This window comes from Ruegeria sp. BH8, assembly GCF_056538065.1.
Map to the genome: position 1 here is coordinate 1,074,174 of NZ_JBQFSP010000001.1, position 55,402 is coordinate 1,129,575.

Genomic DNA, 55,402 nt, shown 5'->3' on the forward strand with positions numbered 1-55,402 from the left:
GGCCTTGCCCATATGGCACCGATCCGCGCAGCCATCAAATCACGTCAGAAACTTCACCTGTCTTATCGCCGCATCGACGGCGTTTTGACTGAACGCACCATCCGCCCGCTCCATATGGAATACTGGGGGAGGGTCTGGACCCTTACCGCCTGGTGTGAGCTGCGCAACGGATTTCGTGTTTTTCGAATCGACCTGATCGAAGCTGTTTCACCCCTTCCGGAGATCTTCGCCGACGAACCTGGAAAGCGCCTGAGCGACTATGACCCGTACGTCTGACAGGCTTCATCTTTTCAGAAATACTCTCGCCGAAGGCATGGCCCGGTACGGGCCATCTAGTCTCACTTCAGATAAGGTTCCGGGTCTACGGACTCGAATCCTTTGCGGACTTCGAAATGCACATAGGCATTGTCGCCGCCCCGCAGTTGAGCCAGCTTCTGACCACGGCGTACCTTATCGCCTTTCTTGACGGTGATCTTGTCGACATTTGCATAGACAGTCAGAAGATCGTTGTTGTGCTTGACCACAATGATCGGCACCTGATCCGCGTCCGCTGTGATCGCCGCGACAGTACCAGCCTCGGCTGCTGTGACCGACGTACCCGGCGCGGCAGCGATGTCGATGCCCTCATTCTTGCCCTTGTCATAGCCGCGAATGATAGTGCCGCCAACCGGCAGGGACAGCGCGGAAGTGCGCGTATTGGTTGGCGCTTCGGCGGTCACGTCGGGGGCCTCGGCCAAAGGCGCAACTTTTTCGTCCGGCAAGGGCTGCGTAGCGCTGGGTGGCGTCGGCGTCGGAGAACCCTGCCCCGGTTCCGTCACTTCCGTGGCGGGAACGGGCGCGGCACTAGCCGCATTTTGCCGGGGCGCTGACTGGTTCTTGACCGGAATCAACAAGTACTGACCTTCACGCACGGTAAAATCAGATCCCAGCCCGTTCCATTCCGCCAGAGATTCAACCGGCACCTGGTAGAGGCGCGAGATTGTATAGGCCGTCTCACCCCGCTTGACCTTGTGCCTGACCGGCTCCGGCCCAGCTGACACCAGCGCGGGTGTTGGTGCCGGTTTCGCGGGTTCCAGTGTTGTGGTCTGAACCGAACCCGACGACGGCACCTGATCAATTGCAGACCCGGCAACCGACGCGATGTCCACACCGCTGCCAGCACCAACAGTGCGTGGCAGTGCAAGAACCTCACCCTCTCTTAGCGTGTCCGTTGTCTGAAGGCCGTTGAAACGCGAAAGCTCGCCCTCGGGCAGGCCAACCCGCGCTGCCACGTCCCGCACCGTATCGCCGCGGCGCGCCACGACCACCTGGTAGTTCGGATAGGTAATGACACCCCTGCTGTCTGGTGCCGGGCGGGATGCCGTCGCGGATTGCGCTGCATTGGTGGTCGAAAAGCCACCGATCTGCCCGCGAAGGTCATAATCCAGAGGCCCCTCGCACCCGGCCAGAATGGCCAGAGCGGCCACCCCGGTCGCACAGCGGCGCATTGCTGATTTGGATACTGCTCTCATAATTCTGTCCTCAACGCCTGCCCCTGTTACCCGGAGTTCCGGCGACCAATTCTTTAAGCCTATTACGCCTCGTCCTTCCCTAGCCCCTCCAGAAGGGGCACGAAACGGACAGACGTTAATTCGTCATAGTCCAGACCATCTTCGGTGCGCGTCACTTTGATCAACTGCTGCACCGCGTCCGACTGGCCCACGGGTAAAACCATAATACCCCCGATTTTCAGCTGCGCCAAGAGCGGGCCCGGAGGATCCTCAGCCGCGGCTGTGACAATGATCCGGTCAAAAGGGGCTTGTTCCGGCAGGCCAAATGACCCATCCGACAACATCGAAGTGATATTCGTCAGGCCCAGGTCGGCAAACAGCTTGCTTGTTTCGCTCACCAACCGCCTGTGGCGTTCCACTGTGTAGACCCGGCGGGCCAGTTTGGACAGGATAGCTGCCTGATAACCCGAACCTGTCCCAATCTCGAGCACCGTGTCCCGGGGCCTCACGTTCAGGGCCTGCGTCATCAGACCAACGACCGAGGGTTGACTGATCGTCTGACCGCAGGAAATCGGCAGCGGCATGTCCTCGTAAGCGCGCCCTGCGAACAGGCCGGTGACAAAGCGACCGCGGTCCACCTGCTCCATCGCAGCCAGCACGCGCGCATCCGTGACCCCCCGTTTGCGCAGGGCAAACAGGAATTGCATTACAGTTTCAGGGTCCAGTCCGCTCATTCGACCGCCTTCAATGCCTCCAGCATGTCATGCGCAGTCAGGTCAGCGCGCATCGGCGTGACCGAGATATAGCCTTCCAGATTAACAGCCGCATCCGTTCCGGGTGCGGTCGGATTGTGCTGATAGCCGCCCTTGATCCACAGGAACCGCCGCCCCGAAGGTGAACTGTGTGGTTCGACCGAAAAACGCGTATCGCGCCGAAACCCCTGCGCCGCAATCCGCGTGCCCAGAACATCGTCTGCCGGAACCGGTGGGAAATTCACATTATAGAACAGCCGGTAATCACCCTGTTCTGCCGGAGTTGCGTCCAGAATCCGGCGCACCAGATCTGCACCATACCGGGCGGCTGCCTCAAACGGGTCGTCTAGGCCCAGGTTGCGAGGGCCGAAATATTGCGACAGGGCAATCGCTGGGACGCCCTGCAATGCCGCTTCCATCGCGCCGCCGATCGTACCGGAATACAACGTGTTTTCGGCCGAGTTATTACCCCTGTTCACGCCGGACAGAACCAGATCGGGAGGGGTATCCAACATGACATCGTGAAGCCCTGCCAATACACAATCGGCAGGCGATCCTTCGGCTGCAAAGCGCCGCTCTCCCAGCTTGGCGACCATCATCGGGTGGGTATAGCTGATGCAGTGCCCGACCCCGGACTGTTCAAACGCGGGCGCGACCACCCAGACTTCTCCATCCGGTCCGGCCAGCTCAGCTGCAATCGCCTCAAGCGTGATCAAGCCCGGCGCATTGATCCCGTCGTCATTGGTCAGAAGAATTCGCATGTGCCCGATTTACCCCCGCGTTTGGCTCTTGATAGACCCGGGCCTGCGTTGCGGCAAGCGACGTGGCCCCGCAATCTGAGGATTTCGCGCACCACTTGGGCGGAAATCGAAGGATCAGCGCCTAGTCTCGGGAAAAACGAAACATCTGTCGCGGCGGATGGTCAGCCACATCACCCGGCCCGGATTGGGGACAAACACGTTCGGAACCGTCGCCCTCAGGATCGAACCATCATAGTCCATGCGGAACTCCACCAGGCTTTCATTGCCCAGAAATCGCGCACGTTCAACGACACCACGGGCTGCCACACCATCTGTTGGCGTCGGCAATGGCCCCTTGCCGTTGCGGTCAAAGTCCAGCTTGATGTGCTGAGGGCGAAAAACGATCTCGACATCCGTACCATTCGGAATGCCCGGCGCCAGGAACTGACCAAAGGGCGTGTCCGCCAATGCGCCATTCACTTGCGCTCGCAAAACGTTGACATCACTGAAAAACGCCACCGCTGCCTTGTCTGCGGGACGCGTATAGACGTTATAGGGAGCGCCCTGTTGCACGATCTTGCCACGCCGCATCAGGGCAATCTCGTCGGCCATGCGCATCGCTTCCTCAGGCTCGTGCGTGACCAGCAGTACGGCGGCATCTTCTTCCTTGAGAATGGCCAGCGTTTCGTCACGGATACCATCACGCAAACGGTTGTCGAGGCCCGAAAACGGCTCGTCCATCAGCATAATGCGCGGGCGCGGCGCCAGGGCACGCGCCAACGCCACGCGTTGCTGCTCGCCACCCGATAGTTGATGCGGAAAACCATCGATGAACCGCATCAGGTCGACCTTCTGCAACAACTCCTCGACCCGGGCGCGTTTTTCGTCCTTGTTGCCCTTAAGGCCGAAGGCCACGTTTTTGGCCACGCTCAGATGTGGGAACAGTGCAAAGTCCTGAAACATCAGTCCGATCTCGCGCCGTTCCGGAGGCACCCGGAACACGGTGTCGCAGATCAGCTTGCCATCAACATAAATCTCACCCGAGTCCTGCATCTCGACCCCGGCGATCATGCGCAACGTGGTGGATTTCCCGCAGCCCGACGGCCCCAGCAAACAGGTCACCTTGCCTGCCTGAACGGTCAGCGAAACATCATCCACAACAACCCGCCCCTCAAACCGACGGATAATGTTGCGAATTTCCAGACGCGGTGGAATTGCGTTACCTGTCACCGATGGACCCCGTTGCCTTTCCCGATCAAATCCATCGGGCTTGAGCGGGGATAGCAACCCCGCCCCTCAGGTGCAAGGGATCAGCAACACCCGCCAGAAGCGACAGATGCACCCACGGCTTCAAAAGGGCTTTCGCCACCACAGCCTTCGAAAATGCCATAATGGGTCGAAAAATCGCCGACAAAGTCAAAGTGACGGGCAAATCGGGTGTCTTTCAGCATCATCCAGGTGTTGCCGCAGACCGGAAACACCTTGCCGGATTCGATAACGTGATGGTCATCCAGAACAAATTCATGCGGTGCGTTCGGCACGGTTCCCTTGTAGATCACGGCTTGCCCATAATCTTCACAAGCCGGTTCCAATGCGGGCAGTTTGAACAGTCGGTATGTCGCGGACAGGAACTTCAACGGCGCAACACGCTCTTCCAATACCGGATTTTCGATCGTCAGCGGACGGTGCGTCACACGGCGCGGGTCGCCGAAACCGGCCGTTCGAGCCATTGACAGGAAATCATTCCAATAAAGCGCGCCGGACAGGCACTCGCCATAAAGTACTTCGTCTTCGGCCATCGCCTGCGGAATACGGCGGTCAGCATAGACATCCGAGAAATACATCTCGCCGCCCTCTTTCAACAACCGATGCGCGCCGCGCAGAACCGCATTCTTATCCGTGGCCAGGTTGATTACGCAGTTCGAGACGATGATATCGAACGATCCGGGTTCCAGATCAAGCTCATCCAGTTTTTCGATATAGCCGTGATGGAACTCCACATTGCTGCGGGCATATCCAAATGCTTCGGCGTGATACTCCTGATGCGCGCGGGCGACGTCCAGTTGTTCGGGCGTCATGTCGACACCCACCACCCGGCCCGTCTCGCCGACCATGGCGGACAAGGCATATACATCCCGCCCGGCCCCACACCCCAGATCAAGGATCGACATGCCTTCCAGATCAAGTGGGGCAATCAGACCGCAACCATAGTAGCGTGTCAGTACGTCGTCATGAATCTTTGAAAGGATCTTTTTGACATGACCGGGCATGTCGTCAGGCGTGCAGCATGCATTGGTCTGCAAGTCAGCACTGCTTTGCAGGACTTCACCATAATAGTTCTGCACCGATTCATGTTTCATCGCGCTTTTCCCTCGCAAATGGTCATGTCCGAGCTAAAGCAGCCGCCGGGTGTTCGCAATCCGGCGAAGGCGCTTTTGACGAAAGCGTGAGTGGTCCTGCGCGGTATTACCCAAGCAGGTCGAAGTCCACGCCCGCGCGAATTTTGCCATTCACCTGAACCTCAAGCCGGTGTGCGCCGGGAACCAACTTGAATGTTGTGGCGTCGCCCTTCAACTTGTGGCGTTTTTCCAACGTCAGTTTCCCGTTCTTCAAAGCCGCCTGCTTCAACTTGTGCACCTTGGCTGAGATTTTCCCGCCAGGTCTTTGAAAATGAATGACATAGTCAACCAGAACTGGCAGATCTCCAAACCCGTTCAAAGTGACCGAAAAGGCCAGAGCGTCCCCAATCCGAGCTTCGGAGGTCAGGTTGACTGCGACCTCGATTTCCGCTTCCGGGTCATAGCCTAACATCTTCATCGCTTCAGGATGCCCCGCTTTCACAAGCCCGCGCAGGGTGTGTGACGTCATCCAGTCCAGCTCGTCCTGATTCTGATGACCCTGGCTGCGCCACGCCGTCAGGCGATCCAATACCAGATCCGGGTCTTTCTTGGTGATGTCATTCAGGTGATTGGATACGGACCGGGTGACATACCGCGTCGAATCCATGTGCAACTTGTCCAGCAACGGCAGCGGGTCCTGCAAACCCAATGCGACCGCCTGCCCCCATGGCAATCGGGGGCGCGTCCCTTCGCTGACCAGCCTGCGCACATGGTAACTGTCATGAGAGCACCAGTCCTGCATCCGCCGCAACACCCGGTCCGGGTCATGGTTCAGGAACGGACGGATTGCCCATTCCATGGAAAACCTCTGTGTCAGTTCCTCCATCACGTCTAAAGCCAGATCAACATGCTCAAGACCTATGGTCGCTACCCACTCACCGACCGGCGCAAAGATGAAATCGCCAAAATCGTCATCCGTTTTCGTCGGATCCAAAGGTACGGGCAAGGCGCGCAGGATCGTCGGGGCAACAGCAGGCAAGTCACCGGGCACCGCCTGTTGCAGACAAGTGGCGATCCAGATGATCCGATCCTTCAGCTCTAGATCCAGCAATCGCGACATGACCGCAGATCGGAATGCCGGGGCATCAAATTCTGCATGAGACTCGGAAAACAAACCACTGAGATAATTTACTTTCTCAGCGTTGAACATCTGATCTTTCAACGAAAACCCTTGCGCCATGGTCACATCGTCAAATTGGTTGCGCCGCCATCCAGCAGAATGTTCTGACCAACGATGAACCCCGCATGTTGAGAGCACAGGAACGCGCAGGCTGCCCCGAATTCCTGCCGCGTTCCATAGCGTCGCGCGGGAATGGTTGCCGAACGGTTTGCGCGTGCGTCTTCGATCGAGATGCCTTGCTGTGAAGCCACACCGCTGTCCAGCGCATCTGCACGATCCGTCGCGTGAATGCCGGGCAGCAGGTTGTTGATGGTCACGCCATGCGGTGCAACCTGGCGTGAAGTTCCCGCGACATATCCGGTCAAACCCGTGCGGGCTGCATTCGAAAGCCCCAGCACCGCAATTGGCGCGCGCACAGATTGCGAGGTGACGTTCACAACCCGGCCCCAACCTTTGTCCATCATTCCGGGAAGCAGCGCCTTCATGAACGCAATGGGGGTCAACATATTGGCATCCAGCGCCTTGATGAAATCATCACGCCCCCAATCCGACCATAAACCCGGCGGCGGGCCGCCGGCATTTGTCACAAGAATATCAACGCCCTGCGCTGCTTCGATCACCTGCGCCTGCCCTTCCGCAGTCGTCACGTCGCACGCGACTGTTTGTACCTCGACACCTTGCTCTGACCTGAGGCGTGCTGCCTCGCTCTCCAAAGCGTCCGAACCACGCGCATTCATCACAAGATTTACGCCAGCCTCAGCCAAAGCCTCGGCACAGCCCAAACCCAGCCCTTTGCTGCTGGCACAGACCAGCGCGCGCTTTCCTTTTAGTCCAAGGTCCATCGGATCCTCCCTGTCAGTCATTGCCGCATGTCTAGCATCGGCCAGACAGGGAAGACCAGAAACGGCTTGGGATCAGTAGAAGAACTCTTCGCGTACGATCTTGCCATCTGCGACGTGATAGACACCCACTTCACGCATATCAAAGGCTTCGCCGGTTTCCTTTACCTTACCCTGCACTTCGAAAATCACCGCAAAGCGGTCCTCGCCGTGCACAAACGGGTCGCTGACCGAAGCGCCAGAAACCTCGTGGGCTCCTTCCCACCATTCATGTTTGCCACGGATCGCGTCACGCCCCTGTATTTCGCGCCCCATACCTGAGTAATCGACCGCTTCAACAGAAACTGCGTCCGACGCATACAATTTCTCAAGATTTTCCTTGGCGCGGTCCTCACGGCAGCCAGCCACCAATTCATTGGCAATCTCTTTCAAATCCATTGGTCTTCTCCACAATTTGTTCACTATATGTTCTTATAACCACAAGCCTGTGATTCGAACCACCCCCTTTGTCTTGCTTCGGCAGGATTCCCCGCCTATACGCGCGGTCATGCTTGATACCTCGAACCAACCTGCCCTGCCGCCCGAGATTGCCCGTCGCCGGACATTCGCCATCATCTCGCACCCGGATGCGGGCAAGACGACGCTGACTGAAAAGTTCCTGCTTTACGGGGGCGCCATTCAGATGGCTGGTCAGGTGCGCGCCAAGGGCGAGGCCCGGCGGACACGCTCGGACTTCATGCAGATGGAGAAGGATCGCGGAATCTCGGTTTCCGCATCGGCCATGTCGTTCGACTATGGCAATTTCCGGTTCAACCTTGTTGACACGCCCGGCCACAGCGATTTCTCGGAAGATACCTACCGCACGCTGACGGCCGTGGATGCGGCCGTGATGGTGATCGACGGCGCGAAGGGTGTCGAAAGCCAGACGCAAAAGCTGTTCGAGGTCTGCCGCCTGCGTGATCTGCCGATTCTGACCTTCTGTAACAAGATGGACCGCGAAAGCCGCGATACGTTCGAGATCATCGACGAAATTCAAGAGATGCTGGCCATCGACGTCACCCCCGCCGCATGGCCAATTGGCGTAGGTCGTGATTTCATCGGCTGCTACGACATGCTGCGCGACCGGCTGGAGCTGATGGACCGCGCCGACCGCAACAAGGTGGCAGAGAGCATCGAGATTAACGGGCTTGATGACCCGAAACTGTCGGAACATATTCCTGCGCACCTGCTGGAAAAGCTGCTGGAAGAGGTTGAGATGGCGCGCGAGTTGCTGCCCGCGCTGAACCCGCAGGCGGTGCTTGAAGGGCATATGACACCGATCTGGTTCGGCTCGGCCATCAACTCGTTCGGCGTCAAGGAACTGATGGAAGGCATCGGCGCTTATGGCCCACAGCCGCAGGTTCAGTCCGCCGAACCCCGCCAGATATCGCCGGATGAAAAGAAGGTCGCGGGCTTTGTTTTCAAGGTGCAGGCCAATATGGACCCCAAGCACCGCGACAGGGTGGCCTTTGTCCGCATGGCATCAGGCCATTTCAAACGCGGCATGAAACTGACCCATGTGCGGTCAAAGAAACCGATGGCGATTTCAAACCCAGTGCTGTTTCTGGCATCTGACCGGGAACTGGCAGAAGAGGCCTGGGCCGGTGACATCATCGGCATTCCCAACCACGGCCAGTTGCGCATTGGTGACACGCTGACCGAGGGTGAGGCGCTGCGCGTCACCGGCATCCCCTCTTTCGCGCCGGAACTGCTGCAAGGCGTCCGTGCGGGTGATCCGATGAAGGCCAAGCATCTGGAGAAAGCCCTGATGCAGTTCGCCGAGGAAGGCGCGGCCAAGGTGTTCAAACCTTCGATCGGGTCAGGCTTTATCGTGGGTGTCGTCGGCGCGTTGCAATTCGAAGTGCTCGCCAGCCGGATCGAGATGGAATACGGCCTGCCCGTGCGTTTCGAGGCGTCTCAGTTCACCTCGGCCCGCTGGGTCAGCGGTGACAAGGCCGAGGTCGAAAAGTTTGTGAATGCAAACAAGCAGCACATCGCGCACGACCATGACGGCGACATTGTCTATCTGACCCGGCTGCAATGGGACATCGACCGGGTGGTTCGGGACTATCCCGCCCTGAACCTGACCGCCACCAAAGAGATGATGGTGTGATCCAACTCACTGATTGCACAGCCGAGTCTGCCTGTGCAATTCTGCGCGCATGAGCAAGGATGAACTGACTTTCCCCGGCGGTCTGCCCGACATGCTGGACAGGTTTGAAAACCGGCGCAGCCCGTTTCAGTTCGGCACCACCTCGTTGCCTGACCTTGACATCGACCTCATTGAACTGGCCGGTCGCACATTGCCCGAAAGTGCGACTGTGCCCCCGCCGAAGCCTAATACAAGCTGGGATCGCAAGCGCGCTCAGATAGCGCGGGAATTTGTCGGAAATTCTGAACTTGCTTTCCTGAATGCCCAGTTGATCTCGAACCTGCGAAAGCGGTCCTTCCCACGCCACGCCCCGCTTCTGTTTTGCCGCCTTTGGAACGAACAGTCGGACCACCTTCTGTCCACGCTTGATCTGCGGTGGCTGGTCTCGTCGGTTCAGACCTTTGCGGACCACGGCCAAACTGCAACCCAGCGCGAGGTTGGTCATGCGTTGCGCATGTTGTTCGGCATGATGAAGCTTTATGAGTTCGAGAGGCGCTTTTCGCAGCTGCCCCCGGCAACACCATTTCCGTATCAAAAACTGAAACACGTCCCGCTGCCCTATCAGATGAAAGGGTTTTCCCTTGGAAGTGGCGGACTGGACGTCAATCTGATTGCTCCGGTCTGGACCAAAGCCCTAAGCGACACCACCATCGCGCCACTGGTCGATCACTTGATGACCGAGCTCAACAGTGATCCCGGCGGTGTCTTTCGCCGCCTGAAACTCATGCGCGAAGCGCGCGCGCAGCGCACATGACCACATGGGGTGTCGTGTCGATGGTCAGGGGACCGACCGAAGACGTCCTTCGGTTCGTAGCCTATCACCTCGATCTGGGTGCCGAGACCATCTATATCTATCTGGATGAGCCGAACCAGCGCACGTTCGAGGCGCTGAAGGCACATCCCAGTGTTTGCGTACAGGTTTGCGATGATGCCTATTGGCAAAAGCTAAAACGCACACGACCGGACAAGCACCAGGTTCGCCAATCGGTCAACGCCACCTATGCCTATCGTGAAACGCACCTGGATTGGCTGGCCCATATCGATGTTGACGAGTTTCTGTGGTCGCCGACCCCAATCTCGGATGTGTTGCGCGATATCGGGGACAAGGTTCACGCCGCCCGGGTCCGCCCAATCGAGGCGCTGGCAGGCGGCGAAGACCTGTACAAGGCGCATGTTCCACAAAGCCCGGCCCGAACACAGCTGATTGAGATGCTTTATCCCAACTATGGGGCTTTCGTCCTTGGCGGGTTCCTCAGCCATGTACAGGGCAAGTTGTTTGCGCGCACGGGATTGAAACGTCTGAGTTTTCGTATCCACAACCTGTTTCAGAACGGGAAATTGCTGCCGTGTAAATACGAACTTGCGCAGGTCGATCTATGCCACCGCCACGCGCCGGACTGGGATCACTGGATTGCACATTATCCGTTCCGCTTGGATCGCGGCTCGTATCAGGCTGGCATGGCCCCGAATGCCCCGCGCGAGATGGGGGGGCTGAACAAGAATGAATTGCTCAGCTGGATTGAAAGCGAACACGGCGAGGACGGGCTGCGCGCGTTCTTCAACGAGATGAGCGGCGCTGACCCAGAAGTCCGCGCCCGGCTGGAGCAGAAAGGGCTGATCCGCCACCGCGTGTTGAATCTGGACGGGAAATTGGCGAAACACTTTCCCGGAAGTTGCTGAATTGTTGCGCAAAACTCGAACCTGTCTCGATGAAACCCTGATGTAGCGGTCTTCATTTGACCCCGACCAACGTTTTTGTTATGTCCGCGTCCAAGCCGAAATGTCGCATCACGCGCATGGCCATCCGGGCCCGGCACATCTTATACGCGCGGGCCAGGTCAAGTGTCCGCATTCAACCGGACTTACATGACAAAGTTTAACGAACTGAACCTGAACCCGAAGGTCCTCAAAGCCATTGAGGAAGCCGGATACGAAACCCCAACTCCGATCCAGGCAGGTGCGATTCCGCCCGCATTGGAAGGGCGCGATGTTTTGGGCATAGCTCAGACAGGCACGGGTAAAACCGCCAGCTTTACGCTGCCAATGATCACACTGCTGGCCCGTGGCCGGGCGCGTGCCCGTATGCCACGTTCGTTGGTTTTGTGCCCGACGCGGGAACTGGCCGCTCAGGTGGCCGAGAATTTCGACACCTATACCAAACACCTGAAACTGACCAAAGCGCTGTTGATCGGTGGCGTCAGTTTCAAAGAGCAAGAAGCCCTGATTGACCGTGGCGTCGACGTTCTGATCGCCACGCCGGGCCGTCTGCTGGATCATTTCGAGCGCGGCAAGCTGTTGCTGACCGGCGTGCAGATCATGGTGGTGGATGAAGCGGACCGTATGCTCGACATGGGGTTCATCCCCGATATCGAACGCATCTTCTCACTAACACCTTTCACCCGTCAGACCCTGTTCTTCTCAGCCACCATGGCATCCGAGATCGAGCGGATAACCGACACGTTCCTGTCGGCCCCTGCCCGGGTCGAAGTTGCCCGTCAGGCGACCGCATCCGAGACCATCGAACAGGGCGTGGTCATGTTCAAAGGCGGCCGTCGGGACCGCGAAGCCAGCAACAAACGCAAGGTTCTGCGTGCGCTGATCGATGCTGAAGGCGACAAATGCACAAATGCGATCATCTTCTGCAACCGCAAGACTGACGTGGATATCTGCACAAAATCCCTGAAGAAACATGGCTACAACGCGGCCGCCATCCATGGCGATCTGGACCAGTCGCAGCGGATGAAAACACTGGACGGTTTCCGTGAGGGATCATTGCGCCTTCTGGTCGCCTCAGACGTGGCTGCGCGTGGCCTGGATGTGCCAGCCGTCAGCCATGTGTTCAATTTCGACGTCCCCGGCCATCCCGAGGATTATGTGCACCGCATTGGCCGCACCGGCCGCGCCGGCCGTGAAGGTAAAGCCATCACAATCTGTTCGGGACGCGACGAAAAAGCACTGGTTGCGATCGAGAAGCTGATCCAGAAACACATCCCGCGCATAGACAACCCGGTTCAGGACGACCCCAGACCCGAACAGCCAAAGCCTGAGAAAAAGGCCAAAGCCCCCGAAAGCCCGAAAGAGGGCAAAAAGGTTCGCGAGCCTAAGGGGCGCAGTCGTGGACGCAAGGAAGACACCGGCCCTGCCGTCGTGGGCATGGGAGATCACCTACCCAGTTTCATCGCGCTCAGCTTTGACGAACGTCGCGCCAGCTAGATTGCCAGCACAAGTGCTAAAATCGAAAACCCAAGCAACATCATCCCGGCGATTTCGCGCCGGGTGATTGTTTCTCGGAAGAACAGGATCGACGCCATCAGGCTAAAGATCAGCTCTACCTGCCCCAACGCTTTGACATAAGCCGCATTCTGCAAGGTGAAGGCCCAGAACCAGCAAAACGAGCCACCGAGGCTGGTCAGGCCGACAAATACCCCGGTGTTTCGCGTTTGCCAGACTGCATGCAGTTCGGCCCGGTCGCGCCACAGCAGCCATATCCCCATGCTGGTAAACTGGAATGTCACCACCGCTGCCAATGTTACCAGCGCCCGGAACCACGCATCGATATCGCCCAGTTGCAGCGAAGCCCCACGATAGCTGACGGCGGAGAACGCAAACAAGACACCTGATCCAAGTCCCAATTGCGAGGCCCGATTGGTCAGATGGCGCCACCAGGGTCCGTCCCCTCCGGGTGTTTTTGACAACAAGAGAACAGCCATCAACCCCAACAGGATCGCGATCAACGCACCGCGCGAAACACTGTCCCCCAGGATCAGGAAGCCAACAATGGCGGTCTGGATCACTTCGGTTTTCTTGAACGTAATTCCAACGGCAAAATTGCGTTGTTTGAACAGCGCCACCACGCAGATTGTAGCAAGGATTTGCGCTGTCCCGCCGATGACCGCGTAAAGCCAGAACAAGCTGCCAAGCCGAGGCATACTCGCCCCGGTTATCTGCAACGCAACACATAGCCCGACAACGGCCAAAGGCATGGAATAGGCAAACCGCGCAAAAGTGGCACCTGCGGCAGACAGTTTCACGCTGGCCAGCGACTTTTGCAGCATGAAACGCACAGTCTGGAAACTGGCGGCAGCAATTGTGACAGGGATCCAGAGACTCATGCCAGCCGTTGTGTCGTCAAATCAAGGCTTTGGCCAGAGCGGATGTGGCACAGGGTCTTTTGCGCGAAAGAAATACTGCCGGAAAATCTGTGCATAGGACCGGTAAACATAAGCCTCATTGCAAGCCAAATACCTGTCCTTTCCGTCGCGGTACAACGATGGCAGGCGATACCACGGAGCCGCCGGGTTCATATGATGAACGACGTGCAGGTTATTGTTCAGAAACAGAAAGGCCAAAGGCCCGCGATCTTCGATAATTACCGTGCGGGCGCGGGATTTTTCATGTGCACGATGTTCCAGAAACGTGCGGATCTTCAAAAGCGACAACCCCAGATAGGCCGCGATCAGAAAGGCCCAAACCGGCATGGCCGATTGCGCAACAACCCACAGCACCACTACCGCGCCGGGCAGATGCACAGCCCATGCCAGCAGGATCGCCCTGTCCCCGCGCATAAATCCGCGCCATTCGTCCCGCATAAACAGAACCTGACCAAGGACGGGTCCCAGCACCATCCGCCCCAACAGCGTATTGTTCAGGCTCAGGATCCTCTGCGCAAGCCGGGGCAATCCCGACCAGATATGCGGATCCAGATAATTCGATTCCGGGTCGTCATAGGGGTCCGTCAAGGTGGCATCCTGATGATGCGCCAGATGCAGGTCCCGAAAGCGGTTATACGGAATGGCCAATGTCAACGGCAGTGCCATCAACGCCTCATTCAGCCATTTGGCACGAAAAGGGTGCCCATGCAGGGCCTCATGCGTCAGTGACGAATGCAAAGCCGCAACAACACCCAGAGCAGGGACAGCCACCCACAAGGATGTGTTTGCCAGCCAGTACAGACCGGCAAGCCACGCGGCATAACACAAGACTATCAGGAAAAACGTTCCCCATTCAGGCGATTTGGGTGTAGTGGGATCAGCCATTGCGTCCCCACGAAATGTTCGCCCAGATTCTTTCGTAAATCACGTACATCGTCAGGCCGATGGCCGTGTTCACCAGCGCCAGCGCTCCTCCTACAGCGGCCGAGCCTGTTGCGATCAAGCCCACCATTGTCATGATCGCCAACCCCATCACATTCCAAACGATTGCTTTCACGACTGATCTTCGCCGCGTTTCCATTCCGAACCCCGTTCTTTTTCTTACTCAAAAGCGTTACATTCGGACCCCGGTATTGGAAATTCTGAATATGATTAACAAAATTCATCAAATGTGATAAAAAACACGACATGCAGGAAAATATCGACAAGCGCGACCGAGCCGCCCAGTTTCGTCTCCGCCTCGCCCGCGCGATGGAAGAGCGTCATGTCAGCCAAAGTGCCCTTGCGCGCAATATTGGCGTTGACCGCTCGACCGTTTCCCAATTGCTGACAGATCATGGCGCGCGGTTGCCCAACGCACATGTTGTTGGCGGATGTGCAGCGGCGCTCGGCGTTTCGGCCGACTGGTTGCTGAGCCTATCTGACAGGCCGGAAAGCGCGGCTGAGCTTCTGGCTAACTCGCTGACCTTTACCGAGGCCCCACGCGCCCTTGTCGATGAACGTATCTTCGAGTGGCATCAGGAGGCCGCCGGGTACAAAATCCGCTATGTCCCGGCCACCCTGCCCGACATGCTCAAGACGCGTTCGATACTGGAATGGGAATACGCCCCGCATCTGGGCCGGACCGCTGACCAAGCCATCGGCGCGTCGGCGGATCGTCTGGCATGGATGCGCAGCGCCCAGTCAGACTATGAGATCGCCATGCCGTTGTTCGAAATCGAAAGCTTTGCAAGCGCCACTGGGTATTATCAGGGTCTCAGCCCCGAGGTTCGGCTGGAACAGATCGATCACCTGTTGGCGCTGTGCGAACAGCTCTATCCGCGGATGCGTATCTATCTGTTTGACGCAAAACGGCTTTATTCCGCACCCGTGACGATTTTCGGCCCGCTGCTTTGTGTATTTTACGCAGGAAGTCACTATATGGCCTTCCGCGACCGGGATCGGATCGAGACATTCTCACGCCATTTCGACACACTGGTACGCGAGGCCGACGTGGCCGCCCGGGACTTTCCAAACCATCTGCGTCGCCTCAGAACGGCGGTTTCCCGCGACTGGTGATGCAGCGCCATCCAACCTGTGCTATTCTACTGTGGCGCGAACCATAAGGCATTCCGAACACAGACGGAGGAGCACAGGAATGGACGCAATTCAAACCGCTCAATACGCACGTGCACTTTTTGCCGCCCATGGAGACCAAGCCGAGGCCGAAGCCGCGCAAAAAATGCGCGACTGCGAAGCTGCCGGAAACCGGCAAGAAGCCCAGGACTGGCAGGCAGTCCGTCAGACCATCCGCCAGATCCGTGGTCCAAACCAGGGCTGAGTTACAATTTCGGGTCCGGGTTGACCGTGTGGCCATCCACCGCAATCACCTGACCTGAAACCAGACGTGCCGCATCTGAGGCAAGGAAGACTGCCATATTGGCGACATCCTGCGCTTCGACGAAGCGCCCCATTGAGGTGCCCGAGGCATAGCCCCGATAGACCTCATCACGGGTCATGCCCTTGGCTGCGGCCTCGCGGGTCAGGACGCCCTCCATCCGAGGGCCTTCAACTGCGCCCGGACAAATGGCATTGGCACGGATGCCATAGGGCCCCAGCTCCATCGCCAGTGTTTTCATCAACCCGATGACCGCCCATTTTGCCGACGCATAGGGCGCCCGGAACGGGTAGCCATACTGCCCGGCTGTCGACGAGGTCAGAATGATGCTGCCCGCCCGCGCCGTTTTCATCAGCGGCGCTGCATATTTTGCCGCCAGAAAAGCACCGTCCAGATTGACCGCGACACAAGAACGCCACGCGTCCAGATCAATATTCTCAATGTCATTTGTCGGGCCGGCAATACCGGCATTGGCGCAGAGCACATCCAACCCGCCTGTCGAACGGACGGCGTCAAATACCGCGCGCATGTCAGCCTCGTCCGCAACATCGGCTCGGTGCCCGGTCCAATGTTCGGGCAAAGTATCCAACGCCGCCTGATCGATATCAGTAACCCGGACGTCATAGCCAACCGCGTCAAACGCCTCGGCCATGGCCCGGCCGACGCCTGACGCGCCAGCCGTCACCAGAACCCGGCGCGTCATGAAGGCTTCCTGATCGCTGCGCCTGCGCCCTCGGGATAAGGCAATCCGGCCTGAGCCTCTGCAACCCGCGCCATAGCCGCTTCGATTTCAGCAGATGGCGCGCTGGGGCGGCGGGTTTCCAGGCTGACATGCAGCAGAAAACTTTCACCCGTGGCCAGCAGCTTGTCGTCCTCATACATGCTGTGGAACACATGCAGCTTCTTGCCCTGCCCCAACAGCATCTGCGTGCGCACGTCGATTATTGCACCGGCATGAGCTTCATCCAAATAGCGAATGTGGTTCTCCGCTGTGAAATAGCTGCCGCCTGAGGCAATGTAATCCGCATCGCATCCGATGATTTCCATGAACCGATCGGTGGCGGCGGCAAAGGCCTCCAGATATCTCGCTTCGTTCATGTGGCCGTTGTAATCCGTCCAGTCCAGCGGGACGGCCCGCGACAGGGTCAGGATGGGCTGGCTCAAATCCGCCTGATCCAGCGTCGGCAGCGCTCCAGGTTTCAACCGTGCGTCATGTTGGTTCAGCACCGCACCCGCGCCGTAATTCTGCGCCTTGAGGGCCCGCATCATGCCAACAAGATTGTTGTCGCGAATACGCTCCAGCTCTCGGATCGAATGCATCCCGGATTGTGCGTCAGATTGACTGGCGATCAAATCGACCAGTTCGTCAGTGAACTCGGGAACATCCATCAGCTTGGTCCACGGCCATTTCAAGGCAGGTCCGAACTGCGCCATGAAATGCCGCATCCCCGCCTCGCCACCGGCCACGCGGTAGGTTTCGAACAGACCCATCTGCGCCCAGCGGATGCCGAAACCCATACGGATGGCCTCGTCAATCTCTTCGGTCGTCGCAATGCCATCCTTGACCAGCCAAAGCGCCTCGCGCCAGACAGCTTCCAGGAACCGGTCGGCAATATGCGCATCGATCTCTTTCTTGACGTGTAGCGGGAAAAACCCAAGCGATTTCAACAGGTCCTGGGCCTGTTTGATCATCTCGGCCGGGTTCTTGTCCGTTGGTACAAGCTCGATCAAAGGCAGCAGGTAAACCGGGTTGAAGGGGTGAGTCACCACGATCTGCTCGGGGCGCAGCGCTCCGTCCTGAAGTTCGGACGGCTTGAACCCACTGGTCGAGGATCCGATGACCGCGCCCGGATCGCAAGCCTCCTGCAAGCCTTTGTAAACCTTCAGTTTCAAATCCAGACGTTCCGGCACACTCTCCTGTATCCAACGCGCACCCTTAACCGCTTCGGCCATGTCGCTGTGAAAGCTCAGCACACCCTCGGCTGGCAACGGAACGTCACTCAGCCCCGGCAAGGACCGTCTTGCGTTGTCCAGCACCTCGCCAATCTTGCGTTCCGCCTCGGGGTCAGGGTCAAACACCCGCACATCCCAGCCATTGAGCAGGAACCGCGCGGCCCATCCACCACCGATAACTCCGCCCCCAATAATTGCTGCCGTTTTCATGATTTCCCACCTACTGGCTGCGCATGTTTCATCTTTTTAGAAATATTCCGGGGGCTTGGGGGCTGGCCCCCAAAACCCGCGTGTCCATTATTTTGCAACAGGTGCCTGCTTGGTCAGCCCCAGCTTCGCACGGACTTCGTCAGGGCCGATCACGCGCGCGCCCATATTCTCGATGATGGATCCCGCACGTTCCACCAGTTGCCAGTTCTCGGCCATTACGCCCTTGTCCAGCCAAAGGTTGTCCTCAAGCCCCACGCGCACATTGCCGCCCGCGAGAACCGAAGCCGCGACAAACGGCATCTCGTTCCGTCCCAGTGAAAACGCGCTGAAGGTCCAGTCATCCGGCACGTTGTTTACCATCGCCATAAAGGTATTCAGATCATCCGGCGCACCCCACGGTACCCCCATGCACAGCTGGACCAAAGCGTTTGGTGCCAGAATCCCTTCCTTCACCAGTTGCTTTGCAAACCACAGGTGGCCGGTGTCAAAGGCTTCGATTTCGGGCTTCACACCCAGATCAGTCATCATCTTGCCCATGGCGCGCAATGCACCGGGCGTATTCGTCATAACATAATCGGCCTCGGCAAAGTTCATTGTGCCGCAGTCCAAGGTGCATATTTCGGGCAAGCATTCGGCAATATGCGCCACGCGTTCCGAAGCGCCAACCATGTCGGTGCCCTCGGCCACAGGAAACGGGTTTTCAACACCGCCGAATACGATATCGCCACCCATCCCTGCGGTCAGATTCAAAACAGCGTCCACATCAGCGTCACGGATGCGGTCTGTCACCTCACGGTACAAATCCAGCCTGCGGCTTGGCGCACCGGTCTCGGGGTCGCGCACGTGGCAGTGAACCACTGCCGCCCCGGCCTTGGCTGCAGCGATTGCGCTGTCGGCGATCTGCTGTGGTGACCGCGGCACATGCGGGCTGCGGTCCTGCGTTCCACCCGAGCCGGTTACGGCACAGGTGATAAAGACTTCGCGGTTCATTTCCAAAGGCATGGTGTTTTCCCCAGTTTATACCGGCTTGTGCCAAGGGTTTTCCCCAGGCTTTTCCCCGGATTCCGATTTGCGTTCTGACCCGACTCTGGCGCAGCTTTGGAAAACCCACTTGGCAATATGCGAATCAAACTTGATGAAATCCGCAAAAAACATACTGCAACCGGAACACCGCGCCCTGAAAACAGCGGTGCTTGTGCTGGACGAATGCAACACGCTCAGCTTTGCCTCTGCGGTGGATCCGATGCGGGCCGCGAACCGTCTGGCAGACCGCCCGGCCTTTGACTGGGACTATGTGACCGCGACGCCAGAACCCGCAATGCTGACAAGTGCGTTGCAAGTGCCCGGTATTCCACTGGCCCGGCTGCAATCCTGCGACCTGATGATCGTGGTCGCCGGGTTCCAACTGGCCCGCCACGCCACCCCCAGCCTTCTGGCTGGTCTGCGCCGCATCGCCGGCACCGGCGCAACGATGGCAGGCATTGATGGCGGTCCCTGGCTTCTGGCCGAAGCCGGGCTACTGGACGGCCACCTGGCAACAACCCATTGGGAAGACCTCGAAAATTTCGCCACCCGGTTTCCCGAAGTTGATGTGCGCACCGACCGCTTCACCGTTTCGGGCAACCGCCTGACTTCGGGTGGCGCAATTCCGGCTGTCGAGATGATGCTGCACATCATCGCCGCCCGTCACGGCGCGAGTTTCGCCGCGCGTGTTGCGGGCCTGTTCCTTTACGATGGCGCTCCGGACCCTGGAAAACCGCAAAGCCGCACAGGCGCGCCACATCGCCACACAGCACTGACCGCAAAGGCCAACTCAATGATGCAGGCGTCACTGGATGATCCCCTGCCGCTGGCCTATATCGCAGATCGCCTAGGCACCAGCCCGCGGACGCTGCAACAACAATTCCGCCTGCGCCTGAACACGACGCCGCAGGACCACTATCTGCAACTGCGCCTGGCCGAGGCCCGTCGTCTGGTCACCGACACTGATATGCCATTGATGGATGTGGCGCTCGCCACCGGCTTTGCCTCACAATCCAGCTTTGCCCGCGCTTTCCGCACCGCCCACGGTCAATCGGCCCGCGACCTGAGACACGAACGCGCGCATCCCACCCATCACTGACCGGATCCACCTTCATCTGGCCAAAAATATCCCGGGGGCGTCGCCAAAGGCGACGGGGGCAGAGCCCCTAAAACGGCATCGGGTGCGCCCGATGCGCCCTGCTGATCTCGGCCAACACATCCTTGGATAATTCAAGATCCACGCCCGCCAGAATATGATCCAGCTGTGCAACGGTCGTGGCCCCGAAGATTGCCGACATCATGAACGGGCGCGTCCGGCACCACGCCAACGCCATATGCACCGGATCCAGACCATGCCGTGCGGCGATGTCCAGATAAGCTGCAACCGCCTCGAAAACACGACCGGATTTCCGGCCTCCCATCTCAGGCACAAAGGACATACGCGATCCGTCGGGAACGCAGTCATTTTGGTACTTTCCGGTCAGAAAGCCTGCCGCCAACGGGGAAAACGCCATCAGCCCAACATCTTCATGCACACTCAACTCACCCAGGTCGGTGTCAAAATGGCGGCACAGCAATGAATACTCATTCTGCACCGATGCCACGCGCGGCGCCCCCATCTGGTCGGCCAGCCGCAGCCACTGCGCGGTTCCCCAAGCGCTTTCATTCGACAGGCCAAAGGCACGGATATTGCCCTTGTCTACCTGAGCCTGCAATGCCTCAAGGCATTCTTGCATGTTGCTCAGCACTTCATCTGTGTTTTCGCCAGACGGCGCATAATCCCAGTTCTGCCGAAACATATAGCTGCCCCGATTGGGCCAGTGAAACTGATAGAGGTCGATATACCCGGTCTGCAAACGTCGCAAAGACCCCTCAATCGCTTCGGGTATGGTGCGGGCGGTGATCGGCGCACCATCGCGGACAAAGGACAGCCCCGCGCCGGAATGCTTGGTCGCCAGAACATTATCACCCCGGCGGGTAGGATTGGCGGCATTCCAGTTTCCCAAAATCTCTTCGGTGCGCCCGATCGTTTCTTTCGCGACAGGGTTCACCGGATACATTTCCGCCGCGTCGACAAAGTTGATCCCCGCGTCCAACGCCATATCCATCTGCCGGTGCGCATCCGTTTCAGACGTTTGGGAGCCAAATGTCATCGTACCAAGGCACAGATCGCTCACCATAATTCCGGTACGGCCCAAAGGCTTCTTCTGCATCGTCGTATCTCCTGAAAATTGCGGGCCGGTCAGGCTTCGGCCTTTTTCTCCCACCGCCCGGACTCCTCCGACCAGTATTGTGCGGAACATCCGGCATCCGTCAGCGCTTTCCACTGCCCGCGCGCGTGTTGTACAGCCATGTCGTCATTGCCATCGAACAGGATACAAACCCGTTCCAGCGCGGCGACTTCTTCCGCCTCGACCGGCGCTCCATCCACGGCCATGATGCAGGTCGCGCCATTTCCCGCCACGGCGCTGGTGGTCAGCAGGATCGGCTGGTCCGCGTCATGCGGACCGCCTGCGCGACCATGGGGCAGGAACCCGTCCTCGGGTCCCAGCCAAAGTTTTTCATCCAGCCAGTCCATCCGTGCAGGGTCAGTACCCCGCACGGCTATCCGCCACCCGGCTTGCCGCGCCTTGTCCAGCAGCGCAGGCAAGGTGTGCTCCAGCGGCTGGCGGGTCAGGTGGTAGAAATAGACAGCGCCCATATGCCTACTCGAAATTGTCCTGCACAAACCGGCTCAGTGCGCGTACGCCCCAGCCGGTGGCGCCTTTGGGCGCATAAGATGTCTCGTCGGCAACCGAGGCGACCCCCGCAATATCCAGGTGAATCCACGGCGTTTCCTCTTTCACGAAACGCTGCAGGAATTGCGCGGCGGTGACTGAACCCGCGGGACGACCGCCCACGTTTTTCATGTCGGCAATGCGCGATTTCAGCAATTTGTCATAGGCATCGCCCAATGGCATCCGCCAGGCGCCTTCATCCTCGGCCTTGGCAGATTTCAGGAAGGCATCGCAGAATGTGTCATTGTTCGAAAAGACACCAGCATTCTCATGGCCCAACCCGATAATGATCGCACCGGTCAAAGTTGCCAGATCGATCATGCCGACCGGCTTGAACCGTTCCTGCGCGTACCACATCACGTCACACAGAACCAGACGGCCCTCGGCGTCGGTGTTGATGATCTCGACCGTATCACCTTTCATAGACCTGACCACATCACCCGGACGGGTGGCGTTACCTGATGGCATATTCTCGACCAGACCAACCAGCCCCACGACATTGGCTTTTGCCTTGCGCTTGGCCAGCGCGCGCATGGTGCCCGCAACAACTCCGGCTCCGCCCATGTCCATGGTCATCTCTTCCATGCCAGCAGCTGGTTTGAGCGAGATACCACCCGTGTCGAACACTACGCCTTTTCCGACCAAAGCCAGAGGCGCGTCGTCCTTGGCACCGCCATTCCACTGTATCACCACCACTTTCGAAGGGCTGTCCGAGCCCTGCCCGACGCTTAGCAATGTGCGCATCCCCAACTCGGCCAGCTTGTCTTCGTCCAGCACTTCGACCTCAAGACCCAGCTCCTGCATCTCAACCAGACGGTCCGCGAATTCGGTAGTGGTCAAAACATTTGCCGGTTCATTGGTCAGATCGCGCGTCATCCGAACGCCATCAGCAATTGCATAGAGAGGTGCAAAATCTGCCTCGATCTCTACAGGCTTTGCGTGGCTGATTGTCACTGTGCCAGCCTTCTGGCTTTCCTTGGTTTTATGCGCGTCGAATTCATAGCTGCGCAGAACAATCCCCAGTGCCAGATCCTCGGCCCGCGCCTGATTTCCCACCATCACCAGCATGTCCTTGCCGCCTGCCAGCTTAGCCAGCGCCGCACCTGCCTTACGGGCTTCGGCGGCCTCGGGGCGACGTGGCAGAACCAGAACATCCAGCGCCTCAGCCGCCATCCCTGTGGGCCATGCCATCGAGATGACATCACCTGTCTTGGACTTTCTGAAACTCTCGCTTTCAACAAGCCGCGCCAACCCGCCCTTCGTCAGACGGTTTGCCCGGCGGGCTGCCGGGCTCATCTTACCGTCATCCGGAATGATGATGGCGATGCGCCCTTTGGCCTGCGCCATAGCCTCCAGGTCAAATTCCTGAAAACGGATCGGTATCAGACTGCTCATTGTACACTCCTCGAATTCTGTTCCCCAAGACCTAGCCCGCGGGGCACGCATTGACCAGATAGCAGTTTTCCCCGCCTTTCAATTGCATTAAGGTCCCGAAAAAATGACCGGCAGGCTCGGGGGAGAAAGACGTGGTACGAGAGGGCAGGCATACGCCGTCGCGCACAGCATTGCGCAGGCGCGATATCAGCCCGACGCCCCACACTACAGGCGCAGCGGGGTTGTGCCTATGATCCTGGACCGTTATTTCGCTCGCCGGTTCCTGCAAAGTTTCATGGTCATCGGAGGTATTTTCCTGACCTTGATGATTCTCATCGATCTGATCGAACAGATTCGCCGCTTTGACGATTTCGACCTGTCTTTTGCCCAGTTGCTGCACCTCACACTGCTGAATACACCAGCCGCCATCAGCGAAATGCTGCCTTTGCTGGTCATCCTGTCCACCATCGCGCTGTTCGTTGGGCTGGCACGTACGTCCGAACTTGTGGTGACCCGTGCAACTGGCCGCTCGGGCATCCGCGCTTTGGTCGCCCCTGTCCTGTTGTCGCTGATCATCGGCGCTCTGGCCGTTGCACTTTTGAATCCCATCGCAGCGGCCACATCCGAAGAGTTCCGCCGCTTGTCGGATTCATACCGAAACAACGGCAGTTCGGCCCTTTCGATCAGCAGCGAGGGCCTGTGGCTGCGCCAATCCGCCGAGAATGGGCAGGCCGTTATCCACGCCCGGGCCACATCGAACCAAGACAAGCTGCGGCTGGACGGTGTTACCGTCATCACCTTTGGGCGGGATGGCAAACCAACCCAGCAAATTGTTGCGGATCGGGCAGAGTTGGAAGACGGGAACTGGGTTCTGTATCAGGCAAAAACCTGGGCCTTGCAGGATGGGCAAAACCCTGAATCCAATTCAGTTGTGCACGAGCGTCTGGAGCTGCCGACCTCGCTGACCCGACAGCGGATCATGGATACGTTTGGGCAACAGGATTCGGTTTCTGTTTATGACCTGCCCCAGTTGATCAGCGACCTGCGCGAGGCGGGATTTTCGACCAAACAATATGAGGTTTGGCTGCAGGTACAGCTGGCCCGGCCTTTCTTTCTGATCTCGATGGTTCTGATCGGGGCCGCGTTTACCATGCGCCACGTTCGGTTCGGCGGCACAGGGATCGCCGTCCTGACAGCCGTTCTGCTTGGATTTGCCATCTATTTCGTGCGCAATTTCGCGCAAATCCTCGGGGAAAACGGACAATTGCCCATCTATATCGCTGCCTGGGCACCGCCCTTTGCCGCAATTCTGCTGTCTCTTGGTCTGCTACTGCATGCGGAGGACGGCTGATGCGGCATATCGTTCCTGTATTGCTTACAAGTGCACTGGCTTTGTCCGTCCCGGCGGGAACTGCAGCACAGACATCCCAAGGCCAGCCACAACCACAGGGCACACAAGCGCAGCAAGAGCCCGCCTTGCTGGTGGCCGACAAGGTATTCATCACGCCTGAGCGCAAACTTGTGGCTGAAGGCAATGTCGAAGCCTTTCAGGGCGACACCAAATTGTCCGCCCATCGTATCACATATGACCGCGAGACTGGCGAGCTGACACTGGAAGGCCCCATTCGTATCGATCAGGGTGGTCAAACCACCCTGTTGGCGGATTCAGGGCAACTGGACAGCGGAATTCAGAACGGACTGCTGATCGGTGCACGCATGGTGTTTGAACAGCAGGTACAGATCGCCTCGGTTCAGGCGAAACGGGCCGCAGGACGTTATACGCAATTCAGCAAGGTTTCAGCCACATCCTGTCATGTCTGCACCGACGGCAGGCCGCCTCTGTGGCAGATCAGGGCGCGCAAAGTCACGCATGATCAACTGGAACGGCAACTATATTTCGAAGGCGCGCAGCTTCGGGTCCTGGATTATCCGGTATTCTACTTTCCCTATCTGCGCTTGCCCGACCCAACGCTAGAGAGGGCAACCGGCTTTCTGGTTCCTTCGATCCGCAGCACCTCGCAATTGGGCACTGGCGTTCAGGTTCCGTATTTCTTCAAACTTGGCGATCACAAGGACCTGACACTTACGCCTTACGTCTCAGCCAAGACGACAACCCTGGGATACCGCTATCGTCAGGCCTTTGTGAACGGACGCATTCAGGTGGAAGGCGCTTATACACGGGATGATGTGCAACCCGATCAGGATCGCGGCTACCTGTTTGCCACCGGCTGGTTCAATCTGAAGAACGATTTCCGTCTGACCTTCAATCTGGAAACTACATCCGACGATGCCTATCTGGCCGATTACGGCTTGCCGGATCTGGACCGCTTGCGCAGCGAAATCGCACTGGAGCGGATCAAGCGCGATAGTGCGTTCAAAACCGGCCTGATCTACTACAAAACACTTCGGGACAGCGAAAATCAGGACGAAATCCCGTCCCGCGTCTTCGACCTCAACTATGAAAAACGCTATTTTCCCAGCACGCTAGGGGGCGAGGTTCGGCTGGCATTCATCGGTCATGCGCACGAACGCACCAGCGATACAGATGTTGTTGGTCGCGACATGGCACGGGCCACCTTCGATGCCGAATGGCTACGCAGCTGGACTTTCTCATCGGGGTTGCGGGTCGATACCACGCTTGGGGCGTCGGTTGACACTTTCAACATTCGTCACGACAGCAACTACCCCGACAACGTGACCCGATCTACGCCGCGCGCGGCTTTGACTCTCCGTTATCCAATGACCCGGCGCGAGGAATCGGGGGCTGTTCAGTTCCTCGAACCGATTGCGCAGTTCGGATGGACACATGTATCGGACACCGATGTTCCGAATGATGAAAGCACTTTTCAGGAATTCGATCAGGGTAACCTTCTGTCCCTCTCGCGGTTCCCTGCTGAAGATCAGCGCGAGAACAGTGCCACTGGTGTGGTTGGCCTGAACTGGGCCCGGTATGGCGCGGGTGGCTGGCAGGCCCAAGCGACTGTGGGCCAAGTGTTTCGGGCCGACGCCGATCCAAACTTCACGCTGACATCGGGATTGCAGGGCACATCGTCGGATTTGCTGGTGGCCGGGCAGATCAGCACGGCCAATGGCTGGTCACTTGCCGGACGCGGTCTGATCGACGGGGATTTCAGCTTTGTCAAAGCCGAACTGCGCGGCGCATGGGCATCCGAAAATGCCGGCCTTTCCGGCAGCTATATCTGGCAGGAACCGGACCCGGCGGAAAACATCACCGAAGAAATCTCGGAAATTCTGCTTCTCGGACGCTACCAGGTCGATCAGAACTGGCTGACCAATGCTCTGGCGCGCTACGATCTGGCTGAGTCGGAACCGATCCGGTTGGGTCTGGGTGTGACCTATCAGAACGAATGCGTTCGGGTTAACATGTCCGTAAGTCGGCGCTTTACTTCAACATCCACTATTGAGCCTTCGACAGAATTCGGCTTTACCCTTTCTCTGACAGGGTACGCCCTTGAAGGCGGTGGCAAGACATACAAGAGAACATGCAGTTGATATCAGGTTTCTCCAGGTTTCTCCGTTCCGGTTGGCTTAAACCGGTCACACCGGCACTGGTTGCCGCAGTTTTTGCAATCGCGCCTCTTCAGGGAAGCGCGCAAAGCCTGTTCTCACCCGCGATCCGCGTCAATCAGGATATTGTCACCTGGTACGAGCTTGAACAGCGCCTGCAATTCCTGAATGTTCTGGGTTTGCCCGGTGGTAACGAAGCTGACGTCAGGGATGCCCTGATTGATGAAAAACTGCGCAGGCAGGTCATGCGCAGCGCCGGCGTACAAGCGACGCCCGAGGCCGTTCAGCTGGGCATCGACGAATTCGCCTCGCGCGGACAATTGTCATCCGAACAATTCCTGAAACTTCTCGGCGACGCGGGCGTCGACCCTGAAACGGTCCGGGATTATGTCGCGGATCAACTGGCATGGCGCGACTACATCAGCTCGCGCTATCTGTCGCAGGCGCGCCCGACCGAGGATGAGATTGATCGCGCGCTGGGCCAGACGGGCGGTGGCGGATTGCAGGTCCTGCTGTCCGAAATCATTATCCCGGTAAACCCGCAAACGGTTGCCCAGACCGAGCTGTTGGCCGAAGAAATCTCGCGCCTTGAAGGGCAGGACGCGTTTTCTGCTGCCGCCGCTCAGTATTCCGCAGCCGCAACACGGGGTCAGGGTGGACGTCTGGAGTGGCTGAACATCTCGAACCTGCCCCCGGCGCTTCAACCTGTCATCCTGGGGCTTCAGACCGGTGAGATCACCGACCCGATCACCCTGCCGAACGCGGTTGCCCTGTTTCAGATGCGGGGCTTGCGCGAAGTCGCAACCGGCGCTCCGCGCATTTCAAAGTTGGATTATGCCGCCTATTACCTGCCTGGCGGGCGCAGCGCCGAAACCCTTTCGCGGGCCGCGAAGTTGAAAGAAGAAATCGACACTTGTGATGATCTCTATGGCATTGCCAAGGATCAGCCCGCCGAAGTTCTGGACCGGGTCGAAGCCGCACCTTCCGAGGTGCCCGGTGATATTGCCGTGGAACTGGCCAAGCTGGACCGGAACGAAGCGTCGGCGACTCTGACCCGCAACAATGGTCAGACGCTTGTGTTTCTGATGCTGTGCAACCGCACGCGGGATCTGGGCGAAGACACCTCTCGGGGCGATGTCGCCAACGCGCTGGCGCAGCAACGTCTTCAGGCCTTTGCGGCCAGTCTGGTGGAGCAGCTGCGGGCTGACGCTGTCATTACTCAGGAATGATACGGCCCGTCGCGCTCAGCTGCGGCGAACCGGCCGGTATCGGCCCGGAAATCGCGGCCAAGGCGTGGGCTGAACTGCGCGATGCCTGCCCGTTCTTCTATATCGGGGACGCCAGCCACCTGCCAGCAGGCACACCCGTTGCTAAAATCGAACACCCAAGTCAGGTTGCTGAAGCCTGTGGCCGGGCCCTGCCCGTTCTTCAGATGGATTTTCCCGCCGCGAACGTATTCGGCCAGCCGAATCCGGCCAACGCGCCATCGGTGGTTGATGCCATCGAAACCGGTACCGAACTGGTACAGACCGGTGAGGCCGCAGCGCTTTGCACCGCACCGATCAACAAGAAAGCCCTGATTGACGGCGCAGGGTTCACCTTTCCTGGCCATACCGAGTTTCTGGCAGCCCTTTCCGGAACCCGCCGGGTAGTCATGATGCTGGCCAGCGAGCAGTTGCGCGTCGTTCCCGCGACGATTCACATTCCATTGTCACAAGTTCCCGCGGCACTTACCCCTGATCTTCTGCGCGAAACGATTGAAATCACTGCACGCGGTTTGCGTGATCAGTTCGGTATCGCGCATCCCCGGATCGCAGTTGCAGGCCTGAACCCGCATGCAGGTGAAGGCGGCAAGATGGGCACAGAGGAGCTCGACTGGATTGCTCCGATGCTGGCTGATCTGAACCCCGAGGACGCGACGATTACAGGCCCCCACCCTGCGGATACGCTGTTTCACGCAGCCGCCCGCGCCCGCTATGACGCCGCCATCGCCATGTATCACGATCAGGCCCTGATCCCGATCAAGACGCTGGATTTCGACCGGGGCGTGAATGTCACCCTTGGCCTGCCGTTCATCCGTACCTCACCCGACCACGGAACAGCACTGGACATCGCGGGGAAAGGCATCGCCAACCCCTCCAGCCTTATCGAAGCCCTGAAACTTGCCCAACGCATGGTAAAAAGCTCTTGATCCTTCACCTGGCTGAAAATATCCCCGCCGGAGGCACAAAAATCTCGGGCACAGCCCCTTTCACAGGCGCCAAGGTATTCCGATCATGAGCGCTATAGACACGCTTCCCCCTCTGCGCGAGGTCATCGCAACCCACCAGCTTTCGGCGCGCAAATCGCTGGGGCAGAATTTCCTGTTGGATCTGAACCTGACTGCCAAGATCGCCCGACAAGCCGGCGATTTGTCAGAATGCGATGTGCTTGAAATCGGCCCCGGTCCCGGTGGGTTGACACGAGGCCTGCTGTCCGAAGGCGCGCGCAAGGTCGTGGCCGTCGAAAAAGATACACGGTGCATTGCCGCCCTGAACGACATCGCCGCCGCGTATCCGGGTCGGCTTGAGGTGATCAACGGCGACGCACTGGAGATCAACCCGCTTGAATATCTGACACCGCCAATCCGCGTCGCCGCCAACCTGCCCTACAATGTCGGCACCGAGCTGCTGGTGCGTTGGCTGACACCGCCCGAATGGCCCCCATTCTGGCAGAGCCTGACGCTGATGTTCCAACGCGAAGTGGCCGAGCGTATTGTTGCCCAACCCGGTAGCAAAGCCTATGGACGCCTTGCCATCCTTGCCCAATGGCGGGCAGAGGCACGTATCGCCATGTTGCTTCCCCCCGGGGCCTTCACTCCGCCGCCCAAGGTTTCAAGCGCCGTGGTCCACCTGACCGCCTTGCCCGAGCCACGCTATCCCGCCGATGCCGCCACCCTGTCGCGCGTCGTGGCTGCCGCCTTCAACCAACGCCGCAAGATGCTGCGCGCCTCACTCAAAGGCATTGCCCCGGATATCGAAGACCGCCTTCTGGCCGCAGGTATCAAGCCCACGGACCGTGCCGAGCAAGTCCCGCTGGAAGCGTTCTGCGCTTTGGCGCGCGAAGTTAAGAAAACCTGATCAAACGAAAAAGCCCCGAGTTAAACCTCGGGGCTTGGTTCTTTTGACATCGGCTTTATTCTGCCGCCTCCGGTGCGTCCCCCGTGTCGGCAGGAGCATCCTCTTTTGCCTCGGGCGCAGCTTTGGGCTTCCGGGCGCGTGGCTTACGCGCGGGTTTTTCCTTGCGCGGAGCCTCTTCCGGTGTTTCAGCCGCCGGGGTTTCTTTGTTTTCCGGGGTCTCCACCAGACCGCTATCGGGCTCTGAAACTTGCTGAGACAGGTCCATTACATCAGGCTGCGGTGCTTCGGCCGGATCAGCCTGGCGGGTCGCTTCGCGTTCCTGACGTTCGGCACGTTCACGGTCGCGCTCGGCCTGGCGTTCGCGGTTCTGGCGCTCCTGCTCTTCACGGCGCGCGTCAATCTCGCGCTGCGCTTCGCTCAGCATCCGCAGGTAGTGTTCCGCGTGTTGCTGGAAGTTTTCTGCCGCCACGCGGTCATTCGACAGCTGAGCGTCACGTGCCAACTGGTTGTATTTATCAATAATCTGCTGCGGCGTGCCACGGACCTTGCCTTCGGGACCCGAGCTGTCAAAAACCCGGTTTACGACGTTGCCGCCAGAAGGACGATTGCGGTTATTCTTGGCCCGCGAACGGGGTTTGGAAGATCTCATCTTACTTTACGTCAGCCTTATCAATGCGCTGTCGCTCAACCCGTGTTTTGCACTGCTCTAAGGCGTTTGCCGTGACGGGAAGTCGACTTTTTGGGCTTGGCGTCAGGGGTGCGCTGCAACAGCGTCAACCTCGCCGACTAATCCTGAGTAAGCATGTCCTGACGGCGCAGACAAGAGGAATCTCGGATTTTCACCAGCTTTTTTCTACAGGTCGGCGTTTTTTGCCGCAAACCCGCCGCTCATCCCGGCATTCTTGCGCCGACGACACGATCGCGACCGTCAAGATCGGGGATTACCCGGACGTCCACCAACCCAGCGGCATCGAACAAGGCTGACACTTTTGCCGCCTGCGTCGGACCGATTTCGACAAGAATTCGCCCGCCCGCCAACAGAAAATCCGGGGTCGCCGCCGCGATCCGACGATACGCGCCCAACCCGTCCCCCTCATCCGTCAGGGCCATGCGCGGCTCGTGCTCACGCACTTCGGGCGACAGTTCTTCCATCTCACACACTGAGATATACGGAGGGTTGGAAACAATCAGGTCGAATTTGTCTTCAATGTTTTCGAACCAGTTTGATCGAAGGATCTCAATCCGCGTCTCTACCTGATGCTGAACCGCATTGGCACTGGCTTGCAGGCAGGCGGCTTCGCTCAGATCAACACCCACGCCCGTGGCACTGCTGCGTTCGGCCAGAAGGGTTATCAGGATACACCCCGAGCCCAACCCCAGGTCGAGGACATGATCAAATGGTTCGCTCAACGCAGCTTCGATCAGGGTTTCTGTTTCCGGACGCGGATCAAGGACATCCCGGCTGACGCGGAACCTGCGGCCGTAGAACTCCCGCTCACCCAACAGATGCGACACCGGAACCCGGATGGCCCGCAAGGAGATCAACTGGTCATAACGCTCGGCGATTTCGGGCTGTAATTCTTCCGGGGCAATCAATGTCACACGGCTGGCTTCAATCCGTGCAGCATGGGCCAGCAACAGACGCGCGTCGCGTGCCGGATCGTCCACACCGGCCGCACGCAGGCGCGCTGTCGCTGCTACCATGGCCTGTGCCGCTGTTTGCAGACCCGTCATTGTGCCATCTCGGCCAGCAGCCGGGCCTGATCGTCTGCCGTCAGCGCATCAATCACCTCGTCCAGATCGCCCTGCATCACCTGATCCAGCTTATATAGCGTCAGGTTGATCCGATGGTCGGTCATGCGCCCCTGCGGGAAGTTATAAGTACGAATGCGTTCCGAGCGATCCCCCGAGCCCACCTGACTGGCGCGATCTGCCGAGCGTTCGCTGTCAATCCGCTGCCGTTCCAGATCGTACAAGCGCGTCTTCAAAACCTGCATGGCGATCTCGCGGTTGCGATGCTGGGACTTCTCGGAACTTGTCACCACCAATCCCGTCGGAAGATGCGTGATCCGCACAGCCGAGTCAGTCGTGTTCACGTGCTGTCCGCCCGCGCCCGAGCTTCGCATCGTATCGATTCGGATATCATTGGCGTCGATCTGGATGTCTACATCCTCGGCCTCGGGCAGAACCGCCACAGTCGCCGCCGAGGTGTGAATGCGCCCGCCGCTTTCGGTTTCGGGCACGCGTTGCACCCGATGGACGCCGGATTCGTACTTCAGTCGCGCAAAGACATTGTCGCCTTTGATATGGGCTACTACTTCCTTGATGCCGCCCAGATCCGAGGCCTGCTCTTCGATAATCTCGAATTTCCAGCCACGCGCCTCGGCGTAACGCTGATACATGCGCAACAGATCGCTTGCGAACAAAGCGGCCTCGTCCCCGCCGGTGCCAGGGCGAATTTCCAGCATCGCCGGACGGGCATCTGCCGCATCCTTTGGCAACAGTGCCAGTTGGAGCGCGTTTTCCGCCTTGGGGATGCGGGCCTGCAACTCGGGGATTTCCTCCTCGGCAAGCTCTTTCATGTCCGGGTCAGTCAGCATCGCCTGCGCTTCGGCCAGATCCCCCACCAGCTGTCGCCAGGCCATGATCTGATCGACCACAGGCTTGAGGTCGGAATATTCTTTGGCCAGCGCCGCAATATCACCACCCGACGCGCCATCGGCCATGGCAGCTTCGAGGTACTGAAAACGCTGGGTGATCTGTTCAAGACGTTCTTCGGGGATCATCCCGGCGGTGTCTCTCATCCGGGGGCTTTGGTCAAGGGCAACGTCATGCTAAGCTCGCGGCCATGAAACGGGTTTTACTTGCTCTGCTGCTGACAACCACGCCTGCCCTCGCCGATTACATCGGCCCTGACGGCAAGACGCGGGATTGCTATTGCACCGACACATCCGGGTCTCGCATCGAACTGGGTGAGATGATCTGCCTTCAGGTCGACGGACGCATGTTCACCGCACAATGCCAGATGTCCCTGAACGTTCCTATGTGGCGCGAGGTTCAGGAAGGGTGTTTGTCGTCCAAATTACAGAGTGAGCCTTTCGACCCCATAGATTTGGACGATGCGTCCTGACCGTTTGCGCAACGACTAGAATTGCGCCAACCACCCATCGACCCGCGCCCTGTTTACCCCGAAATCCTTGCGGCCAAACCGCAGGCGGCCATGGATGCGCAGCGTGTCGCCGTCCTGCTGTACCGTGGTGTAGTCGGGAAAGCCGATCCATTTCGTGCGGGTAACATAGGTGATCATGCCCTCACTGACCGAACCCGCCAAAACCGTGGTGCGCGGCGTGGCTTGGGCAACCTTGTCAAGACGCTGCAACCCGTCGGGACCGGTTTCAACAACGCGCAACGCACCACCCGGCAAGTTCTGGCTTTCGGGCGAAACCAAAGCGACGTGCCACCGCGCAGGGTCTGACGGTGCCAGCCGGACATAGGCGCCCGCCCCAACCACAAGCGCAACCACTGCCCACAAAGCCATCTTTTTCATCCCGCTCCATCCCTTTTGTGAACCCTAAGCGGAGCAAAACCGGCGGCAAGACATTCCACCGCGTCTTACCGCGACGTCACACCCGGCAGGATGCACAACATCTCATAGATCAGGTTGGCTGCTGTCAGTGCAGTGTTGCCCGATGGATCATAAGGGGGTGAAACTTCGACCAGATCGCATCCCACTACGTTTACCCCATGCAGGGCATGGATCAGTTGCAGCGCTTGCGGTGTCGTCAGCCCTGCGATTTCCGGCGTGCCGGTGCCCGGAGCGTATGCGGGATCAAGGCTGTCGATGTCATACGAGATGTAAACCGGGTGGTCCCCAATGATCTTGCGAACCTGCGATCCGATCTGGGTCAGGTTCTGCTGCCACAGCTCCCATGCGGGGAACTGGCGGAAGCCCCAGTCCTTAGCCTCGGTAAAATCCGAGGCTGCATAACCCGAGCCGCGAATGCCGATCTGGAACGTCTTGTCGGGAACAATCAGCCCCTCTTCATATGCACGACGGAAAACGGTGCCGTGGGTTTCGCGTTCACCGAACATCTCGTCATTCACATCGGCATGAGCGTCCACATGCACCAGCGCCACGGGCCCGTGTATTGCCTTGATGGCTCGCAGGATCGGCAGGGTGATCGAATGATCGCCCCCCATCGCCACAGGGATCACGCCTTTCGCCAAAATGGCGTCATAGCTTTCCTTGATGATCCTGAGGCTGTCTGCAAGCGAGAAGGTGTTGATCGCCAGATCCCCAATATCGGCTATCTGCAAGCTGTCGAACGGGGCCGCTCTGGTGGCCATGTTATAGGGCCGGATCATCGCGCTTTCGCCGCGGATCTGCTTGGGGCCAAAGCGCGTGCCCGACCGCCACGACGTGCCGATATCCATCGGCACCCCCAGCACCGCCACATCCAACCCCTCAAGCGAGGAGGCCTGCGGCAGGCGCATGAATGTGTTCGGCCCGGAAAACCGGGCCAGATCATTCCCGCTAAGTGGTTGGTTGAATTCGGTCATGTGCGTAATGGTCCCGTCCCTGTTCGTCACTTGATCCAGCACATACCTTAAGCATGGCTAACTGTTGGTTAACGTGAACCCTTGCGGGTTTACCCATCTGCTTTATCCAGCTTGTTCCACCCCAACAGGCAAATGATCTGCGTCGCCACATGGGCCCCAGCAATCGCTGTCGCACCTGAGGTGTCAAAGGGCGGCGATACTTCGACAACGTCCCCGCCCTTGATATTGATCCCGGCAATGTCGCGCAGGATGATTTGCGCCTGAATCGAGCTTAACCCACCCCAGACTGGCGTGCCCGTACCAGGGGCAAAAGCCGGGTCAAGACCGTCGATGTCAAAGCTGAGGTAAACGGGGCTGTCACCAAGAATGTTCTTGATCTTCTCTGCCACTGCAGCTGGCCCCGATTCATAAACCTCGCGCGCATCAATGATGTTCACGCCCAGCGTATCCTCGTTCGTCGTGCGAATACCCACCTGGACCGAGCGTTTCGGATCGACAATGCCCGACTTTACAGCCTTGTAGAACATTGTCCCGTGATCCACGCGGGACATGTCGTCGTCGGCCCATGTGTCGGTATGCGCATCGAATTGCAGCAGGGACATTGGCCCGAATTTCTCGGCATAGGCCTTGAGGATCGGAAAACTGATATAGTGATCGCCACCCAGCGCAACCGACGCCACATCAGCAGCCAGAATGGTTCGGATGTGGTCGGTCAGCGTGTCAGGAAAGGCCGGGATATTGGCGTAATCATAAGCCATATCGCCATAATCCACGATCGCCAGTTCACTCAGCGCATCAAAGGGCCAGCCATAAGGCGCATCGGGCGACTGAAGCGCGCTGGCCTCACGGATCGCCCGCGGGCCAAGGCGCGTGCCGGGCCGGTTCGTAACTGCCTGATCAAACGGCACGCCAGTAACGGCGATGTCCACACCCTTCAGGTTCTTGGTGTAAAGCCGCCGCAGAAAAGACGTCGCCCCGCCGAACGTATTTTCATAAGACAACCCTTTGAGGTCCGGATTGGTGAATGCCTCATCCACCTGGTTTCTTGCGTCTTCCAGTGCCATGTCTTCTGTAGTCCCTTTCCCAAACCTTTATCAGCTCAACGGCTGCGCTTTTTCCACGATCCGCGCGAAAAACGACGCGCCCACCGGCGCGATTTCGTCGTTAAAGTTGTATTTCGGATGATGCAGCCCTGCGCCTTCGCCCTGCCCAAGGAACAAATAAGCACCGGGGCGCTTTTGCAGCATGTACGAGAAATCCTCGGCCCCCATCTCGCGCCCGGTATTGCCGGTGACGCGGTCGTCTCCGGATATTTCACGCGCCACCTCGGTCGCAAATCCCGCCTTTTCGGCATCATTGATGGTGGCAGGGTAATCTACATTGTATTCCAATCGCGCCTCGACCCCATAGGATTTGGCCTGCCCCTCGACAATCTCGGCCATGCGCCGCATCACCATCTGCTGGACGTTCGGGTCGAATGTTCGAACGGTGCCGTTGATATAGGCCGTATCCGGGATCACGTTGTTGACCGTGCCGGTGTGGATTTGCGTGACCGAGACAACAAGATCATCCAGCGCATAATGGTTGCGGCTGACAATGGTCTGAATGGCCTGCGCAATCCCACAGGCCGCCATAACCGGATCACGGGTTTCATGCGGCATCGCACCGTGGCCACCGACTCCCTGAATATGCACTTCGAACGTATCGACAGCCGCCATGATCGGCCCCGGCGTTGTATAGAATGTCCCTTCGGCAAATCCCGGCGCGTTGTGCAGCGCGTAGACCTGTGAGATGTCGAACCGGTCCATGATGCCTTCTTCGACCATCACGCCAGCACCACCGCCATCTTCCTCGGCGGGTTGAAAGATCAGCGCCACGCGACCGCTGAAATTTCGCGTCTCGGCCAGATAACGTGCCGCGCCCAGTAGCATGGTAGTATGCCCGTCATGGCCGCAGGCATGCATCTTTCCGGGGTTCTGAGAGGCATAGTCAACGCCCGTTTCCTCGGTAATTGGCAACGCATCCATATCGGCGCGCAGGCCAATCGTCGGCCCGTCGCCCTGCCCGTTGATGATCGCGACCATCCCGGTCTTTGCGATCCCCTCATGCAACTCATCAACCCCGAACTCACGCAGACGTTCGGCCACAAAGGCTGCCGTTTCATGGCATTCGAATTCCAACTCGGGGATGGTATGCAGATACTGGCGCCATCTGGTCATGTCGGCAGAGAAATCGGCAATTCGGTTGACGACGGGCATCTGGGGTGGACTCCTGATCGGGACTGCGGAATGGATGCATCTGACACCGGAATGAAAGGGTTCGCAATGGCTGAAAATCCTCTGATCCATGACAGCAATGCAGGTATCGAACGGCTGCTGGAAATCATGCGCCGCCTGCGCGATCCGCAATCCGGCTGCCCGTGGGATATCGAACAGGATTTCGCAACCATCGCCCCCTATACCATCGAAGAGGCCTATGAGGTCGCGGACGCCATCGAACGCGAAGCCTTTGACGAGCTTAAGGGAGAGCTGGGGGATTTGCTTTTTCAATCCGTGTTTCACGCCCAAATGGCAGAAGAAGCAGGACATTTCACCTTTCAGGACGTGGTGCGCACCATGTCCGACAAGATGGTCAGCCGCCATCCGCATGTGTTTGGCGGTGAATCCCGCGACAAGTCGGCCGACCAGCAAACCAAAGATTGGGAAGCCATCAAAGCCGCCGAGCGGGCGGGCAAAGAACAAAAAGGTGCACTGGACGGTGTGGCTGCAAACCTGCCCGCCCTGTTGCGCGCGCATAAGCTGCAAAAACGTGCCGCTCGAGTGGGGTTCGACTGGCCTGACGCCAGCCATGTGCTGGCCAAGATCACCGAAGAAGCGGCCGAACTGGAAGAGGCGCGCGACAAAATGGATGCCGACGCGCTGGAAGACGAGTTCGGCGATCTGCTGTTCGTGATGGTCAATCTGGGTCGTCATCTTGGCATCGAACCCGAAGCCGCCCTGCGTCGCACCAATGCCAAGTTCACCCGTCGCTTTGAAAAGGTCGAAGCCCGGCTGGCGGAACGGGGCAAGACCCCCTCGCAAAGCGATCTGGCCGAGATGGATGCGCTGTGGGACGAAGTTAAAACGGAAGAGCATCGCGCGAATGGCAAACTCCCGCCGGTGGATACACTGGCCGCAACCAGAAACGGGTAGACAAGCGATCCGACACTTGCGAGTGTCCCACCTTCACGACCCCCGGAGACGCCTATGCCCCCTCGCAAGATCATCATCGACACCGATCCCGGACAGGACGACGCCGTCGCCATCCTGCTGTCGCTGGCCAGCCCGGACGAGATCGAGGTTCTGGGTATCACGGCCGTCGCGGGTAACGTCCCGCTCGCCCTCACGGCTAAGAACGCCCGAATCGTTTGTGAATTGGCCGGACGTACGGATGTGCCGGTTTATGCGGGCTGCGACAAACCGCTGAACCGCCCACTTGTCACTGCAGAACATGTGCACGGAAAAACCGGGCTGGATGGCCCGGTCCTGCCGGATCCGCAGATGCCCTTGGCCGAAGGTCACGCTGTGGACTTCATCATCGACACCCTGCGCGCCGAAGAACCGGGAACAGTGACCCTGTGTCCGCTGGGGCCGCTGACAAACATCGCGACTGCATTTCGCAAAGCCCCCGATATTATCGACCGCGTGCAGGAAATCGTCTTGATGGGCGGGGCATATTTCGAAGTCGGTAACATCACCCCCACCGCTGAATTCAACATCTATGTCGACCCAGAAGCTGCTGATATCGTTTTTAAATCCGGAAGGCCAATCGTTGTCATGCCATTGGATGTCACACACAAAGCGCTGGTGACCAAATCACGAAACGACGCGTTCCGCGCATTGGACAGCAAGGTTGGACATGCCGTGGCCGAGATGACGGATTTCTTTGAACGCTTCGACAAAGAGAAATACGGCAGCGCAGGCGCCCCCCTGCACGACCCTTGCGTCACCGCCTATCTGATCCGCCCCGAGCTGTTTTCGGGTCGCCACGTGAATGTCGAGATTGAAACAGGGTCCGACCTGACCCTGGGCATGACCGTTGCGGATTGGTGGGGTGTCACCAACCGCGCACCAAATGCGTTGTTCATGGGGGAAATCGACGCTGACGGCTTTTTCACCTTGCTGACAGAAAGGCTGGCCAGATTATGAGCGCCGCCCTCCGCCTTGCGCGCCCCGAAGATCTGGATCGCCTTATGACGCTGGTCACCGCCTTTCATACAGAGGCCGGGCTGACACAGGACGCCGACAAGACACGCAATGCCCTCGCCCCCATGCTGGATGGCATCCCTCATGGCTGTGTCTATCTGATCGGACCCGGGCGCGCGCCTTTGGGATATATCATCCTGACCTTTGGCTGGTCAGTCGAGTTCGGCGGCATGGACGGTTTCGTGGACGAGATCTATATACGCCCCGCCGTTCGGGGCCGCGGCATTGCCACCGAGGTTCTTTTGGACCTGCCCAAAGCTCTTGCCGGGGCAGGCCTGATGGCTCTTCATCTGGAAGTCGACCGAAACAATGAATCTGCCCAAAAGCTCTATCTGCGCACCGGGTTCAGACAACGTGACAGGTATATGCTGATGAGCAAGGTACTTTAGCGCGACTCGCCGCGGAAGATATTTGCCGGATTCATGTCCTGAACCGGGTCATTCGACGAAACCTGTTCTCCGGTTATCGGATACGTTCCCGGACCCGCGCAGGCGGACAATACTGTGATGGACGTTGTGGCGATTATCAGAAGGAATTTGGATACAGACATCGTAGTCTCCTTTCTGCAATGAAGACAAACTACGGCATTCGGTGTGGACGTGATAAGTAACAAGTTCACACATAAGAATAGATAAGCCACATTTTTATTGTCAAAAACCTCCAAAACAGACGGATATATCCCTGAAAACTCTAACTTTTCTCAGGCCCGCGCGTGTCATTCTCAAATAGCGGCATCTCGAAAAAAAGCAGGTGGTCACGTGCGATTTCAGGAGTTTGGTAATAGGCGTCGCGCAGGTGAAAGCCCAAAGACAGGTATAACCGAGTCGCCGCTTCCAGGGGTTTGCCGGTGTCCATTCGAATATAGTCGAACCCAAGATCTCGACACATTTCGATCAGCGAAAGCATGATGGCACAGCCTGCGCCGGTCCCCCTTGCTGCGTCAGTTACAAATACGCGTTTGATTTCAGCCACACCAGGCTCGTACGTGTGAAACATGCCGCAGCCGACCGGTTCCCCATGCAGTAATGCCAGTTTGATCCCACCGTTCGGCGGCGTGTGTTCCGCGTCGATGTTGTCCATTACACGGGTGTATTTTTCGCTTGGGTAGAAGGCCTGAACGATTTGGGCGGTTCTTTCATCCAGTGCCAGCAGGAAATCCCTGTAATCCCAACACAAACGCCGAACCGCTTCAAACTGGTCCGGCGTTTCCGGTTCGATGATGTTCAGCACAATGCGACCCCCGGATTAAACCCAGGGGCCAGCCTAGCACCACGCGCGTTATTTGCGAAGGATCGACGCGCCCGCGTATTCCGCAACCTCGCCCAGTGATTCCTCGATGCGGATCAACTGGTTGTATTTGGCCAACCGGTCCGACCGCGCCAGCGAGCCAGTTTTGATCTGACCGCAATTGGTCGCCACCGCCAGATCAGCAATGGTGGCATCCTCGGTCTCGCCCGAACGGTGCGACATCACGTTTGTGTAACGCGCACGGTGCGCCATATCGACGGCGCGCAGGGTTTCAGTCAGCGATCCGATCTGGTTCACCTTGACCAGCATCGAGTTCGCGCAGCCGCGCTTGATGCCTTCGGCCAAGCGCGCTGGATTGGTCACAAACAGGTCGTCGCCCACCAGCTGCACCTTGTCGCCGATGGCGTCGGTCAAGGCTTTCCAGCCGTCCCAGTCATCCTCGGACATGCCGTCTTCGATCGAGATGATCGGATAGTCATTGACCAGCGCCGCCAGATAGGCTGCGTTTTCTTCGGATGTCAGGGTGATCCCCTCGCCCGCCAGAACGTATTTACCATCCTTGTAATACTCGGTCGCCGCGCAATCCAAGGCCAGGTGGATTTCTTCGCCGGGTTTGTAGCCCGCCTTTTCGATGGATTTCAGGATGAAGTCCAGCGCCTCGCGGGTGCTGGCGATGTTGGGGGCAAATCCGCCCTCATCGCCCACGCCCGTGGCCAGCCCCGCGGAAGACAGTTCTTTCTTCAGCGTATGGAACACTTCGGACCCCATTCGCACGGCCTCGCGGATATTCGCGGCCGAGGTTGGCATGATCATGAATTCCTGAATGTCGATCGGGTTGTCGGCGTGTTCGCCGCCATTGATGATATTCATCATCGGCACCGGCAGTACGCGGGCCGAGGTGCCGCCGACGTAGCGATAAAGGGGCTGCGTGGTGAAATCGGCTGCTGCCTTTGCTGTGGCCAACGAGACGCCCAGAATGGCGTTGGCACCCAGACGGCCTTTGTTATTGGTTCCGTCCAGTTCAATCATCGCCTGATCGATGGCCACTTGTTCTGTCGCGTCAAAGCCCACCAATTCCTCGGCGATCTCACCATTCACGGCGGCCACGGCTTCCAGAACCCCTTTGCCCATATAGCGGGATTTGTCGCCGTCGCGTTTTTCAACGGCTTCATGTGCGCCGGTGGACGCACCGGACGGTACGGCGGCGCGGCCCATGGTGCCGTCCTCCAGAATCACGTCGACCTCGACTGTCGGGTTGCCCCGGCTGTCCAGAATTTCGCGCGCGTGGATGTCAATAATGGTGCTCATGAGGTCTGTCCCTATGGCTGCAGTCGGTTGCACGCGTCATAACAGCAACCGGCCAAAAGTAAACCGGTTCCGTTATCGCTAACACGCATATTTACCGACCTTTAGGGCTAACAGTTTGCTGTTTGCGCCAACAGGTTCACGCCGGGACCAGATTGCGCGCCAAACGTCGCTCGCGGATAAAGGTGTACAGGCCAGATCCGATGATGAGGCTCGCCCCTGCCATTGTCAGCGCGTCAGGGCGTTCCCCGAACATCAGCATTCCGGCAAGGATCGAAAACACCAGACGCGTGTAACGGAATGGCATCATGGCCGAAGCCTCGCCAACCCGCATGGCCGTGACGATGCCGTAATACCCTAGAACACCAAAACCGATCGCCCCCAGGTACGGACCTGCCTGGTCGCTTTGTACCGGCACGAAGGGTGTTCCTGAAATAACCATCAACAGCAACCCGGCCAGCGCCACTGCGATATACGCCTGCATCGCCACAACGGATGAAGCCACCCGAACATCCAGCTTGCGGGTTATCAGATCACGCGCCGCAATCGCAAACACGGTCAGAACGACAAACAGTGAATCTGGCTGAAACCCTTCCAATCCGGGGCGAATGATCATCAGAACACCGACAAAGCCGACACCAATGGCGCTCCAGCGGCGCCAGCCGACCTGCTCTCCCAGAAACAGGGCCGCGCCCATGGTCACGGCAAGCGGCATGGCCTGAAACACGGCGGCGACAGTGGACAGATCGATCAGCGACAGCGCGGTGACAAAGGTCACGGCACCGAATCCTTCTGTCCCTGCGCGTAGCATCGGCAGCAGTTTCCACGCCACGGGATCGAAGATGCGTTTGCGGGTGACCACCGACATCACCGCAAAGACAAGCCCGCAGAACACACCCAGACACACCATGATCTGACCGGTCGGCACAGCGCCCGACAGGAACTTGATGAACATATCCTCAAGCGAAAAGGCCGCCATCGAGCCGATCAGCAAAAGGATGCCGTTTACGTTATTCATGCGCGCGTCCACAGGAAAAGGGTACTTGGGGTGCAGTGTCCGGGCACATGAACCGCAACCGGCGACGTCTGGCAAGCCATTTCCCGACACGTTCAATGAATTAACGTGTTGGGGCCATTCGCGATTTGTGATGGATCACTCCTGCTTGAGCGGTACGCCGTACAGTTCCAGCCGATGCCCTTTCAGCTTGTACCCAAGCTTGGCGGCGATCTTTTCCTGCAGGGCTTCGATTTCGGGATCGACAAATTCGATGACCTCGCCCGACTGCATGTCGATCAGGTGATCGTGGTGATCGCGCTCGGCATCCTCGTAACGGGCCCGCCCATCGCCGAACTCCAGACGTTCCAGAATCCCGGCCTCTTCGAACAGTTTGACCGTACGATACACCGTCGCAATCGAGATGCCTGTGTCGATGGCAGAAGCACGCGCGTACAGTTCTTCGACATCCGGATGGTCGTCGCTTTGTTCCAATACCTGCGCGATGGTCCTTCTTTGACCGGTCATGCGCAGACCTTTGGCCTCACAACGTCCAATAATCGTTTCCGACATGATGCCCCTCAGAATTGCTCGGGTGTCTGTCTTAGTATGTCTGCGCACTTTGCGCCACAGGGATTTCTTCTTTTCCGTTGAAGTTAAGCCACGCGCGCCAAATCAGCCCAGACCGGCAAATGATCCGATGCGATATGTGCAGGGCGCGCGTCATGGACACCATGCGCAGTGGCCCTGACGCCCGCGCCCAGCGCGATCCGATCCAGCGCGCCCAGCGGCTGCGCGGCGGGAAAACTTGGCTTGGGAGGCAGGAAACGCATTTCCGGCGCAAGGTGATCCAAAACCGGCTGTCGGGACCATTCGTTGAAATCCCCCGCCCAGACTGTCGGCATCTGCTCCAGCTCTTTATCAAACCGCCTGATATGCGAGATCTGCTGACGTCGCGATGCAGGCAACAGGCCCAGATGCATTCCCATCACCCGCAACGGCCCGATATGAGTATCAAATTCGACACGGACCGCCCCGCGCGGTTCAAGCCCGGGCAATTCGTGATGTCCGGTCCGCCGGACCGAAAGGTGCTGGCCACGCCAGATCACCGCGTTGCCATGCCAACCCAGACTGCCGGCACCGCCCAGATCGACGATCTGCCACCCGGCTTCATCCAGCATGAAATGCGGCAGGGCCGCCGGGCGCGGCGGCAAACGTTTGTCGGCCTCCTGCAACACAACGATATCGGCCTGCATATGTTCGATGACCTGCAAAATGCGCTGCGGCTGGCGCCGGAAATCCAGCCCGAGGCATTTCTGAATGTTATAGCTGGCAATGCGAAGGGTGGAAGATGACTGCATATAGATCTGACCAGTGGGCTTGACCCAAAGTGACACGCCTGCCGCCGGACGCAACCCTTCAGTTTCACTTCGCAGCAACGGCAACCGGGGAAGTCGCCTTTGCATGGTATATCGCTTAAAAACCCGGCACGTGACGCGGCCGGAAACAAATGGGTTTCCCCTCAATTCATTCGGGTGCGGCAGGACGGAAGTGCCGCAGTTTCAGCGCATCCAACACCGATTTAAACCGGACAAAACAATTCGCCCCTCCCGGTGAAACCATACCGCACCGAGCGACTACCAAAGATGTTTGACCGTCACGTACCACAGAACGTGGCGTGCACGACCTCGTTATCAGCCGGGGGCCGTTTCAGATCCTCCGCATCTGCCTGATCGTCGTAAGGCCGCGCGAGGACGGCGTTCAGCCGATGGAACGGCTGGTAATCCCCCGCCACCGCTGATTGGATCATCTGCTCGACACGGTGATTGCGCGGAATATAGGCCGGGTTCGCTGCGGTCATCGCGTCATGCGGTGACGCCTCACGCGCCAAACGCGCACGCCAGCCCTCTGCCCAGCTGTCAAAGGCCTGCGGGTCGATAAACTGGTCGCGCGCGGTATCTTTGCCCAGCGCACGGAAGGTGTTGGTGAAATCAGCCTGCCCCTCGGCCATGCGTTTTAGCAGATCGGTGATCAGCGCCCGATCGCCTTCCTCAGCGGTCGTCAGTCCGACCTTTGCCCGGAACCGGACCAACCAGTTCTGTTGCAGCAGGTCTGGCATGGCATGCACGATCTCGGTCGCCTCCTCAACAGCGACCTCCTTGTCGTCCATCTGCTGAATCAGAGAGGTTGCCAGCTGCGCCAGATTCCAGACAGCAATATCTGGCTGGTTGGAATAGGCATAACGGCCCATCCGATCTATCGAGCTGTAGACCGTATTGGGGTGATAAACGTCCATGAAGGCACAGGGGCCATAATCGATGGTCTCACCCGCGATCGAGCAATTGTCGGTGTTCATGACCCCATGGATAAAGCCCACGCTCATCCACTGCGCGATCAGGCGGGCCTGCGCATCCCGAACGGCCCGCAACAGGCCCATTGGCCCTTGGGCTGCCGGATAGTGGCGCGCGATGGCATAGTCCGTCAGGCGCCGCAGATTGTCCAACTGCCCCCGCGCAGCAAAGACCTGAAAGGTGCCTACCCGCAAATGGCTGGTTGCAACCCGGGTGAGCACCGCACCAGGCATCGGGCCTTCCCGGAACACGGTTTCACCGGTCTCTACCGCCGCCAGCGCGCGTGTTGTGGGGATGCCCAGCGCGTGCATCGCCTCGGACACCACGTATTCGCGCAGAACCGGACCCAGCCAAGCCCTGCCGTCGCCGCGACGCGAAAACGGCGTCGGGCCCGAGCCTTTCAGCTGAACATCCCGCCGCACGCCATCCGTTCCGACAGTTTCACCCAACAGCACCGCGCGCCCGTCCCCAAGCTGCGGGTTGTACTGGCCAAACTGATGCCCGGAATAAAGCTGCGCGATGGGGTCCGCACCATCGGGGATGTGATTACCTGCAAAGGCTTCCGCCATCTCTTGCACGTCGCCCGGATGGACCTGCAACAGCCGTGCCAGATCATCATTGAACGCGATCAGCTTGGGCGCGCGTACAGGCGCCGGTTTCTGTCGCGCAAAAAACGCGTCCGGCAGGCGGGCATATGAGTTATCGAATGGAATGGTCAGTGTCATGCGGCAAACATATTCCCCGTGCGCACGAATACCATAGCGGATCACACCTTGCCGTGCATAATCGCGTCAAACACACGAGGGCCACATGACCGCACAAGAGATCATCGACCGCCTGAACCTGCAACCTCACCCCGAGGGCGGCTGGTACGCGGAAACCTGGCGCGCCGAGAACAAGGGCCGCCCGACCGGCACCTGCATCTACTTCTTGCTGCAGGCGGGGGAAAGCAGCCACTGGCACCGGGTCGACGCGACCGAGATCTGGCTCTACCACGCGGGCGCGCCATTAATCCTGTCCTTGAGCGCAACAGACAAGGGCCCGGCGGTTGACCATGTGCTGTCACCCGATTTGTCTCGGGGCGCACCGCAACTGATTGTTCCCACCGGCCATTGGCAGGCCGCGCGCAGCACCGGTGATTACACGCTGGTCAGTTGTACAGTGTCTCCCGGATTTCAATTCGATGGGTTCCAACTGGCAGAACCTGGGTTTGATATCCCTCGGGGATAGGTTGATCTTGGAATGCTCTGAAAAGGTGAGTTTACAGAAAGTTACGCATTTATCATTCTGTAAACGCAACCGCAGGTATCGGAGCATCGGGTGATTGTGAAACACATCTTTCTGGTCCTTCTGCTTCTGTTCGCAAACACCGGTCTTGCAAACGCCGAGATCGCCTGTGCAGAATCCCCCCTTTCATCCGAATTGGCGCTGCCCGATCTGGAGGAGGAAGTCGCAACCGAACACAAAGAACCTGCCGCGACTGTCGAACCTGCGGTGCTGATCTCGAAACGCCCTGCGCTGCGCCCTTGCAAGTTCCGCCAGTTTGAAGTGGGTCGCCAGCGTATGCGTGACCGCGGGGCGGTCTGTGGTGACTGGACCATCTTGGGCGAAACCCGCGCGTCTTTGGCTGGAAAAGCGCAAGGTTGCGGCATCGCCAACCCGGTCCGGATTTACAGAATTTCGGACATTGCGCTCAGCCAGTTCTCGCTGATGGACTGTCAGACAGCCGTTACGCTGAAAACGTGGATCGAAAACGTCGCCAAACCCGCCTTCGCCGAACTGGGTGGTGGGCTCAAGGGGATGCGCGTTGTTGGCCACTATGCCTGCAAGACGCAGAACAACCAGCCCTATGCGCGCATCTCCGAACATGCGCGAGGTCGGGCCATCGATATCTCGACCTTCGTGTTGCAGGACGGAACGCAGATCACCGTTCAGAACGGATGGAGCGACACCGATCAAAGCACCGTGTTACGAGAGTTGCACAGCGGAGCCTGTGGCCTGTTTGGAACTGTTCTTGGTCCTGATGCTGACCGGTATCACAAAGGGCATTTTCACTTCGACACAGCCCGTCGCAGTGGCAAGCCTGTGTGTCGATAACGCGTTAGCCGTTACCTGGATGTAGCCTCAACCCACCGGTTGAGCGTTCACTGTACTGACCATACCGCCGCCTACCAGCGCTTTCACCCCGGTTGTTCCGGGGCACGAGGTTGGCAATCCCCGCGCCACGCGCACGGCCAGATAGGCAAAAGCCTGCGCCTCGAGCATATCGCCGTCCAGCCCCACGGCCTCGACCGGTTCGACAGGGCAGTCGAGAGATACGCGCAGCATCTCCATCAACACCGGATTGCGCCGTCCACCGCCTGTAACCAGCACGCAAGACGGCGGTTGCGGACAATGTTCCATCCCCTGCACCACCCCCGCTGCGCACATCCCGGTCAGGGTCGCCACCGCGTCAGCGTCACCCAGTTCTTTCACCAGGTCGATCATCTCAGAGAAATCGTTCCGGTCTAGCGACTTGGGCGGCATACGTGCAAAGAAAGGCTCAGCCAGGAACAGCTCCAGCGCACCCATTTCGACGGTGCCATTGCGCGCAACCGCACCATCCCGGTCCATCGGCTGCCCCAGCCGGGCCTGCATCAGGTCATCGACCGGTGCATTCGCCGGCCCCGTATCAAAGGCAAGCAGCGCCCCCGGCGCCTCGGGACCATCAAAGCTTGGGTCCACATAGGTCAGATTACCAACACCGCCCAGGTTCAGAAAGCACAACGGGCGGTCCGCGCCAAACCACTTGGCGCAAGCAAAGTGAAAAAACGGCGCCAGCGGAGCACCCTCGCCCCCCATCGCCACGTCATCGCTTCGGAAGTCCCAAACCACCGGGCGCCCCAAAGCCTGCGCCAGACCAAGACCATCGCCCACCTGCAATGTCCCGCGCCCGCGCGGTTCATGCGCCAGCGTCTGGCCGTGAAAGCCGATCAGATCCACGTCTTCGAACTCGGACAGCGCCTCGGCATGGGCAAAGGTCACCATCTCAGCTGCCGCATCGACTTGCGGGCCGTGCCATTGCCCCAAAGCCGCCCGCAGAATTTCGCGTTCGGCTTCGGTATAGGCGCGATAACCGCTTTTCCCGAATCCACCGATGGAATGCCCGTCGGTTTCCACCACCGCAGCGTCCACCCCGTCCAGCGACGTACCGGACATCGCGCCCAATGCCCGAACCATTCCGTGTTTCTTGATGGTTTGGCCCAAGCCTGCCTCCTGATCTGGCAATGTTTCCGCCGTGCCCGGGGTTTCCGGACTTCACCTCTGGGTTGCAGCTTGGTCAAGGTGCTTTTGTTATGCCGCCTTGGCAAGCCTTCTGATTGGGCGCGTCGGTTTTTTTCCGACGTCGCGCTTCAGGATCAACACCCCGGCCATCAAGGTGCGCGCGCATATCACGGCACGCGGTTTTAGAGTGAAAAGGTGGCTTTTCCTCATCCGCAGCGCCGCCTATACAGTGCCCCGCAACACAAACCCCGAGGGCACGATATGACCTACCACCCCAAATCGGATTTCATCGCCACGATGATCGAGCGCGGCTTCCTCGCCGACTGCACCGATTATCAGGGCCTTGACGACGCGCTGATCAGTGGGTGCAAGCCGGCCTATATCGGCTTTGATGCAACGGCCAAGTCGTTGCATGTGGGCAGTCTGATTCAGATCATGATGCTGCGCTGGTTCCAGAAGACCGGTCATCAGCCGATCACCCTTATGGGCGGCGGCACCACCAAGGTGGGCGATCCCTCGTTCCGCGCGGATGAACGCCCCCTGCTGGGACCCGAACAGATCGACGAAAACATCGCGGGCATCAAGAAAGTGTTCGCGGCCTATATCGACTATGACACAGAGGCCGAGAACAAAGCGTTGATGCTGAACAATGCCGAGTGGCTGGACGACCTGAACTACCTCGATTTCCTGCGCGACATCGGGCGTCATTTCTCGGTCAACCGGATGCTCAGCTTTGAATCGGTGAAATCCCGACTGGACCGTGAACAGTCACTGTCCTTTCTCGAATTCAACTACATGATCCTTCAGGCCTATGACTTCCTTGAACTGAACCGCCGCTATGGCTGTGTTCTGCAAATGGGCGGCAGCGACCAGTGGGGCAACATTGTCAACGGTATCGACCTGACCCGCCGGGTGCTGGATCACGAAATCTACGGCCTGACCTCTCCCCTGCTGACCACCAGCGACGGTAAGAAGATGGGCAAATCGCAGGATGGCGCGGTCTGGCTGAACGCCGAGATGCGCTCACCCTATGAATTCTGGCAGTTCTGGCGCAACACCACCGATGCGGATGTCGGGCGGTTCCTGAAGCTCTATACCGAATTGCCGGTGGATGAATGTGACCGTCTTGGCGCGCTTGCCGGGTCCGAGGTCAATGAGGCCAAAATCCGCCTCGCCAATGAGGTGACAGCCCTTCTCCACGGGGCGCAAGCTGCGGCAACGGCCGAAGCCACGGCCCGTGAAGTGTTCGAAAAAGGTGGCGTTGGAGACGATCTGCCCACCCTGACCCTCAGCGCGGACGAGCTGGGCGACGGCATGTCCATCGTGCAGATCATTGTCAAATCAGGCCTCGCCAAATCCGGCAAAGAGGCCAAGCGCCTGATTGCTGAAAACGGGGCCAAACTGGACGACGCTCCGCTGACGGATGCAGGTTTGATGATCGACGCGGGCGCATTGTCATCCCCGATCAAGCTGAGTGCAGGCAAGAAACGCCACGCATTGGTGCAACTGGGCTGACGCCCCTTTCACCTTTGATTGCAAAGCAGGAAACGGCCACCCGATTGGGTGGCCGTATCTATTTTGGAATAGGCAAGGCTACTGACGTCCCTTTCCGCGACCGGGCCGGTCGCTTTCGCCCTCGTCGTCGTTGGCGTTGTTTCCGCGACCCGGACTGCTGCCCTCGCCGCCGTTGCCGCCGCCATTGTTACCCTTATCGCCACCTTTGCCGCCGCCGTTATGGCCCTTTCCGCCGCCGTTATTGCCTTTGCCACCGCCGGGTTCTCCACCGCCACCACCGGGTTCTCCGCCACCGCCGCCGGGCTCTCCACCGCCACCGCCGGGTTCTCCACCGCCACCGCTAGGTTCTCCACCGCCACCGCTAGGTTCTCCACCGCCACCACCGGGTTCTTGGCCGCCGTTGTCAGGTTCTCCGCCACCACCGAGGCCGTCTGGACCAGCCGCGTTCGCAAATCCCGCCCCGCCGGGTTCTGAACCGCGGCTTTCGCCCCGATTCTCTGCCAGACCGGACAGGCTTGCCGTTGGCACATCTGTCAGCAAAGCGGCCAGCCCCGGGCATTGCGCCCCGGTAATGCGCAGCGTTGTCTCAAAATCCGGTCGCTTCTGAAGTCTGTCCAGAAAGCTCGGGGTCACCTGAACACAATCGCAAAGACCGGCATAGTCGCCTGCATTCGCAAGATTTCGAGCCGTTTTCCAGTTACACGTTTCCGGCGCTGCAACAGCACTGCCGGCAACCACAATCCCAAAGACAGGTGCAGCCAGAACAGCGCCCAGTGTTTGTTTCATACCATTTACCATATCGGAACCTCCTGACGAAAAAACACGCAATGGCTGTGATTACTTCGTTCACGAACAGGCGCGTTTTCGTGAAGCGCGGATTAAGATGCCTTAAAGATGCGTATTGACCCGGCGGCGGTCAGTCCGCCCCGCCCCTTTGGGCGTTCAGGCTCAAAGATGTGGACACCGACCCTGCAAAGCAGTTATTGAACAGTTGTTCATATCCTAGGGAGGAGTTCCGATGCACTTGTCCACCACAGCCGCTCTTGTCACCGGCGGCGCATCCGGTCTGGGTGAAGCCACCGCCCGTCACTTTGCCGCGCAGAGCGCGCAAGTCACTATTCTGGACCGTGACGCGGACCGTGGCGCTCAAGTCGCCTCCGAAATCGGCGGATATTTTGCGCTGACGGATGTAACCGACGAAACCTCGGTCGCAGCTGCCGTGCGCCACGGCATGGACAAGATGGGCAAGATCAACGCGACTGTGAACTGCGCGGGTATCGCTTATGGAATCAAGACGGTTGGCAAGGATGGGCCCCACCCGCTGGACGCGTTCCAGCGTACGATCGACATCAATCTTGTCGGCACATTCAACGTCTCAAGGCTGGCCGCTGCCGAGATGGCAAAGAATGAACCCGAACCGGACGGGGGGCGCGGTGTGATCATCAACACTGCATCTATTGCCGCATTCGACGGCCAAAAGGGACAGGCGGCATACGCTGCATCGAAAGGCGGGGTTGTTGGCATGACCCTGCCAATGGCCCGTGATCTGGCCTCGACCGGGATTCGCGTCATGACCATCGCGCCGGGTATCTTTATGACCCCGATGCTGGCGGGCCTTCCCGAAGACGTGCAGAAACAACTGGCCGCCGACGTCCCGAACCCGGCCCGCCTGGGCGACCCTAAGGAATACGGGCGGCTGGCCGGTTTCATCGTTGAAATGGGCTACCTGAACGGCGAGGTCATCCGCATCGACGGCGCTCTGCGGATGCGATAAGACAGCTCTATGTTGGAGCGCCAGAAAATGCAGTCCGGGCAGTGGTATTGCTGTCTCGATCCTGAGTTGGACGATCTGCGCGCGCGGGCACGACGGGCTGTTCACGCTCACAACACCTGCCCGCCCGACACACGCGGCGCGATGGCCCCGGAACTACACGCGCTGCTGGGCCATGTCGGCGAGGACTGTTTTCTCGAAGCCCCTTTTCACTGCGCGTATGGAATGAACATCCATCTGGGCAGCCGGGTTTTCTTCAATGCCGGATGCGTGGTTCTGGACACGGCCCTCGTTCGGGTCGGCGACGACACGATGTTTGGCCCCAATGTTCAGATTTACTGCGCTCATCATGCCAAAGACCCGGCTGATCGGGCACAAGGGTTGGAAATCGGCCTGCCCGTCACCATCGGCAGGCAGGTTTGGGTTGGCGGCGGAGCGATCCTGTTGCCCGGCATTACCATAGGCGACTACGCCACAATCGGCGCAGGCAGCGTCGTCACCAAAGACGTCCCCGCCAGAGAAACCGTGGCAGGTAATCCGGCAAAACGTCTGGCGCGCTAAGCGCTTTCAGCCTTCTCTTCGAGCGTCAGCCATTCCTCTTCAGCGGCCGAGAGTTTCTCCTGCCGCTCAACCAGCGCCTCGGTCGCTTTTTGGAACTTCACCGGTTCGCGCGTGAACAGCCCGGGGTCGGACATCAGCTCTTCCAGCTTGGCAATCTCGGCCTCAAGGCGCGCGATCTCGGCAGGCAGTTTCTCCAGCCGGTGCTTTTCCGAGAAGGATAGGCCGGATTTCGGCTTTTCTTCCTGCTTGATCTTTGGCTTTGAAGCTTTTGCTTTTTCTACGCTTTTTTGGATCACGTCGCCACGCTGCGCGATGTAATCCGACCAGCCGCCAGCATAGACTGCCGCCCGTCCGTTCCCCTCCATCGCGATGGTGGTTGTCGCCACGCGGTCCAGAAAATCCCGGTCATGGCTCACCAGCAGAACGGTGCCGTCATAATCATCCAAAAGCTCTTGCAGCAGGTCCAGCGTCTCGACATCCAGATCGTTGGTCGGTTCGTCCAGCACCAGAAGGTTCGAGGGTTTCGCCATCAGTTTGGCCAGTAACAACCGGGCTTTTTCCCCACCCGACAGGGATTTGACGGCTGCTCGGGCCTGCCGTTCGTCAAACAGAAATTCCTTGAGATACCCTACAACATGTTTGGGCTGCCCGCCCACCATTACCTGATCGGCCTTGCCCGACACCCGCATTTCCGGATCGCCGGTCAGACTGTCCCACAGGCTCATCTCGGGGTCCAGTTGGGCACGGGTCTGATCGAACACCGCGATTTCAAGGTTCGTCCCCAAGGAAACCGAGCCCTCGTCCGACTCCACCTGCCCCAGCAGCATCTTCAGCAACGTTGTTTTGCCAACACCGTTCGGCCCGACAAAGGCCACCCGGTCGCCGCGCTGTACCAGCAGATCAAAGTTCCGAACGATCTGCTTGTCGCCAAACCCTTTGGCCAGCGCCCTGGCCTCAATCACTTTACGGCCTGATTTTGGCCCGGCCTCCAATGCCATTGCAGCCGAACCCTGACGTTTGATCTGCGCCGCCTTTTCGGCCCGCAACGCCTGCAAGGCCCGCACCCGGCCTTGATTACGTTTGCGTCGGGCGCTAATGCCCTCAACCGCCCATTTCGCTTCTGACTTAATCAGGCGGTTCAGCTTGTGGCGTTGCTGGTCTTCTTCCTCCCATACCTTGTCCCGCCAGGCCTCAAAGGCTTCAAAGCCCTGTTCCTGTCGCCGAACAGCCCCCCGGTCGATCCAAAGTGTTGCCCGCGTCAGCGCCCTTAGAAAGGCCCTGTCATGCGAGATCAGCACAAAGGCCGCTCGGGTCGCGCCAAGTTCGCGTTCCAGCCACGCGATGGCTTCGATATCCAGATGGTTGGTCGGCTCGTCCAGCAACATCAGATCCGGTGCTTCGGCCATCAGCTTGGCCAGCGCAGCCCGCCGCCTCTCTCCGCCCGAAGCCGTCTCAACTGCCCGTGAAGGATCGAACTTCAACCCTTCACCGGCCCGTTCAACCTTGTAAAGTTCTCCCGGCTCCAACCCGCTGGACGCGTAATCCCCCAACGTGGCAAAGCCCTCCATCGTCGGATCTTGCTCCATATAGCCAACGGATTTTCCGGGCGGCACGACAATCTCGCCCCGATCCTCCTCGACCAGACCGGCCATCACTTTCATCAGCGTGGATTTTCCGGACCCGTTTCGCCCCACCAGCGCAACACGATCACCGGGCTGAACCACCAGATCCAGTTCGGAAAACACCGGGTCACCCCCGAAAGTCAGGGAAATGCCGGACATCTGCAACAAAGGAATTCTCGCCATGTGCGCCAGCTAAACCGGCTGACACATTGCGTCAACGCCCCGTCTTCACCTTTTGAAAAATACTCAATCTACCCGGCCACCGCCCGCAACAGACGTTTGCGTGCCGGGGGGATCGCACCGATTTCCACCCCTGTGAAAACGTGCAGCGTGTTCATGTGGCGATCCACCACTGCATGATCGCTGACCCAACCGCCCATCATCAGATAGGTCCGCAACAAGGGTGGCATCCGCAGCATTGCCTTTTTCACATCCGGTCTGCGCCGCAGACGCGCGGCAAAACGAAACACATCCGGAGCCTTCACGCGCGGCAACCAACGTTTCGGGCCCAGATGGCGGTGTTTGAGCATCGCAAACGCATCCAGATACTGCTCAGTTGCGGTTCCGGCAAAAGAGGAACATCCAAACAGCATCTCGACGTTGTTCCGGTCAACGTAGGCCGTCATTGCCCCCCATGCTACACGCAGGATGTCGGGGTCGCTGTGATTGGGGTGGATACAAAATCGTCCCATTTCGACCATCCGGCCTTCGAAGCCTTCGAGCGAGGTCAGGTCGTAGAACTGTGCCGAATAACTTTGTCCGATCTCGCCGCCATTATCCATGGTCAGCATCCGAAAGCAGCAGACCAGCCGGTCTGCCGAGCGCATATCCTCGATCAGGATATGGCTACAGCGTGCATCAAACTCGTCGCAGTCCGGTTGCTCTGTGCCAAAAGCCAAGCTCCGCAATGCCTGAGCTGTTCTGATATCCTCGGGCGACTGCGCCAGTCTGGCGCGATAGCGCCCCTTGCTTAACAAAACTGCCGTTGCCACGGTCGCGTCCTCCACGGTTACCGACCCTCAGGCGTCGGTACGACACCGTTAGCACAAGACATGTGACTGCCCTGTGACCACCGCAAGGTTTTGGCGCAAATTAGTTGGCGCCCGGAATGTTGGCCGGATTGAAGTTGCCGATATTGCCCAGCAGCTGACGCAGGAAGCCCTTGTCCTGAACGTTGGAATCGGTAACGCGGCGCTCCAGAGCAATCACATTCCCGTCTTCAAGACCAAAGCGTTCGATGTTTCTGACAACACCGCGCTGATCAAAACTGATGGCAACCAGTTCGCGCGATACCACCTCGGGCCGTTTCGGACCGTAGTGACGCACGCGAGAGCGGACATAGTAATAGCCCGAATCCCGAACCACGCCGGATGCGCCCGGCGCGCCGATGGCCTCTTGCACGCTGTCACGCGTATCTACGCCAACTTTGATTTCCGCCAGTTCCTCGGCCGGTGGCACATAGCCGTGATTCTTGAAGACAGCCGTACAAGCTCCGGTCGCAGCCAGAAAGGCAACAAACACAAGCGATTTCGCAGCTGGTTTCAACTGGTTCACTACCTTCAACATCTGCACCCTCTTGCCTTGGCCTTCTTCGGCTTCTATCCGATTACATAAACCGCTGCCACGGTTCAACACATAGAAAGGCTCACGAATGAGCAACACGACATCATTTCGGGTGTCTGACCTGCCACAGAACGCCCCGACACGGTTTGATCTGCGCCCTGCAACCACCGTGCTTGAGCAAATCAGGCAAGACCTTGGGCTGCTGGGGCTGCGAAAGCTCAGCTTTTCCGGCGAACTGCGGGCACAAGGCAAACGGGACTGGGTATTGAACGGCAAACTCGGCGCAACTGTCACCCAACCTTGCGTGGTGACGCTGGAACCGGTGACGACAAGGATCGACATTCCAGTGCACCGGACATTT

At 58.8% G+C, this 55,402-nt stretch carries 59 protein-coding genes (2 of these 59 only partly in view); 23 read left to right on the forward strand and 36 right to left on the reverse strand.

The window, feature by feature from the left end:
- A protein-coding gene (locus ACR0AD_RS05295) for a helix-turn-helix transcriptional regulator (RefSeq protein ID WP_480485432.1) crosses the window boundary here: on the forward strand, positions 1 to 276 show its final stretch. The gene continues 396 nt to the left of window position 1, outside the view; 276 of the gene's 672 nt are visible here — the last part of the coding sequence; its start codon lies beyond the left edge, outside the window; the stop codon is at positions 274 to 276.
- 62 nt (positions 277 to 338) lie between these two features.
- Here ACR0AD_RS05295 and ACR0AD_RS05300 read toward each other — a convergent pair whose 3' ends face one another.
- From ACR0AD_RS05300 to ACR0AD_RS05335, 8 genes are all read right to left on the reverse strand, one after another.
- Positions 339 to 1,511 (reverse strand): peptidoglycan DD-metalloendopeptidase family protein, encoded by a 1,173-nt coding sequence (locus ACR0AD_RS05300; protein ID WP_480485430.1) that lies wholly within the window; start codon positions 1,509 to 1,511, stop codon positions 339 to 341.
- A 62-nt stretch (positions 1,512 to 1,573) separates the two neighbouring features.
- Positions 1,574 to 2,224 carry a protein-L-isoaspartate(D-aspartate) O-methyltransferase gene (locus ACR0AD_RS05305; protein ID WP_209503723.1) on the reverse strand — a complete coding sequence of 217 codons (651 nt, stop codon included), beginning with the start codon at positions 2,222 to 2,224 and terminating at the stop codon, positions 1,574 to 1,576.
- The gene (surE, locus tag ACR0AD_RS05310) at positions 2,221 to 3,003 is read right to left on the reverse strand and encodes a 5'/3'-nucleotidase SurE (protein ID WP_267364192.1); all 783 of its coding nucleotides are present in this window, start codon (positions 3,001 to 3,003) and stop codon (positions 2,221 to 2,223) included. The genes ACR0AD_RS05305 and surE overlap by 4 nt, the downstream gene beginning before the upstream one ends.
- Before the next feature lie 114 nt (positions 3,004 to 3,117).
- Positions 3,118 to 4,185 carry an ABC transporter ATP-binding protein gene (locus tag ACR0AD_RS05315; protein ID WP_480486463.1) on the reverse strand — a complete coding sequence of 356 codons (1,068 nt, stop codon included), beginning with the start codon at positions 4,183 to 4,185 and terminating at the stop codon, positions 3,118 to 3,120.
- Between the two features lie 107 nt (positions 4,186 to 4,292).
- Entirely contained in the window at positions 4,293 to 5,342 is a 1,050-nt protein-coding gene (locus ACR0AD_RS05320) for a methyltransferase domain-containing protein (protein WP_480485428.1), read from the reverse strand.
- A 106-nt stretch (positions 5,343 to 5,448) separates the two neighbouring features.
- A complete protein-coding gene (locus ACR0AD_RS05325) occupies positions 5,449 to 6,561 on the reverse strand; it encodes a hypothetical protein (protein ID WP_480485426.1) in 1,113 nt (370 codons plus the stop codon).
- A 2-nt stretch (positions 6,562 to 6,563) separates the two neighbouring features.
- Positions 6,564 to 7,343 (reverse strand): SDR family oxidoreductase, encoded by a 780-nt coding sequence (locus ACR0AD_RS05330; protein WP_480485424.1) that lies wholly within the window; start codon positions 7,341 to 7,343, stop codon positions 6,564 to 6,566.
- A gap of 72 nt (positions 7,344 to 7,415) precedes the next feature.
- Positions 7,416 to 7,778, reverse strand: a complete 363-nt coding sequence (locus tag ACR0AD_RS05335; protein ID WP_267366520.1) for a nuclear transport factor 2 family protein — start codon at positions 7,776 to 7,778, stop codon at positions 7,416 to 7,418.
- A gap of 109 nt (positions 7,779 to 7,887) precedes the next feature.
- Here ACR0AD_RS05335 and ACR0AD_RS05340 point away from each other — a divergent pair, with 109 nt between their 5' ends.
- The 4 genes from ACR0AD_RS05340 (at position 7,888) to ACR0AD_RS05355 (ending at position 12,744) form a co-directional block, all read left to right on the forward strand.
- Positions 7,888 to 9,492, forward strand: a complete 1,605-nt coding sequence (locus tag ACR0AD_RS05340; RefSeq protein ID WP_267366522.1) for a peptide chain release factor 3 — start codon at positions 7,888 to 7,890, stop codon at positions 9,490 to 9,492.
- A 49-nt stretch (positions 9,493 to 9,541) separates the two neighbouring features.
- Complete coding sequence (locus ACR0AD_RS05345; protein WP_480485422.1) at positions 9,542 to 10,285, forward strand: hypothetical protein; 744 nt, start codon at positions 9,542 to 9,544, stop codon at positions 10,283 to 10,285.
- Complete coding sequence (locus tag ACR0AD_RS05350; RefSeq protein WP_480480607.1) at positions 10,282 to 11,211, forward strand: glycosyltransferase family 2 protein; 930 nt, start codon at positions 10,282 to 10,284, stop codon at positions 11,209 to 11,211. Before ACR0AD_RS05345 ends, ACR0AD_RS05350 begins: the two co-directional genes overlap by 4 nt.
- A gap of 186 nt (positions 11,212 to 11,397) precedes the next feature.
- Positions 11,398 to 12,744 (forward strand): DEAD/DEAH box helicase, encoded by a 1,347-nt coding sequence (locus ACR0AD_RS05355; protein WP_480485420.1) that lies wholly within the window; start codon positions 11,398 to 11,400, stop codon positions 12,742 to 12,744.
- On the opposite strand, the gene ACR0AD_RS05360 is transcribed toward ACR0AD_RS05355, so the two are convergent.
- Genes ACR0AD_RS05360 through ACR0AD_RS05370 form a run of 3 tightly spaced genes read right to left on the reverse strand, consistent with a single transcriptional unit; the run spans position 12,741 to position 14,763 of the window.
- Positions 12,741 to 13,643, reverse strand: coding sequence for an EamA family transporter (locus ACR0AD_RS05360; RefSeq protein ID WP_480485418.1), 903 nt, complete (start codon positions 13,641 to 13,643; stop codon positions 12,741 to 12,743). The two genes, ACR0AD_RS05355 and ACR0AD_RS05360, sit on opposite strands and share 4 nt — an antisense overlap.
- Before the next feature lie 21 nt (positions 13,644 to 13,664).
- Entirely contained in the window at positions 13,665 to 14,567 is a 903-nt protein-coding gene (locus ACR0AD_RS05365; protein WP_480485416.1) for a fatty acid desaturase, read from the reverse strand.
- Positions 14,560 to 14,763: a DUF2061 domain-containing protein gene (locus ACR0AD_RS05370; RefSeq protein WP_480485414.1), complete on the reverse strand. Its 204-nt coding sequence runs from the start codon at positions 14,761 to 14,763 to the stop codon at positions 14,560 to 14,562. The genes ACR0AD_RS05365 and ACR0AD_RS05370 overlap by 8 nt, the downstream gene beginning before the upstream one ends.
- Positions 14,764 to 14,870: 107 nt before the next feature.
- Here ACR0AD_RS05370 and ACR0AD_RS05375 point away from each other — a divergent pair, with 107 nt between their 5' ends.
- Positions 14,871 to 15,740 carry a helix-turn-helix domain-containing protein gene (locus tag ACR0AD_RS05375; protein ID WP_480485412.1) on the forward strand — a complete coding sequence of 290 codons (870 nt, stop codon included), beginning with the start codon at positions 14,871 to 14,873 and terminating at the stop codon, positions 15,738 to 15,740.
- Positions 15,741 to 15,819: 79 nt separating this feature from the next.
- A complete protein-coding gene (locus ACR0AD_RS05380; RefSeq protein WP_267366128.1) occupies positions 15,820 to 16,002 on the forward strand; it encodes a hypothetical protein in 183 nt (60 codons plus the stop codon).
- A gap of 1 nt (position 16,003) precedes the next feature.
- Here the strand turns inward: ACR0AD_RS05380 and ACR0AD_RS05385 are convergent, their stop codons facing one another.
- The 3 genes from ACR0AD_RS05385 to bcoG form a co-directional block, all read right to left on the reverse strand.
- Positions 16,004 to 16,762 carry an SDR family oxidoreductase gene (locus ACR0AD_RS05385; RefSeq protein ID WP_480485410.1) on the reverse strand — a complete coding sequence of 253 codons (759 nt, stop codon included), beginning with the start codon at positions 16,760 to 16,762 and terminating at the stop codon, positions 16,004 to 16,006.
- Positions 16,759 to 18,225, reverse strand: coding sequence for a carnitine 3-dehydrogenase (locus ACR0AD_RS05390; RefSeq protein WP_480486461.1), 1,467 nt, complete (start codon positions 18,223 to 18,225; stop codon positions 16,759 to 16,761). The genes ACR0AD_RS05385 and ACR0AD_RS05390 overlap by 4 nt, the downstream gene beginning before the upstream one ends.
- Before the next feature lie 84 nt (positions 18,226 to 18,309).
- Positions 18,310 to 19,224 (reverse strand): 3-dehydrocarnitine:acetyl-CoA trimethylamine transferase BcoG, encoded by a 915-nt coding sequence (gene bcoG, locus ACR0AD_RS05395; protein ID WP_209503708.1) that lies wholly within the window; start codon positions 19,222 to 19,224, stop codon positions 18,310 to 18,312.
- A 133-nt stretch (positions 19,225 to 19,357) separates the two neighbouring features.
- On the opposite strand from bcoG, the gene ACR0AD_RS05400 reads away from it, so the two are divergent.
- Positions 19,358 to 20,344: a GlxA family transcriptional regulator gene (locus ACR0AD_RS05400; protein ID WP_480485408.1), complete on the forward strand. Its 987-nt coding sequence runs from the start codon at positions 19,358 to 19,360 to the stop codon at positions 20,342 to 20,344.
- Positions 20,345 to 20,411: 67 nt separating this feature from the next.
- On the opposite strand, the gene ACR0AD_RS05405 is transcribed toward ACR0AD_RS05400, so the two are convergent.
- The 3 genes from ACR0AD_RS05405 to ACR0AD_RS05415 are packed head-to-tail and all read right to left on the reverse strand — an operon-like array spanning position 20,412 to position 23,417.
- Positions 20,412 to 21,458: an aldo/keto reductase gene (locus ACR0AD_RS05405; protein ID WP_480485406.1), complete on the reverse strand. Its 1,047-nt coding sequence runs from the start codon at positions 21,456 to 21,458 to the stop codon at positions 20,412 to 20,414.
- A gap of 29 nt (positions 21,459 to 21,487) precedes the next feature.
- Positions 21,488 to 21,946, reverse strand: coding sequence for a DNA polymerase III subunit chi (locus ACR0AD_RS05410; protein WP_480480592.1), 459 nt, complete (start codon positions 21,944 to 21,946; stop codon positions 21,488 to 21,490).
- A 4-nt stretch (positions 21,947 to 21,950) separates the two neighbouring features.
- The gene (locus tag ACR0AD_RS05415; RefSeq protein WP_480485404.1) at positions 21,951 to 23,417 is read right to left on the reverse strand and encodes a leucyl aminopeptidase; all 1,467 of its coding nucleotides are present in this window, start codon (positions 23,415 to 23,417) and stop codon (positions 21,951 to 21,953) included.
- A gap of 229 nt (positions 23,418 to 23,646) precedes the next feature.
- Here ACR0AD_RS05415 and lptG point away from each other — a divergent pair, with 229 nt between their 5' ends.
- The 5 genes from lptG (at position 23,647) to rsmA (ending at position 30,043) form a co-directional block, all read left to right on the forward strand.
- Positions 23,647 to 24,747 carry an LPS export ABC transporter permease LptG gene (gene lptG / locus ACR0AD_RS05420; RefSeq protein ID WP_480480588.1) on the forward strand — a complete coding sequence of 367 codons (1,101 nt, stop codon included), beginning with the start codon at positions 23,647 to 23,649 and terminating at the stop codon, positions 24,745 to 24,747.
- Complete coding sequence (locus tag ACR0AD_RS05425; RefSeq protein WP_480485402.1) at positions 24,747 to 26,909, forward strand: LPS-assembly protein LptD; 2,163 nt, start codon at positions 24,747 to 24,749, stop codon at positions 26,907 to 26,909. Before lptG ends, ACR0AD_RS05425 begins: the two co-directional genes overlap by 1 nt.
- On the forward strand, positions 26,900 to 28,153 hold the full coding sequence (locus ACR0AD_RS05430; RefSeq protein WP_480480584.1) for a peptidylprolyl isomerase: 1,254 nt from the start codon (positions 26,900 to 26,902) through the stop codon (positions 28,151 to 28,153). The genes ACR0AD_RS05425 and ACR0AD_RS05430 overlap by 10 nt, the downstream gene beginning before the upstream one ends.
- Positions 28,150 to 29,115, forward strand: a complete 966-nt coding sequence (pdxA, locus tag ACR0AD_RS05435) for a 4-hydroxythreonine-4-phosphate dehydrogenase PdxA (protein ID WP_480480582.1) — start codon at positions 28,150 to 28,152, stop codon at positions 29,113 to 29,115. Before ACR0AD_RS05430 ends, pdxA begins: the two co-directional genes overlap by 4 nt.
- 85 nt (positions 29,116 to 29,200) lie before the next feature.
- Positions 29,201 to 30,043 carry a 16S rRNA (adenine(1518)-N(6)/adenine(1519)-N(6))-dimethyltransferase RsmA gene (gene rsmA, locus ACR0AD_RS05440; RefSeq protein WP_480485400.1) on the forward strand — a complete coding sequence of 281 codons (843 nt, stop codon included), beginning with the start codon at positions 29,201 to 29,203 and terminating at the stop codon, positions 30,041 to 30,043.
- Between the two features lie 55 nt (positions 30,044 to 30,098).
- Here the strand turns inward: rsmA and ACR0AD_RS05445 are convergent, their stop codons facing one another.
- The 3 genes from ACR0AD_RS05445 to prfA all read right to left on the reverse strand — a co-directional run bounded on the left by ACR0AD_RS05445 (position 30,099) and on the right by prfA (position 32,829).
- Positions 30,099 to 30,692, reverse strand: a complete 594-nt coding sequence (locus ACR0AD_RS05445) for a DUF4167 domain-containing protein (protein WP_267364566.1) — start codon at positions 30,690 to 30,692, stop codon at positions 30,099 to 30,101.
- 239 nt (positions 30,693 to 30,931) lie between these two features.
- On the reverse strand, positions 30,932 to 31,777 hold the full coding sequence (gene prmC / locus ACR0AD_RS05450) for a peptide chain release factor N(5)-glutamine methyltransferase (RefSeq protein WP_480485398.1): 846 nt from the start codon (positions 31,775 to 31,777) through the stop codon (positions 30,932 to 30,934).
- Entirely contained in the window at positions 31,774 to 32,829 is a 1,056-nt protein-coding gene (gene prfA, locus ACR0AD_RS05455) for a peptide chain release factor 1 (RefSeq protein ID WP_480481653.1), read from the reverse strand. Before prfA ends, prmC begins: the two co-directional genes overlap by 4 nt.
- 62 nt (positions 32,830 to 32,891) lie before the next feature.
- On the opposite strand from prfA, the gene ACR0AD_RS05460 reads away from it, so the two are divergent.
- On the forward strand, positions 32,892 to 33,173 hold the full coding sequence (locus ACR0AD_RS05460; protein ID WP_480480576.1) for a hypothetical protein: 282 nt from the start codon (positions 32,892 to 32,894) through the stop codon (positions 33,171 to 33,173).
- A gap of 15 nt (positions 33,174 to 33,188) precedes the next feature.
- On the opposite strand, the gene ACR0AD_RS05465 is transcribed toward ACR0AD_RS05460, so the two are convergent.
- From ACR0AD_RS05465 to ACR0AD_RS05480, 4 genes are all read right to left on the reverse strand, one after another.
- Positions 33,189 to 33,590: a DUF1499 domain-containing protein gene (locus tag ACR0AD_RS05465; RefSeq protein WP_480480574.1), complete on the reverse strand. Its 402-nt coding sequence runs from the start codon at positions 33,588 to 33,590 to the stop codon at positions 33,189 to 33,191.
- 65 nt (positions 33,591 to 33,655) lie between these two features.
- On the reverse strand, positions 33,656 to 34,603 hold the full coding sequence (gene speB, locus ACR0AD_RS05470; protein WP_480480572.1) for an agmatinase: 948 nt from the start codon (positions 34,601 to 34,603) through the stop codon (positions 33,656 to 33,658).
- Between the two features lie 89 nt (positions 34,604 to 34,692).
- Positions 34,693 to 35,667 (reverse strand): agmatinase, encoded by a 975-nt coding sequence (speB, locus tag ACR0AD_RS05475; RefSeq protein ID WP_480480570.1) that lies wholly within the window; start codon positions 35,665 to 35,667, stop codon positions 34,693 to 34,695.
- A 30-nt stretch (positions 35,668 to 35,697) separates the two neighbouring features.
- Positions 35,698 to 36,861: a M20 aminoacylase family protein gene (locus ACR0AD_RS05480; protein WP_209503692.1), complete on the reverse strand. Its 1,164-nt coding sequence runs from the start codon at positions 36,859 to 36,861 to the stop codon at positions 35,698 to 35,700.
- 66 nt (positions 36,862 to 36,927) lie between these two features.
- On the opposite strand from ACR0AD_RS05480, the gene mazG reads away from it, so the two are divergent.
- The 3 genes from mazG to ACR0AD_RS05495 are packed head-to-tail and all read left to right on the forward strand — an operon-like array spanning position 36,928 to position 39,236.
- Positions 36,928 to 37,794, forward strand: a complete 867-nt coding sequence (gene mazG / locus ACR0AD_RS05485) for a nucleoside triphosphate pyrophosphohydrolase (RefSeq protein ID WP_480486460.1) — start codon at positions 36,928 to 36,930, stop codon at positions 37,792 to 37,794.
- Between the two features lie 54 nt (positions 37,795 to 37,848).
- The gene (locus ACR0AD_RS05490) at positions 37,849 to 38,790 is read left to right on the forward strand and encodes a nucleoside hydrolase (RefSeq protein WP_480485396.1); all 942 of its coding nucleotides are present in this window, start codon (positions 37,849 to 37,851) and stop codon (positions 38,788 to 38,790) included.
- Positions 38,787 to 39,236 (forward strand): GNAT family N-acetyltransferase, encoded by a 450-nt coding sequence (locus ACR0AD_RS05495; RefSeq protein ID WP_480480566.1) that lies wholly within the window; start codon positions 38,787 to 38,789, stop codon positions 39,234 to 39,236. Before ACR0AD_RS05490 ends, ACR0AD_RS05495 begins: the two co-directional genes overlap by 4 nt.
- Here ACR0AD_RS05495 and ACR0AD_RS05500 read toward each other — a convergent pair.
- The 7 genes from ACR0AD_RS05500 to ACR0AD_RS05530 form a co-directional block, all read right to left on the reverse strand.
- Positions 39,233 to 39,397 (reverse strand): hypothetical protein, encoded by a 165-nt coding sequence (locus ACR0AD_RS05500; protein WP_480480564.1) that lies wholly within the window; start codon positions 39,395 to 39,397, stop codon positions 39,233 to 39,235. The genes ACR0AD_RS05495 and ACR0AD_RS05500 overlap by 4 nt on opposite strands.
- 140 nt (positions 39,398 to 39,537) lie before the next feature.
- Positions 39,538 to 40,077, reverse strand: coding sequence for a GNAT family N-acetyltransferase (locus ACR0AD_RS05505; protein ID WP_480480562.1), 540 nt, complete (start codon positions 40,075 to 40,077; stop codon positions 39,538 to 39,540).
- A 48-nt stretch (positions 40,078 to 40,125) separates the two neighbouring features.
- A complete protein-coding gene (gene eno / locus ACR0AD_RS05510) occupies positions 40,126 to 41,403 on the reverse strand; it encodes a phosphopyruvate hydratase (RefSeq protein WP_480480560.1) in 1,278 nt (425 codons plus the stop codon).
- Between the two features lie 136 nt (positions 41,404 to 41,539).
- Positions 41,540 to 42,418: a DMT family transporter gene (locus ACR0AD_RS05515; RefSeq protein WP_480480558.1), complete on the reverse strand. Its 879-nt coding sequence runs from the start codon at positions 42,416 to 42,418 to the stop codon at positions 41,540 to 41,542.
- A 135-nt stretch (positions 42,419 to 42,553) separates the two neighbouring features.
- A complete protein-coding gene (locus ACR0AD_RS05520) occupies positions 42,554 to 42,967 on the reverse strand; it encodes a Fur family transcriptional regulator (RefSeq protein ID WP_480485394.1) in 414 nt (137 codons plus the stop codon).
- Between the two features lie 83 nt (positions 42,968 to 43,050).
- Positions 43,051 to 43,755, reverse strand: a complete 705-nt coding sequence (locus ACR0AD_RS05525; RefSeq protein WP_480486458.1) for an endonuclease/exonuclease/phosphatase family protein — start codon at positions 43,753 to 43,755, stop codon at positions 43,051 to 43,053.
- Between the two features lie 296 nt (positions 43,756 to 44,051).
- Entirely contained in the window at positions 44,052 to 45,470 is a 1,419-nt protein-coding gene (locus ACR0AD_RS05530; protein WP_480485393.1) for a protein adenylyltransferase SelO, read from the reverse strand.
- A gap of 85 nt (positions 45,471 to 45,555) precedes the next feature.
- Between ACR0AD_RS05530 and ACR0AD_RS05535 the strand changes: the two genes are divergently transcribed.
- The gene (locus ACR0AD_RS05535) at positions 45,556 to 45,975 is read left to right on the forward strand and encodes a cupin domain-containing protein (protein ID WP_480485391.1); all 420 of its coding nucleotides are present in this window, start codon (positions 45,556 to 45,558) and stop codon (positions 45,973 to 45,975) included.
- Positions 45,976 to 46,065: 90 nt separating this feature from the next.
- Positions 46,066 to 46,842, forward strand: a complete 777-nt coding sequence (locus tag ACR0AD_RS05540) for an extensin-like domain-containing protein (protein ID WP_480485389.1) — start codon at positions 46,066 to 46,068, stop codon at positions 46,840 to 46,842.
- Between the two features lie 27 nt (positions 46,843 to 46,869).
- Here ACR0AD_RS05540 and ACR0AD_RS05545 read toward each other — a convergent pair whose 3' ends face one another.
- Positions 46,870 to 47,943 carry an anhydro-N-acetylmuramic acid kinase gene (locus ACR0AD_RS05545; protein WP_480486456.1) on the reverse strand — a complete coding sequence of 358 codons (1,074 nt, stop codon included), beginning with the start codon at positions 47,941 to 47,943 and terminating at the stop codon, positions 46,870 to 46,872.
- Between the two features lie 327 nt (positions 47,944 to 48,270).
- On the opposite strand from ACR0AD_RS05545, the gene tyrS reads away from it, so the two are divergent.
- Positions 48,271 to 49,524: a tyrosine--tRNA ligase gene (gene tyrS / locus ACR0AD_RS05550; RefSeq protein ID WP_480485387.1), complete on the forward strand. Its 1,254-nt coding sequence runs from the start codon at positions 48,271 to 48,273 to the stop codon at positions 49,522 to 49,524.
- Between the two features lie 78 nt (positions 49,525 to 49,602).
- Here the strand turns inward: tyrS and ACR0AD_RS05555 are convergent, their stop codons facing one another.
- Positions 49,603 to 50,310 (reverse strand): hypothetical protein, encoded by a 708-nt coding sequence (locus ACR0AD_RS05555; protein ID WP_480485386.1) that lies wholly within the window; start codon positions 50,308 to 50,310, stop codon positions 49,603 to 49,605.
- A gap of 232 nt (positions 50,311 to 50,542) precedes the next feature.
- On the opposite strand from ACR0AD_RS05555, the gene ACR0AD_RS05560 reads away from it, so the two are divergent.
- Together ACR0AD_RS05560 and ACR0AD_RS05565 are read left to right on the forward strand one after the other, a co-directional pair.
- Positions 50,543 to 51,298, forward strand: coding sequence for a 3-hydroxyacyl-CoA dehydrogenase (locus tag ACR0AD_RS05560; RefSeq protein WP_480485384.1), 756 nt, complete (start codon positions 50,543 to 50,545; stop codon positions 51,296 to 51,298).
- A gap of 9 nt (positions 51,299 to 51,307) precedes the next feature.
- Positions 51,308 to 51,856, forward strand: coding sequence for a sugar O-acetyltransferase (locus ACR0AD_RS05565; protein ID WP_480485383.1), 549 nt, complete (start codon positions 51,308 to 51,310; stop codon positions 51,854 to 51,856).
- On the opposite strand, the gene ACR0AD_RS05570 is transcribed toward ACR0AD_RS05565, so the two are convergent.
- From ACR0AD_RS05570 to ACR0AD_RS05580, 3 genes are all read right to left on the reverse strand, one after another.
- Positions 51,853 to 53,661 carry an ABC-F family ATP-binding cassette domain-containing protein gene (locus tag ACR0AD_RS05570; RefSeq protein ID WP_480485381.1) on the reverse strand — a complete coding sequence of 603 codons (1,809 nt, stop codon included), beginning with the start codon at positions 53,659 to 53,661 and terminating at the stop codon, positions 51,853 to 51,855. The genes ACR0AD_RS05565 and ACR0AD_RS05570 overlap by 4 nt on opposite strands.
- A 68-nt stretch (positions 53,662 to 53,729) precedes the next feature.
- Positions 53,730 to 54,470, reverse strand: a complete 741-nt coding sequence (locus ACR0AD_RS05575) for a GNAT family N-acetyltransferase (RefSeq protein ID WP_480485379.1) — start codon at positions 54,468 to 54,470, stop codon at positions 53,730 to 53,732.
- A gap of 100 nt (positions 54,471 to 54,570) precedes the next feature.
- Entirely contained in the window at positions 54,571 to 55,044 is a 474-nt protein-coding gene (locus ACR0AD_RS05580; protein ID WP_209596647.1) for an outer membrane protein assembly factor BamE, read from the reverse strand.
- An 85-nt stretch (positions 55,045 to 55,129) separates the two neighbouring features.
- On the opposite strand from ACR0AD_RS05580, the gene ACR0AD_RS05585 reads away from it, so the two are divergent.
- Positions 55,130 to 55,402: the 5' portion of a YceD family protein gene (locus ACR0AD_RS05585; RefSeq protein ID WP_480480538.1), read on the forward strand. Its footprint extends 264 nt past the window's final position; 273 of the gene's 537 nt are visible here — the first part of the coding sequence; the start codon lies at positions 55,130 to 55,132; its stop codon lies beyond the right edge, outside the window.

Coding starts and splice junctions, on each gene's coding strand:
- ACR0AD_RS05300 (WP_480485430.1), bottom strand. CDS start 1,511: ATGAGAGCAGTATCCAAATCAGCAATGCGCCGCTGTGCGACCGGGGTG.
- ACR0AD_RS05305 (WP_209503723.1), bottom strand. CDS start 2,224: ATGAGCGGACTGGACCCTGAAACTGTAATGCAATTCCTGTTTGCCCTG.
- surE (WP_267364192.1), bottom strand. CDS start 3,003: ATGCGAATTCTTCTGACCAATGACGACGGGATCAATGCGCCGGGCTTG.
- ACR0AD_RS05320 (WP_480485428.1), bottom strand. CDS start 5,342: ATGAAACATGAATCGGTGCAGAACTATTATGGTGAAGTCCTGCAAAGC.
- ACR0AD_RS05325 (WP_480485426.1), bottom strand. CDS start 6,561: ATGGCGCAAGGGTTTTCGTTGAAAGATCAGATGTTCAACGCTGAGAAA.
- ACR0AD_RS05330 (WP_480485424.1), bottom strand. CDS start 7,343: ATGGACCTTGGACTAAAAGGAAAGCGCGCGCTGGTCTGTGCCAGCAGC.
- ACR0AD_RS05335 (WP_267366520.1), bottom strand. CDS start 7,778: ATGGATTTGAAAGAGATTGCCAATGAATTGGTGGCTGGCTGCCGTGAG.
- ACR0AD_RS05340 (WP_267366522.1), top strand. CDS start 7,888: ATGCTTGATACCTCGAACCAACCTGCCCTGCCGCCCGAGATTGCCCGT.
- ACR0AD_RS05345 (WP_480485422.1), top strand. CDS start 9,542: ATGAGCAAGGATGAACTGACTTTCCCCGGCGGTCTGCCCGACATGCTG.
- ACR0AD_RS05350 (WP_480480607.1), top strand. CDS start 10,282: ATGACCACATGGGGTGTCGTGTCGATGGTCAGGGGACCGACCGAAGAC.
- ACR0AD_RS05355 (WP_480485420.1), top strand. CDS start 11,398: ATGACAAAGTTTAACGAACTGAACCTGAACCCGAAGGTCCTCAAAGCC.
- ACR0AD_RS05360 (WP_480485418.1), bottom strand. CDS start 13,643: ATGAGTCTCTGGATCCCTGTCACAATTGCTGCCGCCAGTTTCCAGACT.
- ACR0AD_RS05365 (WP_480485416.1), bottom strand. CDS start 14,567: ATGGCTGATCCCACTACACCCAAATCGCCTGAATGGGGAACGTTTTTC.
- ACR0AD_RS05370 (WP_480485414.1), bottom strand. CDS start 14,763: ATGGAAACGCGGCGAAGATCAGTCGTGAAAGCAATCGTTTGGAATGTG.
- ACR0AD_RS05375 (WP_480485412.1), top strand. CDS start 14,871: ATGCAGGAAAATATCGACAAGCGCGACCGAGCCGCCCAGTTTCGTCTC.
- ACR0AD_RS05380 (WP_267366128.1), top strand. CDS start 15,820: ATGGACGCAATTCAAACCGCTCAATACGCACGTGCACTTTTTGCCGCC.
- ACR0AD_RS05385 (WP_480485410.1), bottom strand. CDS start 16,762: ATGACGCGCCGGGTTCTGGTGACGGCTGGCGCGTCAGGCGTCGGCCGG.
- bcoG (WP_209503708.1), bottom strand. CDS start 19,224: ATGCCTTTGGAAATGAACCGCGAAGTCTTTATCACCTGTGCCGTAACC.
- ACR0AD_RS05400 (WP_480485408.1), top strand. CDS start 19,358: ATGAAATCCGCAAAAAACATACTGCAACCGGAACACCGCGCCCTGAAA.
- ACR0AD_RS05405 (WP_480485406.1), bottom strand. CDS start 21,458: ATGCAGAAGAAGCCTTTGGGCCGTACCGGAATTATGGTGAGCGATCTG.
- ACR0AD_RS05410 (WP_480480592.1), bottom strand. CDS start 21,946: ATGGGCGCTGTCTATTTCTACCACCTGACCCGCCAGCCGCTGGAGCAC.
- ACR0AD_RS05415 (WP_480485404.1), bottom strand. CDS start 23,417: ATGAGCAGTCTGATACCGATCCGTTTTCAGGAATTTGACCTGGAGGCT.
- lptG (WP_480480588.1), top strand. CDS start 23,647: ATGATCCTGGACCGTTATTTCGCTCGCCGGTTCCTGCAAAGTTTCATG.
- ACR0AD_RS05425 (WP_480485402.1), top strand. CDS start 24,747: ATGCGGCATATCGTTCCTGTATTGCTTACAAGTGCACTGGCTTTGTCC.
- ACR0AD_RS05430 (WP_480480584.1), top strand. CDS start 26,900: ATGCAGTTGATATCAGGTTTCTCCAGGTTTCTCCGTTCCGGTTGGCTT.
- pdxA (WP_480480582.1), top strand. CDS start 28,150: ATGATACGGCCCGTCGCGCTCAGCTGCGGCGAACCGGCCGGTATCGGC.
- rsmA (WP_480485400.1), top strand. CDS start 29,201: ATGAGCGCTATAGACACGCTTCCCCCTCTGCGCGAGGTCATCGCAACC.
- ACR0AD_RS05445 (WP_267364566.1), bottom strand. CDS start 30,692: ATGAGATCTTCCAAACCCCGTTCGCGGGCCAAGAATAACCGCAATCGT.
- prmC (WP_480485398.1), bottom strand. CDS start 31,777: ATGACGGGTCTGCAAACAGCGGCACAGGCCATGGTAGCAGCGACAGCG.
- prfA (WP_480481653.1), bottom strand. CDS start 32,829: ATGATCCCCGAAGAACGTCTTGAACAGATCACCCAGCGTTTTCAGTAC.
- ACR0AD_RS05460 (WP_480480576.1), top strand. CDS start 32,892: ATGAAACGGGTTTTACTTGCTCTGCTGCTGACAACCACGCCTGCCCTC.
- ACR0AD_RS05465 (WP_480480574.1), bottom strand. CDS start 33,590: ATGAAAAAGATGGCTTTGTGGGCAGTGGTTGCGCTTGTGGTTGGGGCG.
- speB (WP_480480572.1), bottom strand. CDS start 34,603: ATGACCGAATTCAACCAACCACTTAGCGGGAATGATCTGGCCCGGTTT.
- speB (WP_480480570.1), bottom strand. CDS start 35,667: ATGGCACTGGAAGACGCAAGAAACCAGGTGGATGAGGCATTCACCAAT.
- ACR0AD_RS05480 (WP_209503692.1), bottom strand. CDS start 36,861: ATGCCCGTCGTCAACCGAATTGCCGATTTCTCTGCCGACATGACCAGA.
- mazG (WP_480486460.1), top strand. CDS start 36,928: ATGGCTGAAAATCCTCTGATCCATGACAGCAATGCAGGTATCGAACGG.
- ACR0AD_RS05490 (WP_480485396.1), top strand. CDS start 37,849: ATGCCCCCTCGCAAGATCATCATCGACACCGATCCCGGACAGGACGAC.
- ACR0AD_RS05495 (WP_480480566.1), top strand. CDS start 38,787: ATGAGCGCCGCCCTCCGCCTTGCGCGCCCCGAAGATCTGGATCGCCTT.
- ACR0AD_RS05500 (WP_480480564.1), bottom strand. CDS start 39,397: ATGTCTGTATCCAAATTCCTTCTGATAATCGCCACAACGTCCATCACA.
- eno (WP_480480560.1), bottom strand. CDS start 41,403: ATGAGCACCATTATTGACATCCACGCGCGCGAAATTCTGGACAGCCGG.
- ACR0AD_RS05515 (WP_480480558.1), bottom strand. CDS start 42,418: ATGAATAACGTAAACGGCATCCTTTTGCTGATCGGCTCGATGGCGGCC.
- ACR0AD_RS05520 (WP_480485394.1), bottom strand. CDS start 42,967: ATGTCGGAAACGATTATTGGACGTTGTGAGGCCAAAGGTCTGCGCATG.
- ACR0AD_RS05525 (WP_480486458.1), bottom strand. CDS start 43,755: ATGCAGTCATCTTCCACCCTTCGCATTGCCAGCTATAACATTCAGAAA.
- ACR0AD_RS05530 (WP_480485393.1), bottom strand. CDS start 45,470: ATGACACTGACCATTCCATTCGATAACTCATATGCCCGCCTGCCGGAC.
- ACR0AD_RS05535 (WP_480485391.1), top strand. CDS start 45,556: ATGACCGCACAAGAGATCATCGACCGCCTGAACCTGCAACCTCACCCC.
- ACR0AD_RS05545 (WP_480486456.1), bottom strand. CDS start 47,943: ATGTCCGGTACGTCGCTGGACGGGGTGGACGCTGCGGTGGTGGAAACC.
- tyrS (WP_480485387.1), top strand. CDS start 48,271: ATGACCTACCACCCCAAATCGGATTTCATCGCCACGATGATCGAGCGC.
- ACR0AD_RS05555 (WP_480485386.1), bottom strand. CDS start 50,310: ATGAAACAAACACTGGGCGCTGTTCTGGCTGCACCTGTCTTTGGGATT.
- ACR0AD_RS05560 (WP_480485384.1), top strand. CDS start 50,543: ATGCACTTGTCCACCACAGCCGCTCTTGTCACCGGCGGCGCATCCGGT.
- ACR0AD_RS05565 (WP_480485383.1), top strand. CDS start 51,308: ATGTTGGAGCGCCAGAAAATGCAGTCCGGGCAGTGGTATTGCTGTCTC.
- ACR0AD_RS05570 (WP_480485381.1), bottom strand. CDS start 53,661: ATGGCGAGAATTCCTTTGTTGCAGATGTCCGGCATTTCCCTGACTTTC.
- ACR0AD_RS05580 (WP_209596647.1), bottom strand. CDS start 55,044: ATGTTGAAGGTAGTGAACCAGTTGAAACCAGCTGCGAAATCGCTTGTG.